Origin of the sequence: Paenibacillus sp. FSL R7-0312, assembly GCF_038004445.1 — a bacterium.
Lineage (GTDB): Bacteria > Bacillota > Bacilli > Paenibacillales > Paenibacillaceae > Paenibacillus_AQ.
In genome coordinates, this window is the sequence record NZ_JBBORE010000001.1 from 6,223,812 (window position 1) to 6,281,482 (window position 57,671).

Below are 57,671 nucleotides of genomic sequence, written 5' to 3' on the forward strand. Positions count from 1 at the left end.
CTTCAGCCGCTTGCGCAGCACAGCTACATCCACTGCATGCACGTCATAATCCGGCAGATTCGCAGCAAGTGCTGCGGCAATCCCGGCCGCTTCGCCCATCGTCAGACAGACCGGCATCACCCGGACACTCCCCTGCACCTCACGGACACAGGAGATCGAACGTCCCGCGACCAGCACATTCTTCAGTGAACGCGGCGTCAGGCAGCGGTATGGAATGCCGTGCGATTCTCCCGGACCGTAACGTTTAATGACCTCCGGCTTGCCTCCCGCCTGCTTCTCTTCCTTCTCCGTCCCATGGATATCAATGAAATAGCTGTTGCGGCAGATTTCATCCGCGAAGCTGCGGCGGTTAACGTAATCCTCCACACTCAGCACATAGTCTCCGGTAATTCTCCGCGTCTCCCGTACCCCCATCAGCGAGCCGGTGTTGGCTACGTAAGAACTGCCGAACGCAGCAGGCATGAACTCGGCCAGGGCATCCCTATAGACGGAGGCCAGCTTCCTTCCCTGCATTAATGCAGCGGATACGGAGAAGGCATCCGTATTATCCACATCCCATAGATGCCCCGCGTTGAAGCCCACCGTCCGGGGAGCAATGACATTGTTACAGATATGCGAGTCCGGAATTAAGGGGAATTTGCCGGAGCCCAGAATATCGAAGATCGGGCTGGTTTTATTATTGTTATGCAGCAGCGGACCGTTCAGATAAGCATATTCATCGACATTGCCCAAGGTAAAACAGTGCGTGGCAGGCATCAGCTCACCGGTTGTCGTATCACCCTTGAGATATTCCGCTCCCGCCCAGGCCGCTACATCGGCATCGCCCGTGCAGTCAATATAGACCTTGGCCTTCAGCGCCTGCAGTCCATTCTTGCTGGCAGTGATCAGCGCCAGCACATTACCTTCCTCATCCGCCTCCACGGAACCCAGCTGCGTATGGAACAGCACCGTTGCCCCGGCTCCGGCTACCAGCTCATCATAGATGACCTTGAGCTTCTCCGGTTCGATCGGAACCCAGTCCATCGCCTCTTGGCTTACATGCGGCATCTGCGCCTTCAAAGCTTCAAACACCTTCATCGCCAGTCCCCGGTAGATGATCGTCTTCATGTCCGAGAACGGGCACCAGGCCGGCACAAGTCCCGATGTGCCCATTCCGCCCAGGCTGCCTGTTCCTTCGATCAGCAGCGTCTTTGCCCCTTCCCGGGCTGCGGCAGCGGCCGCCGTACAACCGGCCGGCCCGCCGCCTGCAACGATGACATCCCAGGAATCCTGCAGCGGAATTTCACTGCTCCGCATCCTGTAGCTGTTCATTCTTTTGCCTCCTAAAAAGTCTTCTTTGACTCTATTTCTTCACTGTAGCATACCAGTCATTCACCTCTTTGGTGCTGGCCTCTCCGCCTGCAGCTTTATATTTCTCGGCGAAATCAGCCACGGCATCCGGGGACTCTTCACCGACAATGACTTTGACGGCAAAATCATTAATCATCTGATTCAGCGAAGCATTGTTCTTCGAATATTCCGGCAGGGATGGAGCCAGCGCCAGCGGATCGGCAATTCTTGCTTCCGCCGGAAGCTCATTGTTCAGATAAGAGAAGCCTGCAAACAGACGCGCATCCTTCTGCACCCGGGCCTGCCAGTAGATCGGGTACAGCTTCTCGTCTATACCGGTCAGATAATTGCTGGCGTTACCGCGTTCGTCCGTGAACAGCGGCAGGATCGGGCTGTATACGCCGTCTTTATACGTATGATGTTTGCCTTCTTCACCGATGGCAATCAGTTTGAAGGTTTCTTTTTCCAGCTTGGCGTTGATCCATTTCATCGCATCTTCAGGATGCTTCGCAGATTTCGGAATGAAGGTGATGCGGTCGAACCCGCCGCTCATGCCGAGGCCCATTTGACCGTCTTTGCCTTTGAGGGCAGGAAGATATGCGTATTTGGCGTCAGGGAAGTTCTTGGTCAGGGCATCGGCAATCCCGGGAATGTCGTACCATGGCAGCTGAATAACCCCGATCTTGCCGCTGGTGAATTTCTCCTTCAGGGTAGCATCCTTGTTCACGGCAAACTCCTTATCGAGCAGCCCCTGCTTATACAGATCGGACATGTACATCAGATATTCCTTGAAGCCCGGATGCAGCGGGGCCGGAACCAGCTGGCCGTCCACCGTATTCCAGCTCGTGCCTATTCCGAAGGCACCTGTAATATTCGCCGTTGTTGCCAGTGCACCATCGATTGACATCGGGGCGCCGCTGTTCCCGGTTCCGCCCGGATCTTTTTCCTTGAAGGCCTTCAGCACTTCCGTGAATTCATCCAGCGTAGTCGGCGTCTTCAGCCCCAGCTTATCGAGCCAGTCCTGGCGGATCATCAGATCGGCACCGGCAAATTGTGAGGAGCTGTTGGGAATACCATAGATTTTGCCGTCAATTTTCATTGCATCGAAGGACGCCTGGGAGATGGAAGCTTTGATATTATCGCCGAACTCCTCGATGAGCGGGGTCAGATCCACCAGTGCGCCCATTTTGGCATAATCGGTATACACGGCTTTTTCACCGGAAATGGTAATGACATCATACGGCTCGGCAGAGGAGATCAGCAGATTGAGCTTATCCATCGCCTTGTCGGCGGGAAGCATCTCATACTTCACCTTATAGCCGGTCCGCTCTTCGATCACCTTGGCCAGCGGATACGTATTGTAATCATCCTTCGACCACAGATTAAGCGATTTCAGCTCCGGCTTGGCAGCATTCTCTGACGTTGCCGGTGCGGCAGTTGCTTCTGCAGAAGCTGGTGCTGCTGTTGAAGCGTCCCCCCCGTTACTATTCGTGTTGTTAGAAGAACCACAGGCAGTTGCAGCGAGCAGCAGCCCGGTACTCAGCAGGAGTGACAGCCACTTTGTCTGTTTCATTAAGATAACCCCCTATAAGTTTTGTGAGCTTAAGCTTCCAGTCTTACTTCGTTCAAAATCCGCCTCAGCCTTTAACCGAGCCAATCAGCACGCCTTTGATGAAATACTTCTGCAGGAACGGGTATACGAACAGAATCGGGACCGTCGAAGCGACCACCGTTGCCGCACGTATGCCTTCCGGTGACATGTTCATCAGATCATCCACACTTTTATTGACGGCGTTGGCTGCACTGGCGTCCATCACCACATCCTGCAGATAGAGCTGCAAGGTCTTAAGCGCGGTATCGTTGATGTAGATCATTGGCCCGAAGTAATCATTCCAGTACCCGACGGCATAGAAAAGCGCAATCGTAGCAATCACCGGCATACTGAGCGGCAGAATAATCCGGAACAGAATCGTGTACGTCTTGGCCCCGTCGATCCGTGCGGACTCCTCCAGGGCTTCGGGAAGACTCTCATAGTAGCTTTTGATCACCAGCATGTTGAACACACTGATCATTCCGGGCAGGATAAGCACCCACAGATTATTGATCAGATGCAGCTGGCGCATCAGCAGATAATTGGGAATAAGCCCGCCGCTGAACAGCATCGTGAAGATGAACAGCACCATGAAAAAGGAGATGCCCGGCAGATTCCGTTTGGATAACGGATAGGCCGTCAGTGCTGTCATTAAGATGGAGATCAGGGTGCCCACTACCGTGACGCCTACGGATACACAGAACGCCCGGATGAACATTGAGGAAGAGATAACCTCCCGCAGGGTGTCGAGCTGGAAGCCTACCGGCAGAATGCCTACTTTTCCCGAAGTAATCGCCCATTCCTCACTGACCGATTTCGATAATACGTTAACCAGCGGCAGCAGCATCATCACTCCGAGTGTGATCAGGAACAGGTAGACAAAGATATCGAGCAGCCTGTCGCCTTTGGTTCGTTTGGTCATGGATTATACTGTCTCCTTTCCCGCCTACCAGATTCCGCGGTTCAGCAGCTTCCGGCTGATATAATTTCCCGAAACGATGAGGATGAAGCCTACTACCGAGTTGAACAGGCCCACCGCGGTGCTGAAGCTGTAATCCATTTTGCCCAGCCCGATGCGATAGACGAAGGTTCCGATCACATCCGCTGTCTCATAGACTACCGGATTGTACATGGTCAGAATCTGCTCCGTTCCCGCATCGAGCACCGAGCCCAGCCGGAGAATGAACATCAGCACCACAGTCGGCAGGATACCCGGCAGTGAGATATGCAGCATTCTGCGGATTCGCCCCGCCCCGTCAATGGCAGCCGCCTCGTATTGCTCCTGATCGATCCCGGCAATGGCGGCAATGAAGACAATCGCGTTCCACCCTGATTCCTTCCAGCCGGCCGTAAAGACAACCACACTGCGGAAGTAATCATTGCTGACAAAAAAGCTGACCGGTTCTCCGCCGAACCACTGAATGATATTATTGACCAGTCCGCCCGAGGTGGAGAGGATGGTGACGAACAATCCGGAAATAATCACCCAGGACAGAAAATGCGGGAGATAAATAATCGTCTGGATCGTCCGTTTGAAGAACATCAGCCGGACCTCGTTCAGCACCAGCGCGATGAGGACCGGCACCGGGAACAGCAGGACAATCTTGTACACACTGATAAGCAGTGTATTCATGAATACCCTTCCGAATTCGTCCGATTGGATAAGCTTATGGAATTGCTCCAGCCCTACCCATTCACTGCCTCTGATGCCCTCGAAAATGTTGAAATCCTGAAATGCGATCAGCACTCCGTACAGCGGTGTATATTTGAAGAGCAGCAGAAACAGCAGACCGGGTATCAGCAGCACATAATAATCCCTGTTTCTCCAGGCGAGCCTCCACTTGCTGGCGGACCTGATTCTCGTTGCCTGAAGTTTGCTCTTCCGGTCCAAATCCGTGACACTCCCACCCAAGTTCATTCACCCCCATCTGTTTGTGAGTTGATTATACTGAGAAACCGGGGGGCGGTTGTAGGTGGTAATCTGATTATTTCTGGTCTTACGCGACTGTATATCAGGCAATCTGCTTATTCTAATGGAACCGCTTTAATTCTGATGTTGATCACAGTTCCTTGGCCGGGCTCCGTTTCAATGGACAAGCCACACCGGTTGCCGGCAAAATATCGAATCCGCTCGTTGACATTATAGAGGCCGAAGGAGCCCGGCATCCCGTCACTGCGCAGCTCGGAGGAAGGCTCCAGCAGCAGCCGTCTGGCCTGCTCCGGACTCATGCCGATCCCGTCATCGGACACCGCCAGAAGGATATCCTCCTGCTCACGGCGGGCTGTTATGGCGATATTCCCCTGCTTCCTGCGGGTTTTGCGGATACCATGCAGCAGCGCATTCTCCACCAGCGGCTGGAGGGTAAGCTTGGGAATCATATACTGTTCAAGTCCCGGCTCTACTTGGACGCTGAAGGTGAAGGTGGACGGAAAGCGGTTCTGCTGAATCTCCATGAACACCTTGGCCAGATTCAATTCATCGGCAAGGCTGACATTGTCGCGGCCCTGATTCAGGCTGAGCCGGAAATAGCGGGCCAGTGCCTCAATCATCTGGCTGGTATCCTCCGCATCATGCGAAATTGCCGACCAGTTGATCATATCCAGCGCATTATAGAGAAAATGCGGATTAATCTGGGCCTGCAGGGTTCTCAGCTGCGCCTCCCGCTCCTGCATCTTCGCCTGATAGGATTCCTCCATCAGAATGTTGACCTTGTGAATCAGGTGGTCCACACTGCGTTCCAGCAGCCGGAAATCCCCCCCTGGCATTGTCCTTCTGTCCTCCAGCCAGCCGATCCCCTCCTTGCGGATCATCCGCAGAATCATCTGCACCCTGCGCTGCATGTTCTGCACGAGGAACATCAGCAGCACAAACACGAGAACAAGGAACATGACCGTGATCCCTGCCAGCGTGGCAATGCTGGTGAACTGGTTCATTGCTGTTGCCCGGTGCGAAATCTCTGATTCAGAGACTTGGGAGATCATTTTCCACCCTGAAGTTCCGATCGTGGTATAGACCACATTAACCTCTTCACGCCCAAGGGTCCGCTTTACGATTCCCTCCTCCGATTGCTTAATCGCATCCAGCAGTTCTTCCGGCAGCATGCTGACTTCCCGCGGACCGTTCTCTCCGGTGCTGTAGATCAGCCGGCCCTCACTATCCAGAAGATAAGGGGCATAGCTGTCCGAGAAATGAAGCTCTGACATGACTTCTGCGATCAGATCCTGGGATACATCCATCACCAGTATGCCGATGGTCTCTTCATATGCCTTCGGATTGCGCAGCATCCTTGCGGCAGAGAAAATCTTTTTGTCACCGAAATCGATATAACTCTCCTCATACACCCCGGTCCAGACCATACCGCCCCCGGCCTCCAGCACCTGCCTGTACCACGGATAATGCTCTATCTCAGATAGCGGATACAGATTCACCCGGTCCCCTCCGTACATCCGGGAAGGATCAACAAAAAACCGCAGCCGGAAAATATCCTCATTCTCCTGGGCGGTTTCGGCTAAATTGCGCAGCTCCTTAAGCTGGTTAAGCTCATCGGTGATGCTGTCCTTCTGCTGCAGATTACTGTAGAGTACCTGGTTCATGAACACCGAATTGCTGCTGTCACGGATATGATCCAGCTTATAGGTCAGATTCATCCCTGCCTGCTTAAGGGTCAGCTGCATCGTACTGGTGACTTCTTGCTCCAGAATGTCACTGGACCGCTGATAGAAGGAAGCCAGCATGACGGATACCGGCAGCAGAATGAGTATCACATAGGCAATCAGCCACTTTCTCGCCGCCAGAATCCCCTGGCCCAGTCCGGTCAAATAGCTCCAGCCCTTTTTCACTGCACAGCCTCCTTATATGGCATGCTTACATTCCTGTGCGGCCTGATCTTCATAGGATTGCCCCTGCTCATAGACTCTGCTCCCTGTAGGCGCTGGGGGTAATTCCGGTTATTTTCTTGAAAAGCTTGCTGAAATGGCTGGGATCGCTGTAGCCGACGGCATAACAGATTTCGTAGAATTTGTTCTGCGGGTCTCTAAGCAGCTTCTTCGCCTGCTCGATTCTGACCTTGGTCAAATATTCGAACAGCGTTTCGCCCGTTTCCTGCTTGAACAGGAGCCGGACATAGGTCGGACTGAGATAGACGCCTGCCGCAATATCCGCCACTGCCAGATTCTCCGGGTACCGTTCTCCAATCAGCTGACGGACCCGTTCTATCACTTCGCTTGTCTTGCCGCTGCGCTTCATCCCGACGAAATCACAGACCTCAAGCAAATAGGCTTCTGTATATCCCAGCAGATCCTGCATCGTCTCCTGGCGCGCAACCTGTTTCCAGGCGGCCGTCTCACGTTTTTCCCATTCCTCCGTCATTCCGCCAAGCTCCAGCAGCACCTGGCCGGACTGCAGAATCAGATGCAGACTGACATTCTGCGCATACCGCGCCCCTTGCCCCCGGTTCTGCCCAAGCAGACTGAAGATGTCACTAAGCTCCGTCTGCAGACGTCCGCGGTCTCCGGATTTCAGGGCAGACCACACCCGCTCCCCCCACTCCGGCTCGTACCGGTAACGCAGATTCTCACCGCGCTCTCCGGACACGATATTGTCCATGGTCAGAATACGGTTTTTGCCCAGATACCACTTCTGGTCAGCTGCATCCCTCGCCTGTTTATAGGAGGACGGGATCTCCGGCAAGTGCTCAACCCCCTCACCGACACCGATGGTTACACTGAGCTTCAGCCATTGCCGCAGATTGCTGCGGATTGATTCTGCCAGCACCAGCAGGTCATTCTCGGGAGATTCGCTGAACTCCTGCGGCTGCAATTGTCCGGCCAGCAGAATCCCGACGTACTCTCCCGGCTCCTTCTCGAAGGTCACGCCGCGCATCTGATTGTCAATCAGCTCCTGGATGATATTCAGCACCGTATAGGACAGCAGCTGTCTGTCCTGCTCGCTGCGGGTGTCCAGCACCTGCGGCACATCATCGAGCAGAATGACCATGAGGATGTAGCTGTCAGCCGCGAGCTGCTGCAAGCCCAGAAATTCCAGCTTGTCCTGAATATGCGCGGTATGAACACCATCGCTGATTACGGACAGCAGGAACTTCTCGCGCAGCAGCGGCATACTCTGCGTCAGCTTCACCTGCATCTCCTTGATCCGCTTGCGCTCCTGCGTCTCCGCATCCAGCGCAGCAGTCACCTTGCCCATCACCACCGACAGCTCCTTGCGGCTAACCGGCTTAAAAATATAATCCGCCGCATGCATCTGCAGCGCGGACTTAAGGTATCCGGCATCGTTGTGGCCGCTGATGAAGACGATCTTGGCCTCCGGCAGCAGCGCCCGGACCTCAGCCGCCATGCGGATGCCGTCCATTGACGGCATCTGGATATCCGTCAGCACGATATCCGGCTTCAGCTCCCGGATCAGCGCCAGCCCAGTGTCCCCGTCATCTGCGGTTCCAACCAGCTCAATCCCCTGTGCCGCCCAGTCCACATAGGTCCGCAGCCCGTTCACCACCGAAGGCTCATCATCCACAATCACCAGTGTTTTCATAAATCCGTCCCTTCTTACTCATGATCTGCAAGGCCAGTTCGTAGGAATAGAGTGTGTTGACCAAAAATTCTACAAAGACTGTTCATCTCCTGCCAAAAAGCAATAAATAGGAAGCAATATAGTTTTCACATTCATTCTGCATGTTCAATGTACGCAGACTAAACAGCCGTTCCTCCCGGATTAGAGATTCTCTAATTAGGAAGGAACGGCTGTACGTCTAGCCCGGCGAATAAGCTTCCGCTAAGCGAGAAACTGGACTTGCAGAAGCACTAGCAGGCAAGCGAATGAACTTGAGTTGTCGAGAAACGCTGCGGGCAGGCTATTGATGTTATGATCTCGCCAGCTTTCTTCCAATGAAATGAAGAAATTGAAGAAATGGCATAAATAAGAGGATTACAATCAGGCTGAAATACAAAATATCCGGGAACACAAACAGATCATTGCGAATGAAGTAATCAATACTTAGAACACCGTATGGAAGAAGTAGAAGCACGCTTGTTGCAACGCCCGGCGTCCATCTCCTCAAAAACAGCGATACCCCTATGTGAAAGAAGGAGTGCAGGAACAATCCAAGGCTCAGCACCATGTAAAGAAGATAAAAATGATACTCATAAGCTAGGAATGCTGCGGCCGAAAATAGGACAAACAGCACTCCCACCGCCGCTGAGAATTGAGACCCCGTAAGGGAGGACATTTTTTCCACTCTGGATTTGGCGAAGCCGGGAATCTTATTGTATATCTGCTCCTTGTTTCTCTGAACCCATCCGGGAGTAGGAATGATCTCTTCAAAATCATGAATCATAAATATGATCGGGAGCAGCCATAAAATAGCGGTGTCACTAATCAGCTGGTTCATTACATTCTCCTTTCTGCGGTCAAGGTCCCAATCCTCCGCCGGATTTGCTCGTGGGGATACTTCTTCGTCTCAAGAATCTGGACCAGATATTCCAAGACCTTATCTCTGTCCGCAACGTCCGGTGAATAACCGCGTGCTTCATACGTCCTTTTCATCTTACTCATTTCTCTATATGGTATTATCACACCTTCTTCATATTCCTCCTGATTGTAATTTCTGTTCCTCACAGATACAGCGATCCCCATACAAAGTGAAATAAAATGAGCATCGTTCTGCCGGTACAATTCACTGCTCATATATTGGAGCAGCAGCGTGCGATCCTCCGCTTCATCGAAAGCTAAGCTTCTGATACCGGGTGCCGATTGACGAAGCAAATTACGCAGAACCGTCTTTGGCCCAATTTCAACGGCAACCGTAATTCCGCTGCTTTGCAGAAACCGCATGGTGCTGGACCATAATACTGGGGATACAATCTGATCAGGTAAGGAATGTCTGATTTCTTCCACCGAGCAATAAGGACTAGCCTTGAGGTTGGAAACAACCTCCCACTTGGGCATGCGGATAGTAAGAGAGCGCATCTCTTCCGCCAGTCGGTCTCTGGCTGGCAGCAATATCCGGCTGTGAGCGGGCAAGCTTACCGGGAGCCGCTTATAGTGGATTCCACGTCTGTCCAGAACGTCTAAAGCCTCCTCCAGCTTCTTCTTATGCCCCGAGATTACAGTTTGCTGATCGGTATTGTAGTTAGACGGTTGAACGAATTGACCGGGCTCGGAAACCAAGGCGCATAACTCTTCAACCATAAGAGGACTAACGCCTGTGACGGCAGCCATTCCTCCCTCCACCTCTGCGCAGGCTTCCTCCATAAATTGCCCTCGTCTGGCAATCAGCCTGACTGCATCAGAGAATTCGAGTGCACCCGCGCAGGTCAAAGCGGAATACTCTCCCAGACTGTGTCCGGCAGAAATGGCCGGTTGAATCCCTACCCTCTCCTCGTAGACTTTGAACATGGCAACACTGTTCGCCAGTACTGCAAGCTGGGTGTTGCGGCTGCCGTCCAGTGCAGCCGTTTCTTCCGTGCATAATTTTTTCACGTCTACTCCAGACCAGTCACTGGCTTCTTCATAGACTGTAGCAGCTTCCCGGCAAGTGCCGATCCATTCTTTTCCCATCCCAATGTACTGTGAACCTTGCCCTGGAAACAGAAGTGCAAGCTTGTTCATCGCTAAGCCACCTTTGCAAACAATATACTCTTACACAATCCCCTCTAAACTTCTTGCCATGATTCGGACATTAGGCTCGTTCAGCATTGAATAATGCGTGCCGGGAATGGGGTATACGCAGAAATCTGCAGACAGTCTTCCCCATTCGGCCAGATCCATTCCGTGTTGTAAATTAATGTTCAATATCTCAAGTATTTCTCTGGGCTGAGGCTGCTGTGCCTGGAAGAAATGCAGCCGCCCGTTATACATTTCCAGCGGATTATGAGTTCTCAATGCGTTGTGGTTACTGACCCATACCTGGAAGAAATGCATGATCTCCTCATCGGGCAGCAGGCTCAACTGAGTTGAATATTTCTTCAAATAGCCGACAATACCCGCAATATCCTCCCGGGGCTGCGTGATTACGCGAACAGACGGAGCCCCCGCATCCTCTCGAATGTTATCGTTTGGAAAGTACAAGGAAGCAATAATAGGGAATGCCTCGAGGAATTTCTCATCGGTCATGACCTTGTTATTAAAATAAGCTTTAGGCGGATGGCTGTCGAACAACAGCAGCTCCTCTACCAAATCCCCGGTCCGCTGCAATTGAAGCGACATTTCAAAGGCAACATTCCCTCCGTAAGAGTGCCCCCCTAGAAGATACGGCCCCTGAGGGTATAGGCGCTTAATTAACTTAATATATTCGGCCGCTGTCTCCTCAATGCATTCCTTCTTCTCACCCGCCCGCTCTGCGGGCATCCCCACCTGGATCGCGAATATATTACGGTTGCAGTTTAATTCCTGAACCAGCGCCTTGTACACCATCACCGTTCCTCCCGCAGGATGGATCAGAAAGACCGGAGGCTGGGCATCATCACCACTTCTAAGCCTCACCACACGCTCATCCGGCTCATCGGTTCTCGCATGGTGAACTTCCTCTCCCCCAAGCTTGGACAGCAATTGTTGGACCTGAGTTCCAAGAGTAGGCTCTGCTATGAACCTGGACAATGACAGCTGAACTCCGAATTCCTGACTTATTTGAGATTGAATCTGAATAGCCCGGAATGAATCCCCACCGGCCATAAAAAAATCAGTATCCATATTTATTTGTTCCACAGGGAGATGCCGGCGCCAAATTTCCACAAGTCTGGAGGTGACCTCCTCCGGCGATCTGCCGTCTGCCTCATTAGATACTGTGATACCAGGCTCGGTTTGTGGCTCGGCTTCGATCCAGTGACGCGTCCGTTCGAAGCTGTATGTGGCTAGGGACACTCTTTTAGCCTCAAGTCCTTCATAATACTTCTCCCAATCTATAGCTATACCGCTGCACCATAACGCTCCAACCGTCTCCATGATGCTTTGGAACAGCGAATACTCCGACACATCCTCCTGGATTCCGGCGATCTGATGCACCTGATCTGCGGCTTCCTTATTTAACTCCATACATCCGATATGGAAGAGATGTCCAGCTCTACGGTTGCCGTCATATAACTCAGCTGTGGATTTAATATCAGCGTCTGTGCCGCGTCCGGATGATGCCGGGTCCTCCAGCAGGATGTCCAGCACATCCTCCACTCCGATCTGGCCAAGTAGTACCTTGATCGCATAGTGTCCATCGCCTGTGTAAGCGTAAGTATTCGGCATCAATCCAAACTCGGTAATAATTCCAGAGAGAAGCGACAGGTTGCAGATATAAGAGGCCGTTCTCCCGGCAGCCTGTTTGGTTAGCCAGGCTGGCCGCTCCGTGCAGATCCTTCCAGCGGCGCAATCCAGCAAGTCGCTGCAAGTCAGCCCATGCCTGCTCAGAATTTCCGAGCTGGCCAACTGGCTGCTGGCAAAGGAACCTCCGCAAGCAGATAGTTGAGAATACAGCTTGTCCAACATCCCAGCTTCCATATCGGAAACAAGCAACGTCAAAGGATGTGTCCGGGATGGGGACTTCTTTATCTCCGTAGTAGAGCCGAGCTTAGTCTTCAGCTCCTCCAAATTTCCGCAGACAATTGCCCGGCGGTATTTAAAGAGCTTTCGTCCAGTGGCAAGTGTATACGCAACATCAGCCAATGGATAGCCGTTTTTTTTCAGCTGGTTTAGCAGTTTGTCCGTGTAGCTGATCAATGAGGTTTCTGTTTTGGCCGACAACGGCACCAGATACAGCGGCCGCTCCTTTCCCTTCATACGCTCCGGCACATACTCCTCCAGAATGATATGGCAGTTAGTCCCCCCGAGTCCGAAGGAACTGACGCCCGCAAACCGGTTTCCCTCGCTCTCCCATTCCTCACACTCCGTGTTAATATAGAACGGGCTTTTCTCCAGGTTTAATTCCAGATTAGGGGATAAAAAATTAACGGTCGGCACCATTTTCCTGTTACGCAGCATCATAGCCACTTTAATTAAGCCGACAACGCCTGCAGCCACGTCCAGGTGTCCTATTGAAGATTTGACGGACCCCAAAGCGCAAAAGGCTTTTCGATCAGTATATTCTGCATACACCTGACAAAGAGCAGACAGTTCCACCGGGTCTCCAAGCCGTGTGCCAGTTCCATGAGCTTCCACATAGCTGATATCCTCTGGACGGACACCGGATAAATTAATCGCATCCCGGATCGTCTGGATTTGGCCCTCAACTCCCGGAGCTGTAAACCCGACTTTATGTAATCCATCGTTTCTCACCGCGCTGGATTTGATAACGGCATAGATAGAATCCCCTTCTCGGACTGCATCCTCATAGCGCTTCAGAATCACAACCCCGACTCCGTTTCCAGTTACCGTGCCGTTCGCATTTTCATCAAATGCCCGGCATATCCCATCGGGTGACAAAATTCCGCCTTCGCTGAACTCATACCCTACCCGTTGTGACGATCTGACCGTAACGCCGCCAGCCGCCGCCATAGTACATTCTCCATTCAGCAAGCTTTGAATTGCCATATGCACAGCAACCAAAGAACTTGAGCATGCAGTCTGAACAGTCATGCTGGGGCCCGTTAAGCCCAGCTTGTATGATACCCGAGTGGAAAGAAAGTCCTTTTCGTTCCCAATCAGCAACGGGTGAATACCCAGCGTATCCATAAGATCGCGATTCGGCAGCAGGTTGCGGTACAAGTATGTATTAGTGCTGGAGCTCCCGAACATCCCGATGATCCCCGGATACCTCCCCGGGATATTCCCGGAGTCCTCAAGGGCATTCCAGACAGCTTCCAGGAATATAAGGTGCTGAGGGTCTGAAATGTCGGCCTCCGATGAGGACATGTCAAAAAAGGTGTTGTCGAATTCCTCAATCTCCTCCAGAATTCCGCCAGCATTTACATAGTTGCTTTTAGTAAATGATACTTCCCCCTCCCGGGCCATTTCCTCGGTGGAGAAGAACTGTATGCTTTCTCTGCCTTGCTTCAGGTTGTCCCAGAATTCATCCAAATTCCCCGCATCGGGTACCCGGCAGGACATTCCTATAATCGCAATATCGTAGCTCGTATCCTTATCCAAAGTTAGTAACACTCCCCTCTACGGTTTGACTCTCCGATTCATCGCATGTTTTCTTAACTGCTGTTTGTCAATTATGCCAGCAGTCGAGTGCAACGTCTGGTCATCCTGGTGTCTTGACTGCATGCTCTCGATATGCCCAGCCTGCTCCGCTACGGTAGAATATTGGAAGAGATCTGCTATGCTGATATCTGCACATAATTGATCTTTAATGCGATTATGCAATTCCACTACAAGAATAGAATTCCCGCCCATATCAAAAAACGCCTGGTCTATTCCCACCTGATCCAATGACAGAACTTCTTCCCACAAGCAGGCAAGCTTCCGTTGCAGCTCGGTCTCAGGGACAGCAGTACTGTTTGACTCCAAGATCCCGTAGACAACGGGTGGAAGGGCCGTGCGGTCTATTTTGCCATTTGCGTTCAGTGGAATCTCTTCAACAGCTAGAAAAGCGGATGGAATCATATAATCTGGCAATTTGCCCTTCAGAAACATCCGAAGCGTCCCGGAATCCAATAGCTCTTGACCCTGCCAAATCACATAAGCCACAATTTTTTTGTCTTCATCGCGGCTGCCGTCTACCAGAATTACAGCATCCTTGATTCCGTTAAAAGCGAGGATTCTGGACCGGATTTCCCCGAGTTCAATCCGGAAGCCTCTAATTTTGACCTGTGAGTCCCGTCTTCCCAAATATTCGATATCTCCGTTCGGCAGATATCTTCCCATATCACCTGAACGATACAGGCGATTGCCAGATATCCCGCCTATGAAATCATTAATAAATCTCTCCGCGGTCAGTTCAGGGCGATTGAAGTATCCCTTGGATACCCCTGCGCCTCCGACATAGATTTCCCCGTGAACACCAGGCGGAACCAAATTCCGATAATCATCAAGCAGATAAATCTGCAAATCGGGAATTGGTTCTCCTATATAACTTCCGGTGGCGAATTCGGTATCAGCCATAACGACGGGTCTGTACGTAACATGGACTGTGGTTTCGGTAATTCCGTACATGTTGACCAATGCTGGTTCTTTGTCCCCATGACGCTCAAACCAAGGTCTCAGACTCTGGAGATCAAGCGCTTCTCCTCCAAAAATGACATACCTCAATGCCAATGGAAATTCTTGATGCAGGCTCTGGTCCACATTCATCAGCTGCTTGAATGCAGACGGGGTCTGATTCAGCACCGTAACGCCTTCCGAGCTCAACAGTCTGTAAAAAGCATGGGGCTCTCTGGTGACGTAGTAAGGAACAACAACAAGCTTGCCTCCGTACAATAAAGCCCCGAAAATTTCCCAAACCGAGAAGTCAAAGCTGAATGAATGGAAGAGTGTCCAAGTATCCCGTTCGTCAAAGTTGTACCACTGTTGGGTTGAAGTAAACAAGCGGACGGCATTCCGGTGGCTGACCATAACGCCCTTCGGCTTTCCGGTCGAGCCGGACGTATAAATAATATAAGCAGTGTTATCAGCAGTTACATCATGGTTAGACTCTGGCATCTCCGCCGGTTCCGGCACATTCCAATCTCCATCTGCATACAATATGTCCGTCTCGCCAGCTAGAATATGGGTAGCTAACCCCCGCTCGGTGATCATAACAACAGGTTGAATATCCTGTATGATCTCGGCAATCCGTTCCGGAGGGGCTTGATGATGAATGGGGACGTAAGTCCCTCCTGCTTTAAGAACAGCCAGAATGGCCACGATCATATCGAGCGAGGGCTGCACCATCAAGGGCACCTTCACTTCGGGTCCGACACCCTTCGCCTGTAAACAAGCAGCCAGAATGGAAGATTTCAGATTTAACTCACTGTAGGTAATCTCCTCCTGCCCGCACACTACCGCTGTTCTTGCCGGAAATTGCTCCGCCATCTTGTGAATCCGGCTATGCAATGTTTCTTCTTCCGTAGACTTCGCGGCAGGATAGTTCCAGACGTTCAGGATTTTCTCCCGTTCTTCCTTAGTAATTATGGGATAGGCACCTATCTCCAGTTCCGGTTTATCCAGCACCTCCGAGATGAGCTGAACATAATGAAGAGCCATGCGCTGAACGGTCTCTTCCTTGAACAATGCAGACTGGTAGTGAAACTGCCCTGACAGCGAGCCTTCGACTTCCTCCAGGTACAGGGAAAGCTCATACTGGGAAGCTTGTACTGGCACAGGAACGGGATGCAGGACTAGACTCCCTAATTGAATACTCGGTCTCTCTTCCGCATAAAGAAAGCGCCCCGACCGGTTCGAGGATGTCGGCTTCTCGTACGTCAAGGAAACCTGGAAGACAGGCGTCCGGTTGCCGTTACGTTGACCCTGCAGCTCCCGGACAATATTAAAGAAGGGAATATCTCCATGGGTCAGACCCTCCATAGAAACTTGCTTCACATAAGCAACCAATTCCGGAAAAGAGAGGCTGCTGTCAGCGTCAATCCGGAGCGGAAGCATATTGACTAAATACCCTATCGTGTCTTTGAACCTGGCACTGCTTCTGCCGGTTGTCGGCGATCCGATGATGATATCCTTTTGCCCCGAATATTTCTGGAGAAGCATGTAATAGAAAGCAAGCATAATTACATAAACTGTAGCTTCATGGGCCCCCGCTAGTCTTCTGATTCCATCTACCATCTTTGGACTCAGCTCGAAGGAGCAGGATTGGCCTCTGTAATCTGTATGATCTCCTCTTGGATAGTCCGTTGGAAGATCCATGCAGGGCAGTAAACCGTTCAATGTATCTTTCCAGTAATCCAAGGAATGGCGGCCTTCCTTGGATGCCAGCAGTCTCCCTTGCCATTTGGCAAACTCACTGTACAACACCCCGGAAGTGCCTGGAGCTGCCTTTCCATGCTCAACCAGACTTGTATAGATCAACCCGAGCTCGTTCAACAAAACACCCTGGCTCCAATAATCCATCGCTATGTGGTGTATGGATACCAGTAACCTGCCCTGTCCCTCCGCCTTTTCAAAAAAATCAACTCTCATTACTTTGCCGTTCTCCAAATCAAAGGGATGTTTGGATCGCTCGTGAACCAGCTGGTCAATCGTTTCTTCCTCCAGATCAAATACCTCATGCACCATCCAGAATTCTTCCCCGTTCATCACCTGCTGGACAACTTTGTAGGGGCCTCCGGTATTCTCTCGATATCCGGTGCGTAAGATAGGGTGCTTGTCCCGCAAAATGCGGAAAGATTCCCGCAAAAGGTCGATCCGGATCTGATTATCAATCAGTGAACAAAAGTTTAAGTGGTACGCACAAGAGTCTGGAGAGAGGCGATATTGTAAAAACAATCCTTCCTGCCCTTTGGAGACAGGAATAGAGTCTCCGGTTAGACCCAGTTTATCTCTCAATATAGCTTCAGCAAGCTGGAGTTTCTGTGTTCTTTCGAGGGTCTGTTCCATTTCTTCCTCCTTAATGTGCCATAGATTACCGCTGCAAGGCATCAAGAATCCGGTTAAGCTCTTCCTCTGAATAACTGTCCAGACGGTTGTAAACCGTCTCCATGTCCATCGTGTCCTGATCCAGTTCTTCTATCGTCGGGCTTGCCTCCATAACGGCAGATGCCCTGCTCTCTTCGATTATTCTGCCGGCAATAGTCTCTATAGTATTGCCCTCCAGATAATAGGTGATCGGAAGCTGTACCCCATATTTCTCCTCGACCAGGTGATGTAACTCAATGGCTGTAATGGAATCGGTACCGAGCAGATGGATCGGCATTCCGATGTCGATCGATTCAGTCTCACCGGGAAGTAACCTCTTGAAAGCTGCAGTCAAATCAGCAAGTACAGTATTCCGGAGCTCATTCACTGTTAGCTCATTCGTCAAACCGGTTGTAAATGGGGAGCGGGATTTACTCTCCCCCGTCATGTCGGTCAGATGCTCATAGATGTATACAGGGTTTAGTTTTTTTTCAACATAGAGCACTCTGCATTGACTTCTTTGGAGCTTGCCGGTGCGGGTAAGCGGAAGCGATTGAGGAGATACATAGAGCAGCTCCGCAATCCGAATTCCGTTGCGTACTTGAATATCCGCGACTGTCCGTTCGGACAGCCGGGATAACTCCCCCTTGTCCTGTAGTGCGGTTTCCACTATTACAATCAGGCGTTCACCCTCACTAGCATCAACCGAAAAAGCCGCACACTGCCCTATTGCCGTTGCCTGGCGGCGAACCCCCGCCTCAATATCATCCGGGTAGAAATTCTGCCCTTTGATGATTATTATTTCCTTCAGTCTTCCGGTCAGAAAGAGATTGCCGTCGATCTTGCAGGCCAAGTCCCCTGTCCTGAAGAATGGCCCCTCTCCTTCGGGCAAATACATACCGAAATCCAGCTTTGTTTGATCAGAATTGTTCCAGTATCTATCCGCCAGTCCGGGTCCCTTCACCCATACCTCGCCGGTCTCGCCCGATCCACACTCCCGCCCGCTGCTGCTGTCCACAATTACGGCATGATACCCTGCAACGACCTGACCACAATTATATATACCTGGAAGTGATTCAAGCCTAATCGGCTGTTCATTCAATGCGCTGATTGAGATAATGCCCGCCTCGGTCATTCCGTATCCTATGATCAGGCTAGTAGCCGCAAAGCCATGCCTGCTGAAAATGCGGGTGAAGCTATCCACTGTGGAGGGAAGAACCCGCTCCGAGCCGCTGAGAGAAATTCGTAGATGGCTCAAATCTAATCCTTCCGCCTGTTCCTGCGTATAAGCGCCAGCCGCCAATTTGTATACAAAATCAGGACCAAGAAATATGGTCGCTCTGCGCCGGGATAGCTCCGTTACCCATTCAAGAGGCGATTGTAAGACTCGGAGCATGGGCAGAAAAACAACCTGAAGACCAAAAGTTAATGAAATGAATACATTCAGCATCCCCATAATATGCTGCAACGGGCTGACACACACTGAACTGTCTGTATCCTGCAGCCGGAGACGGTCCTGAACGGACATCACATGACTGCTGAAGCTTTGATGTGTATGAACGACTCCCTTAGGCCTGCCAGTAGAACCGGATGTATACAGAATGAATGCCTCGGAGAGAGGGGATAGATCGGCTGGTATGTACTCAGCCTCTTCTGACAGACCGTCAGTCGTATATATGCTATAACCCGGCAAGCGCGCCTGAAGCATGGGCTGCATCTCGGATGTGGTCAACAGCAGGTTTGTCAGACAATCCGCGGAGAAAGCCTTGAGTTCCTCCACAAACGACGCGCCTTTGGTCAAATACATGGGAACCGCTATAACTCCTCCGAAAATGCAGCCAAGAAATGCAACTGTAAATTCAATGTTCGAGTTGAATAGGAGAAGTACTCTGCTCTTCGGCTGGCATCTCTGCTTGCGAAGAAGCGCAGCAACGCCTTCGGCTCGCGTAATCAATCCGGAATAAGTAATTCCACGTTCCCCTGTTTCGTCCATAGGAAGTTCTATCAATATCTCTTTATCCGGCCATCTTGACGCTGACTGCCTTATCATCTCAAAGATACTGTTCATTGGCTTCTCCCACCTTTTATCACATTTCTGTATTGTCCATTGCTATTTCGGTCCCCTGTTCCTGCCTTTGCCCCGTTCCTATGAAGAAGGAAAATAAGATGCCCAGCAGCAGACAGGCACTGCCGTATTTGAATGTATCACTGAACGAAGAGACCAATCCGGAATATAGCTCAGGCTGAATTCGCTCAGGCCACAGTTTCTTCACTTCGTCTTGCTGGGCCTGAAGAACGGCTTTGGTCATCTCCAATTTGTCCGGAGCCACACCGGCCAGCAATTTGGCCCCTCTCTCCTGCATCAAGCCGATAACGCTCTCCATCTGGGGAACTTCGCTACTGCTGGATACCTCGATCTCATTCACAGCACTAATCAATTCCTCTTGAGCGGCGGCGCTGAAGACTTTATCCGAATGGATAATGTCGATAATATCGGACTTTGCAGCCGCAATTTCACTACCAGTCGTCGTATTCAAAATAGTGACAATGATAGCTACACCAAGCACTGCCCCGATAGAGCGCGTCATATTCATAATTCCCGACGTAATACCAACCTTATCTTTAGGGACATTGCCGATGGCCGAATTCATTGTAGGCGCCAGCGCAAACCCCATACCCGCACCTGCGATAGCCAGTCTGTATATTACATCAAGCCGGTCAGACCCTGCAGTCAGGTCATTCATAAGGAACATCGACAGTGCGATGCAAGCCATGCCGGCAATGATAAGCCAGCGTTCCCCTACCCTTTTGAGCAGCAGACTGGTAATTACCGAGAAGAGGGCCGAGGCCAACGGCATAACAGATAGAGTCACACCAGCCTCAAGCTCGCTGAGCCCCATCAACCGAGTCATGAAAAAAGAAATAAGCAGCGATATTGTCATGATGCCCGCGCCTAATATAAGCAGCGTTAAGGAGGCGGCGTTAAAGGTGACATTCCTGAGGAGTGACAGGGGGATCATTGGCTTCTTTGTTGTAAGCTCAACCCAGACAAATAAAGCCATAAAGATCAAAAAGGCTAAAAACAAGCTCAAGATAAGCGGAGATGTCCAACCTTCGTCGTTGGCCTGAATAAGCGCATAGGTGATAGAGAACAGCGAGACGGACAATGCAGACATCCCCAGAAAGTCGAGTTGTTTGCCCGCAGTAGGATCATAGGATTCTTTGATGCAAAAGATCACTAAGAAGAGAGCGACAATGCCGATCGGTACGTTGATCAAGAATATCGACTGCCAGTTGAACTGATCGGATAAGAATCCTCCAAGCGTCGGTCCGCTGGCTGCTGCCAGCCCCGATACTACGGACCAAATGCCCAGCACCTTCCCCTGCTTGTCTTCCGGAGCCAAGTCCAGTGCGAGCGGTATGGATACCGGCAGAATAATTCCGCCGAATAAGCCTTGAAGCACGCGAAACAAGATAAGCATCTCAGAGGATGATGAGATAGCACATAGAAATGACATCAGTGTAAAGAAAAAGATACCGATCCCAAATATCCTCTTACGGCCAAACTGGTCGGCCAATCTTGAAGCTGTAATGATAAAAACAGCAAATGCCAAATTATACCCGTTGATTACCCAAGTTATGTTTTTCAGCGTAGTATTGTAGTAACTCATCATCTCGGGAAGGGTGATGTTAATGATCGTCGTATCCAGTAATGCCATGAAAAAACCAAAAATAACTGCCACAAATGCTAATTTGTTTTTTGTCCCGTTTATCATTATCCGATCTCCACTCCCAGATTTTTATAATTGACTAATTGTAATATTTTTCTTTAATCTCCTCCGGCATTTCTGGCTCATGTGCAATCCACCAGCATAACGTATTCACTCTCAGCACGACAAAAGCAACAGCCAATACACTGATTACTTTCCAAGGAATTCTTTTCATTTGGGCTAAATTCATGATCAGGTTCTCTCCCTAAGATTGCTTGATTTTGGTAACGCGGGTTCTCACATTATTTTAGTTGACTAGTTCTTCATCAAAATGATTACAAATTGAAAAATCAGCCAATGAATGCAAATCAATTTTCGGCATAAACTTACTGCCCATAATACTGCCTATTAGTTGGCTGTCATATTCATTACTGCACTGATTTAAGTAAGGAGTGTACACCTTGTTAATAGACCTGTAATATAGCTTCTCACTCTTGTTCAGGTTAGTCGGGGCCTCGTCAATGAACTCATAGTGATTAAAGTGTAAAGAGCGCAGCAATGAGCTATGCAAATAGCGGTTATTAATAGATTCTGGATAAACAATATTAACGTAAGGGATATCCTGCTGAAAAAATGCCAGAACTGATTTGGCTACAAAATCCACAGGCACTATGTTGACCTTTGAGTCGGGGGAAATGTGAATTCTTACACTTTCTGTACTACCCTGATTTTGTAAATTCCAAAAGAACTTTGTCCAGCCGTAAAACACATCAAACTTGGAGATGTAATACAGCGGTGCATCAATAAGTCTTCCGCAGACCACGCTTGGCCTCAAAATCTGATACTTGATATTTTTTTCGGTGCAATAGCTCTGAATGAATTTTTCGGTCAGATTTTTGCATTTCTCATAATGATTTCTGTAACTATTATCTTGATAAAAAGTGAAGTTATCTCCGATTACTCCATCCACAATGCCACACGAAAATGCAGTGCTCATATACACCAATTTACTGTTAAACTGTTCTATGGCATGAATTAGATTTATTGTTCCCAGCCAATTAGTATGATGGACCTCTTGTTCAGCCGCAGCAGTATTAAAAAGATTAACAGATCCTGCATTATGTATAACGAACAACTGCTCGTCTCTGGGGATTAGCGAATACAACTGCTGCCCAAGATCAGAATCTTCTAAATTGCCATCAATGGCGGTGATATTTTCCGCTAATTCCTGGTAGCCATACTTTTTGAGATACTCGGGAAGATACTCATGAGTCAATAAATGCTCAACTCTTGCGGCTGCCGAGAGACCCCTTTTTCCCCGTAATAGAATATATATTTTATTTCTCCATGAAGTTTCCATAGCCACTTTCAGAAACTCGTATAACACGTGTCTCCCAATAAAACCTGTGACGCCGGTAATGAGAACATTGCCTTGAAGCTTAGAGGGTATCATAGAATCTCCTGAAGTATTCATATATTCCCCTCCTTGTCCTCTAGCAAACTATGAATTCCGGGAACCTCGCTTTGCTGTTCTTCAGAACTATAAACCGGACGAGACACATCCATGTTACAACCTCCCATAATATATTTTTGTATAGTTATCTATACAACGTTATTAATTTCACAAACATAAACAATATGTACTTTATTTTCATTAATCGTCCCGGAATCTTACGCATTAGCCTGGCTCATTTGCCACTTGCTGTTTGCAGCAGGCTTTGATCTCCACAAAACCGGATAATTGCGAAACCGTTAAGCCCAGCAGGCTTGCCAACAAGATTGGATTAGTATTTTGCAGGAAAATTAATAAGCCATATGCGAAAATCAGAAGACTATTAATTAAAGTACCTATTAGTTGTATTTTCTTCTGTTTTGACCTTGGAATTGAAGATATTAGAGACCAGAGTATCAGCAGTAACGCGGCTCCCCAAATGATCCTGTATAGAATAAGTTGATGTTGAAAGAAATGTATGGCTAACATACATAATAAAAAGGTACCTACAGATATGAAATAGCATTGTAAAAATGTTCCCGCATGTCTTCCGCCCCTCATACTTCTTATTAAGAAGACCGTCCCTACCCAGGCTAGAGCTTCTACAAAACTCCCCAGAATAACAGATAAAATTATCATCGTACTGAAAATAAGCATGGATTCGATCATGGCCTGTAATCCGTAACGGATTATCGCCAGCTCCTTCTGCATGATTACTTTATGATGGACCATCCTCTCACCCGCAATATTTAATAACATCTCTATCATTTTTTTCCATCCCCTTGTAAATAATATAGGATAATTATTCCTTCAAAGGAACACTTTATATGCGAACCGCATTAAATTCTATGCGAAATGCATTTTTATGTATTAATTTTTAGAACTAGCCTTGTGTTGATCTATAGGCCAAATTTGCTATACTTTAAATATATGGAATGAATGGGAGAGAAGAACTAATGCTGTACGGTGGAATATGTGACGATGAAAGCGAAGTTTACGAAGAATTAAGTCAGTTTTTCACACATTTTGAGAGGGATTTTAATTGTAAATTCAGTTTAACTTATTTTTCTTCAGGAGAAGAACTGCTGGAACATTATCAAAGCAAAAAGCCTCCTCATTTACATTTTCTCTTTCTTGACATTGAAATGTCAGGTATAAACGGCCTGGAAACGGCAAAACAAATCCGTTCCTTCCCTAATAAAGAAGTCGCCATCCTATTTTTAAGCAGCTACCCGGAATATGTCATGGAAAGCTTTGAAGTATTTACATTCCAGTATTTACTAAAACCACTGGTGTATAGTACTTTTGAATCAAAAATGAGACGGCTCTATGACCATCTAAATTCTGCCGTAAAATATTCAATCATTTTGAAAGAGGAGCAAGGAGAGAATATTATACCATTGTCAGAAGTTATATCTATTTTGAAAGTAAAGCATTCTTTGGCACAGAATAAGTTGAATATTATCACTACAGATGGAAATTTTTCTGTTACAGGAACTATATCATCCTATTCCGTGAAATTAGGCGCGCCCTTCCTGCGCATTTATAGATCAATTATTGTAAATATGGATTATATCCGAAAGTTTACTGTTCATTCCGTTGTGCTGAGCAACGATCAGGAATTACCTATAAGCAGAGCTCACAGTAAGCAAATCAAAGATTCCTATACACAATATATGGCAGGAAAATATATTCCATGAAAATAACCCTGCTATTTTTTCTAGGAACGACTCTCATACAGCTTGTTCTACTAAATCGCTATTTTTTTGCTTTGCTCGGTTCTTCTCAACAAAATAAACTGCAAATTACTTTCCATTATCTGCTGAGCGGAATTATCATTTATTCATCTTCAATCTCTTTTTTTCCTGTGGTCATAACAGGTTTATTATCAATGTGTAGTGCATTTATCATCTCTAAGTGCTACCCTGCCCGGGTAGAATCGAAATTGATTTTTTCAATTGTATACGTCATTCTGGGTTTCATAGCGGAAACATTGTCATATGGACTCATTTTGCAATTTCATCTGACATCCGATGCTGTAGACTTAAGCAAAGAACAAACACGGTTACTCATTTTATTGCTATCCTCACTTATTTTTTTCTTGTTCATTGTATTTATCAAATTATTTAAAAGACAAAGGGACTACAAGCTGAACACCTGGTACTATCTTGTACTGATCATCATCAATATCGTTAGTCTTTTTATTTTAAATACGCTTTTCTTCTATGCACAAGAAAATAACATGTATATTTATTCAGCAATTGCTGTCCTATTAATCAATGTTACTATTATCTATTTATTTGATGAATTAATTGAAAACTTCCAGATGAAAGATGAGCTGCAAAGATTACATAAACAGACTGATTATCAAAATGCCAGCTATCAGAAAGTCTCAAACTCCTTTCAAATGACTAAACAAATTATCCATGATACGAATAAGCACTTTATATATATCCGTGCCTGCATTCAAGCAGGGGAAAGGGAAAAGGCACTTGGCCATATTAGCCAAACTATGCAAGCGATGAGGAATTCTTATTTCGCGATAGCTTCAGGTAACCTGGTCATTGATTCTTTGCTAAATAATGCAATAAATATTTCTAATGAGAGAAATATACGAATAACGCATCATATAAGTATAGAGAATCTGGACAAGATAGATCCTTTTGACCTGTGCATAGTAATCGGTAATATCTTGGATAATGCAGTCGAAGCGGCTCAACTTCTTCCTACACCAGCAGAACGGTTTATATTAATTCGAATCTTCACACAGTATCAAATGCTAACCATTTATTCCGAAAATTCATACACGCCGAACAACAAAAGGAGAATAAAGAAGAATAATGAGCTACATGGAGTAGGCCTGCTCAATATCCGGCAGATCACTGAAAGATATGGAGGTCATCTTACTGTAACGGCAAGAGAAACATTCAAAACTATTGTTGTCCTTCCAATAAATCGGGAAGCCTAATTTCATAAACCCTTATATATTTCAAGACCGTGGCTGCGTGGGTTCCATGCGGTCTTTTTTACAATTTCCACAGCTTTTCCGTTATGGTACAGTATCTGTAAACCGCCTTCGATATAGTCGGCTCCACTGATCATCTGCTTCACCATCGCTGGTGTGGCGGGCGTCTCGTTGCCCTGAAGCTAACGCCTCCACTCTGCTCTGTTCGAGTGCTTCAACTTTCATCTTTCTCATCCTTTCCCTTTCAGCATTTCCTTTCTAAAATAAAAAAATATTCATTTCCCGCAAAGGATAAAATAACACTATGAAACATTCACTGATTGCTGCCATTACCAAAAGCCCGCTCCGCACTTCGTTATACCACTTCACCCGCGCCAAGAATTTGCCCGCAATGGCTACACTTGACGCATTGTACGCCTCATCCGTATTATGTCCAGCGCATGCAGCCGGAGTACGCCGGACTACAGCCCTCCAGGTACAATACGCCGGGCAGCCGGTTATCCTGAATTCCCATCTGCGCATCACACCTGAAGCAATGGACCCGGACACAACCCCTGAGGAATTCCGTCTCTGCCTTGACCGCCATGTCTTCTTGTGGCCGACCTGGCGGGATTGCCTGGCCATGGCGGCGATGTACTCCCGCAGAGAGCCCGGCGAAGTTTTTGCCATCCTGAAATTCGACGCCTGCGAGCTGCTCGCCGGACAGTTTGATCGGATCAAGCTGTCCAAATATGATTCTGGCAGCTCGCCCAGATTCCCGCACCGGATGTCCTACCGCAAAAGCTGCGGGATGCTGCTGCCCATTGCTGAGTTCATGTCAACAGCCGGGCCGGCGATACCCACCAAACCTTCGGAAATCAAGGAAGTGCTGGTCGAAGGACAAATATCACCGCTCAGCCGGTATTTGCAGACGGTCTATTGTTCGGAGCCGCAGCTGGTTCCTGAGATCTGGCAGCCTGTATGTCAACCGCTGGCTCTGACGGCACATTAATTGCCGCTAGCCTTGTAACTTATGTCGCATCGTGATATAGTCACGTTATGACATAGTCACGGCAAGACATATTATATTAAAGGCCATGAGTTATGCACAATGAACTGGCGAAGCAGGTGATCGTGTTGTCCACAATGGATAAAGTGCTGAAAAAGTACGTGCCGATGACAGAGACGGCCTTCTATATTCTGTTGTCCTTAACCATCCCACGCCACGGATATGGAATCATCAAGCATGTGGATGAGCTGTCTGAGGGCCGGCTTAGACTGGGTTCCGGTACGGTATATGGAACTTTGACGAAGATGAACAAAGATGGACTGATCGTTGTATTCGCCGATGAAGAGAGAAAAACGGTGTACGAGGTATCAGACCTGGGGAAAGCAGTAATGCGCGCAGAAATCAGCAGATTAAAGGAACTTCACCGTAATGCCATTACCAGTGAGGAGGAATTTGTATGAAAAGGGTATTTAGGCCCTTCTGGAGCTACGACCTGCCCAAATCAGAAGCCTGGCTGGCCGATATGGCTAGCCGGGGATGGATGCTGGCGGAGTGGAATCTGCTGCTGCGGCAGTTTACGTTCCGGCAGTCTGAGCCGGTTCAGCTTACTTATCAGATCGGTTATGCTCCATCCTCCCAGCCTTCCATGTCTTCCTATCTTGCTGCTGAAGGCTGGAGCAAGCGCCTGCAGCAAGGCAAGTGGACTGTCTACGAGAATGATCAGCAGCCGTCACAGATTAAGGCCTACCCTTCCCGCAAGGATGTCTTGAGGCGAAACCGCAAAATCTCATATATTTTTATGGGAATACTTCTTTATTTGCTGCTCATTGCAATGATTCCGCTGATTACTCTAGGCTTCTCTTTGACCCAGGATACTCCACTTCAGGTACAGCAAAGCCCTATGTGGGCGGTTACCTGGGCCGCAGCAGCCTTGGCTGTGCTCCTGCTCGTACTTGCAATCTATTCGATTATTAAGCTCCGGGCAGCCAGCAAGGGGTTACTTTTGAATCATGAGGACTTCAAGAAGCCTCATGAACCGCAGAGGCCGGCGGGCGTTACAATGAAGAGGTTGAAGTTAGGCTGGATGTACGCTCCTGACCGGCTGGAGGAATGGCTGGAGGATAAGGAACGGCTGGGCTGGAATCTGTATAAAGTCGGCCCGGGAGGCACCCTGTTCCATTTCAGCCAAGGCAGTCCACGTATAATGAAGTATCACGCCGACTATCAGGTCATTGGCGATGAAGAATATTTCGAGCTGCACCGGCAGGCAGGCTGGGATAAGGTTTATAGCTCATCCTCTTCTCTGCAGAAATGGACCCTCTGGAGCCGGGAGGAGCTCGATCGTGCTGAACAACCGGAAATCTACAGTGACCCGTATCACCGCTTGAAGCATGCCCGTAAAATTGCCATCAGCTATACAGCATTGTTTCTTCCGATGATTCTGCTCTACAGCCTGAATGTGACGGCATTTATTGACGGCATACTGCAAGACGGAGTCACCGCTTCCCGGGCATGGAATACTTCACTTATGTTCCTCTGTATCCTTCTCTTCGGCTCGTTCGCAGGAAGAACCTGGCTGTATTACCGGCGGCTTAAGAAGCTGTAGGTATTGCACCGCAACAAAAGGCGTATACCGGAAGTCATACTCCAAACGGAGCAGCTTCAAGGATACGCCTTAAGCATATGCTTACCATATTTCAGAAAAATTGCGGATATTGCTTGGACATCACCTGTACCCGGTCCAGCAATGTATTAGAATGTTCCATCACAATCTTGCGCATTCCCTCCACATCACGCTTGCGGGTGGCCGCTACCATCTTCACATGTTTATCAATATCGGATGGCTGCACGCCCTCCATCTTGCCGTACAGCAGACGGATCCTGTTATAATGCGAGGCAACCTCTTCAATTGTAAACCAGGATAGCTCTTCGCCCGCCGTCTGAAAGATCAGCTGGTGAAAACGATTGTCTTTGAAATAAAATTCCCGGAAATATTTCTTATCCATATATTTCTTCTGTTTGTTAATCAGTTCCTGCATCGTATCTGCTACAAGCTCACTGCATTTGCGGATGAATTCATCAATCACGGCAGATTCAAGCGATGTGCGGATGAACCATTCCTCGCGGACCCGCTGCAGATCAATTTTGGAGACTACTGTTTTGCGCTGAGGATATATTTCCACCAGTCCAGACTGTTGAAGGCGGACTACTGCTTCCCGTACCGGTGTCCGGCTTACGCCATAGCGTTCAGAGAGCTTCTGCACACTGACATCCATTCCCGGCTCCAACGTCATATTCATGATGTCTTCTCTTATTTTATTGTAAGTTACATCATTTAGTGAATTACTGTTATTAATAATCTTCAACGGGTTCCCTACACCTTCCTGAACTCACTCCTAGTACATCACGATATATTTTCTCCGCACTGGCAGCATCATAGCTGTAATACAACAGAACATCCAGAATAAACGGCGCGTAGCTGAGTCTATTCAGTTCCTGTGTAAAGGCCATGGCTCCCACTTCACTCAAGGTGCGTATTGTAGAATAATTCTTGAACCCAAGCAGGTTCCATAACAGAATTTTCTCAGTCCGGGTGTATATTTCCTGTGCAAACTGGTCTTCTACAAAATGAAAAATTTCGTGGCCAAGGATAGTATTCATTATACCAGCTTGCTGAAAAAGTTCAACTAGCCCCGGCTCCTCCTCCCGGACCAGCTCCACCGCCCTGCGCACGGGCTCTTCCATAATTTCGATGGTGTACGGTGGGGTATAGCAGGCAAAAAGCACACGTTTCCCTGTCATAAGCGCACTTTGAAATTCTAGCTTTAGCTTCAATTTGTCCGCGATCACGCTAACATCACGGGTTCCATATTCAAGGATGATGCGCTGTGCGTATGCTTTGCCGCAGGCTGCAGCTCTCTCAATCATCTCTGTCTTGGTTTCAGGCAGAATGCGCCGGTTCAGAATGTCCCTGGAAAAAGCGTACAGCCCCCAAGCCTCATCCTCTACCTGCAGCAAATCACGCATCATTACACCCAGCTTCATCTGCACCTGCATGCTGCCCCCATTCTTCATTCCTTCATTAATATCGCTATGAATGGCCTCAATAGATTAGCGTTAGCTCTGCTTGACATTGGCAGCGACAACGATAACCTCCGTATCCGGCTCAAACGTGGAAATTTCGATATCCATAAGCAGCTCCAGCTGTTCGAAATCGGAGGCGGTAAAGTCCATCACCCGGGCACCGATACACAGATAGAAGTCCGGCCGGGCAATCAGTTCAGTCTGGTAGACAGCCATAGCCTCCCAGAGCTTTTTGACGGCATTCAGGTAATCTCCGGCAGTTGTCTTGAGGGCCATCGCCCGGCCTCGTTGCACCTTAATGAACCCTTTGGTGTCTAAGATGCGCACTGCACCCGCTTCACCGGCCTTGTCAACCTTTTCGCCGAAAATGCTGACATACCTCGTTTTCTCAAGCAGTTGTGTCCGGTCGATGGAAATACGCATATCCTTCGCGGCCAGCTCGCGGAGCTCCGCTTCATCACATTCCTTCAGCAGCTCGGTCGTCTTCACCTCCGTGGAACCCGTAGCAATCGCGGTGACCTTGGAGGTCTGCGGATCGATATCAATGTGGATCTCAATGCTTTCCGGTGTGGCACCGCTTTGAATCGCCTTGTTCATCGCTTCCATTTTGAGTGCGGCAATCACTTCTTTGGAAGGTGACGGAATGATCCGCTCAACAACGTCCCGAACCATCGACAGGGCAACACCAATGGACGAGATCACCTCAGCATTCTCAGGAATACTGTATTTCAGGCCCATTTTCTCTGAGAAATAGACGATCAGCGAAGCGGCTCCCCCGCCAACTCCCACCAGGGAGATCTGGTCTTTCTCCAGTTTGTATTTCTCGGCCAGCGACAGAATGATCGGTTCGATCTTCGCATACGCTTTTTCCATAATCTGCTTCGCAATATCTTCGGCCGTGGTTCCGCAATAATCGGCTAAGGCCTGCATCCCCTGTCTGGCGGCTTCCACATTCCCGTAGGAGAAATGCTCCGGCTTCACAAGGCCCAGCACGTTCGCAGCACAGGAATTCGTGATCGTCACACGCTCCCCGTTCTCCAGACGGATGGCTACATAATCTGCCGGATCACCCGGTTTGGGCGAGAAAAATTCCACCTTGGCGCCCTTAATCTTGTCCGGATCGGTAAAGACCGAATAATCCAGGCCGCCGATATGTGCCGATCTGGGCCCGACATCCACTACTCCGCTTTTGTTCGCCCGGATCATGGAGCCGCCAGCAACACCGAGTACGCGCACATCCAGTGAATTGACATAGGTAGGGTGACCGCCGACGATTGAATAGTCAATGGCCGGACGGCCATTTTTGATAACCCCAATATTGGTTGTGGTTCCGCCCACCTCGAAATACACACCGTTAGAGGCTCTCAGATACATCAAAGACCCCATGACTGAGGCAGCCGGACCCGATAGCATCGTAAGCACAGGACGTTTCTTCATTTCGCTGATTTCCATAACCCCGCCGTCGCCTCTCATGATCATCAGAGGTACATGGACGCCGGCTTCCCTTACGGACTGTTCAGTTGAATTGGCGGTGTCCAGCATCTTGGGCAGAATGCTTGCATTGATTGCTGCTGTTCTCGTTCTGCGGGTGAGCCCGTACAATTTGGTGATATCGGATGCCATGGTGGTCGGAATGCCTTTTTTCTCAGCTTCTATATAGACGAGCTCTTCAGGTCTGCCATTATCTACGCCAAAAGCCATGGAAGGCACAATCACCTGTGCTCCCTGACGCTTAAGATCATCGATGACCTGCAGCAAGGAGGCTTCGGACATTTTCTTAATGTTAATGAAGCTATTGTAGATTTTGATCTCTTTGCTGTTGCCCAGATCGATGTTCTGCAGTTTGGTCTGACGTTTGGCCAGCCAGCCTTCAAGGCCGCCCTTAGCCATGCCAATGATGCCAACCTGTGCGATATCACCTTCAATCAGCGCATTGGTTGCCTGCGTCGTGCTGTGTGCAACGAAGACTACATCTTCCGGCTTGATGTTATTTTCTTTCAGACAATTCTGAAAACATTTCACAACACCGGCGGCTACACCTCTCTCATGATCATGCGTAGTCTTGACGGACGATTTCCCGATAATTTCATGTGTTTCATTGTCGATGGCAACTGCTTTTGTATGTGTTCCACCGACGTCGATCCCCATTCTAACCATTTTACCCATATGATTTCTCCGTTTCTCTTCATTAAATTGTACTGAAGGCTAATAACCGGCTCCTGGCTGACAGGGACGCAGCAGCCGGTTCATTTGGACATAAGCGGTGCTACACCAAATTTCCGTACATGAAGAATACAATCGCGCACAGAATAATCCCGATAATCCAGCCTGTAGGAATGGACATCTTCATATATTCCTTGGCCGGAACCTTCGTATATCCGAAGCCCCAGGCTACCCAGGATTGGGTAACGTCCAAATGCTGCGGAGCTACTGTAGTGATGGCGAACAAAGGATACAGAAACTGTACAGGCCAAGCTGCGGTAGCCACAACTACTGCCAGAATGGCCGATCCGGAACCGACCAGGTTCATCGGGCCGCGGAAGAAGCCAAGCGGTGTCAGGATGGCGAATACGATACAGAGCAATAACGCCGTCTGAGGCATTGCACCATCAAGCAAGGTTTTGAAGTAAGGAGAAGCATAGGTTGCAGCATTATTGAACATGGACAGTGTGAGCAAGAATCCGATCATCGGCGCCACATCGATAGCCCCGTCTGCGAATTGCTTCGACAGCATTCTGCAAACGCTTGCAAATCCACCCTTTAACTTGCCGCAAGTCAGTAAAGCGAACAGACCGGCAACGATAAATCCGAAGATAATCGGGAGTTTGAACACCACTACACCGATTACCGGCAGAATGATGGAAATCCAGGAGATTGCAGGGGCATCAACCGTAGCTCCGGCATCCGGAGTGGCTGCCCAGGCACGGGAAACCTTCTTGTTCATGGACAGGTTAGATACCACCAGAACAACAATCAGGGAGACAGCCATCGCAATCATGCCGAATTTGAAGTATGTATTGTAGTCGTAGCTGGCATAACTTTCATTGGCTGTAGCAAAAATAGCCTGATACTGCTTGAAGTTAACAATGTTCCCGAAGATACCCGCCATAATTGAGCCCATGAAGGAGAACAAGGCAATCGGTGAAGGTATTCCCAGTGACAGCATGATCGGCAAGACGATTACGGCGATGGAGATTACCGGACCGATACCCGTCATAGAGGTGAAGATTACCGCAGTAACAATACATAAGAGCGACATCGTAATTCTTGGTTTGTCTCCGCCAAGCTCTACCACCTTACGGATCAGCGTTGCAGCAATCCCTGTGTCAATCAAGACTCTGCCGAAGAAGGCGCCGAAGAAGATATTAACCAGAATCGCTTTACCGTAGTTCTCCGGACCCGTCTGGAAGACGTTCGTCAGGACGTCAATAAATGTCTTACCCTCCATAACGGAGGTTGGATGAATGGAATTGCCGATCAGGGCAATTGATGTCCACAGGACCGACATGACGAAGAAGCCCACCATGAGGTTATACCCCTTAACGCAGTACCACACCAATCCAAAAAATGATAAGACCATAATGAAACCGATTACAACATTAGCCACATCCACAAAATAACCTCCTGAAATAGGAATATATGAATAACATGCTAACATGCTATATAGCCTAACTGACATGTTAGTTTGTCTCGGGAAAATATTAACATGTTAGTTGCTCAGGCGTCAATACAATTCTGCGCTGTGGATTTCACTGTATTTCGAGTCAGTCGCGGGATAACAATGGGAGCCTTTCAGCAAGAACAGAGAAAGCCCCCACGGCATGGCCGCAGGGGCTGGGTGCTGCTTATTAAGTTTAAATGTTCGGAAGAAGTACAGCAATGAACAGCAAGCCCGGCATTAAGGTAGCAGGAAACCCTTTGAAGCCCGCTCTATTCTTCAGGGCCGCAATAATTACCATATTCAGCAGCTGACCTGCCAGGACAGGCAAGACTGCAAAGAGCGGTCCTGCTCTATTGACGGATTGCAGGGAAACTATAGTCAGCAGGGAATAAAAAGTCAGATCTCCTGTACCGATGACCGGAATGAGCCCCCGCCTCCCGGGAACCGGAAGGCAGACCGATAGACGGGCGGCTGTATTCGTATGCTCCATTAACCGGGCGTTGAGCGTGAAACGTCCTCTTTTGGTGAAGCTGAACACATCCATGATCACCATTCCGAAGGCAGCGCCAATCACCGTACTCTCCGAGACGAATACGTAGGCTGACAGCAGATACGCCAGCAGAACTGCACAGATGATGTTCAAGCCATTATGCAAATAGATAACATTCCGGCTGACAGCATGCTTCCAGACCCAACAATTAAGCGCTAAGGCTGCTGCAAATCCTGCAACAGCCACCTGCTCTGAACATCCGCGAACGGCAGCTGCCAGCAGTACGATGAGGCCAGTAAGCAGGAAAATATAGGTCAGCTCCCAATGCATCCTGTTCTTAACGGGCGCATCCATCAGAAATCCCTCCAGTCAAATATAGAACATCGTCTTACTCTTCCACTAGTCCGGTTACATCTGCTTACTGTACTTACGGATGTAGAACAGCTGCAGGAAACAGCCGAGAACATATAGTCCGATGGTCGACAGCACTACCCACAGAGCGGTCCCGCCGAATATAAACAGAAACGACAGCGCAATCATAACCACAATCATTACATCGAAGGCTTTGGCCTTCGCTTTCATCCGGATGGCCGTGTGGCGTTCGTCGCGCAGTTCAATGACAGCCTGCTTCCTTAGCTTAGGGTGTTTGGCATAATAACACTGAATGATAAGCTGGGCGGCACTCATACTGAACAGCCCCGAGCCTATACCAAGACCTAACCCGGCTAGTCTCTCAGTACTTTCATTCATCGTCAGAAGCCCGGCAGCAGCCAGAATCCCCCCAAGCAGCAGCAGAAAAGAAAACAGCCAGATCTTCTTGTTCATCTTCATTCGGATTCCTCCTCATAGATAAAAATATCCTCAATGGCCAGTTTGAAATAGCGGGCGATTTTGAAGGCTAGAATGATGGACGGGTTATACCTCCCGTTCTCAAGCGAACCGATGGTCTGTCTGGAGACCTCGAGCGCCTCGGCCAGCTCTTCTTGTTTAATTCCCCGCTCCTTCCGAAGCTGTTCCAGCCTGTTATCCATACCTTCACCTCGCATATGTAAAGTTAACTTTCCATAATAATATCACTCACTCTCTGTTATGTAAAGCGTACTTTCCATCACTCTGTGTTTACTCACACAAAAAGAAAAGCATAAAATCACCCTAACGGGTAATTATGCCGGAGTTTTATTTGCTGTAGCAAATGGAGTCGGTATTGATGAAGTAGATGATTCGCAGAATATTTCGAGCACGCTGAGCGATCTATTCGGCAAACAGCCGGTATTCAAATGGTAATTGGATTATCCGGCCAACATGAGATAGAACTATGGGAAATGTTGAATTTGAAGGGCAGCGTCATTGCATTGGGGGGGAGCCTCTCGGATGAGGGGGGAGCTTTCGGGAATGGCATAAGTATCATTGGCCCAAGGGATGAGCAACGGCCTCAACTATCTGCCCACAAAAAAACAGGTTCTAACCCGGCTATACAAAGCCGATTCAGAACCTGTATTTGATAAATATGATGCGGTCAAGAGGACTCGAACCTCCACGATATTGCTATCACTGGCACCTGAAGCCAGCGCGTCTGCCAATTCCGCCATGACCGCATATTCGGTTGACTTGCTTACGCAGTCACAAGATAGATCTTATCATGCTGGGATTTCAGAGTCAACCTTTTTATATTTTTTTAATTTTGTTTATTTCCAATAATTTTCAAGATGAATATTGCATTTACTTACCCAAAAGATGTATAATGAGAACAAAGGTTCGCATACTATAAATGAGGTGATTTATATGGCGACTACCAAGAGAAACACCCTAATCACACCAACACTTCCTGAAGATATAACCAAAGACGAATTGTCCCTTGTCAGAAGCTATCTGCTGCTAACGTTTATCCATAAAGTGTTTGAGCGCGATTGCCGAGTTATTGGTAAGAGCGGTCTCTTCAAGACTCCACAGCTCTACATGGAGCTGGTCTCCAGCGCCACGAAGAAGACTTCGCTGATGCTGCAGGAGGTTACCCGTGAGCTTACGTCGCATCAGCTGAAGATCAATACCATCCGCCAGGATCAGCGCGGAGTTACGGCCGAGTATACCTGCCGGGGATACTCCGGGGATATCCATATCCTATGGCCCGGCTTCCGCAACGAGATGATGCTGCGCATGCGCGCTTATCTCGGGCTGGGTGCCGAGCTTGCCTCCGTTCTTCCCCGTGAAGAACGTGTCGAGCAGATGGCCTTATCTTTCTAGGCCGTTACTGGTTAATCCACAAAGAGCCTCGTCCTATTTACTGGACGAGGCTCTTTGTGTACCTACACTTCCTAGAGGTTCCATATAGTTTGAATTTCAACAAAAGCGGAACCATTCCATTCCTCATACCTGTCCCGTTGTCCGCAGAGCGAGCCTGAGATTGTTAAATTAACACTACATAGGCATAATTCTTGTACGTATTGCAACTTTGATTCCTCGATACTTGGGCATTCGGACAGATTGTTGTATGAAATACAATAATTCCTCCACCAAACCGCTAGAACAAAGAGAGATGTTGCCTTTTATACACCAACTTCGGATTAGGGCCGAATTCCGGAGGAAAATGTTGTATTCTGTGCAGGATCTAATAAGAAATATGATAAAAGTTCAATCTGTATCGGGCGCGGCGCTCCCCTACTTAATGACCTTTTCAATTTCCTTCATCTCTGCATCCGGGAACAGCTTCGCCACATGCTCAGCAATCCGTGACTTCGATTCCGCGGGCTTATCAGCGTAACGCGAGGTAACCCATTCTTCCCCGTATACATGCTCACTCATCGCATACCGCCCGACTCCCCAGCCGTACGGACGCCCCTCTTTATCCTGCTTGTATTCAAATCTGCTGGCTGTAATATAGGTCTGCATCTGCAGATGCGTCATTGCGGTGTCGAAGCCCTTAGCCCCGTTTTTCCCGAAGCCGGCCAGCTGCTTAAGCTCATTGGAGAGTAGTCCCTCACTGTGTTCCAATAGCACATCCATAATTTGTTTGCTGGGCATGGAGGCTAGTCCATCATCATATCTGGCGTCGAAGTCGTATCCGTCCCGGCGGTAATTGGCGAAGTCAGGGTACCATGCTTTGCTGATAAACCCGGCTTTTTTGTTAAAAAGCTTCGCATAAGCGATCTCGCCCCCTGCGGCAACTTCCTCACGCCACTCCCACGGCCCCTCCACATCCTTCACGAACCAGTAGCCCGCAGGCGTGCATTCCTGCAGGGAGAAACCATCAATCTCACAGCGGAATAAAGGAAGGAAACCTATCTCACGCACCAGACCGGCTAACTCCCGCGCATTCTTAATTACTGGCAGCTTCATGCCTGCCCTCCCGGACTATAAGTCCAGCCTTCGTCCCCGTGATAGATCATCAGCTTGGACATTCCGCCATCGATCTTTATATTCTCCCCGGTGATGAACCCTGCAGCATCACTGCACAGGAAAAGCACCATAGCCGCGATATCCGGCGGTGTGCCTACCCGTCCAGCCGGATGCTGCAGCAGGTCCGGCTCCGAATGAACCGGGTCCGCTGCTTCTCCCGTACCCTGATAGGCAGTGGTATCAATCCAACCGGGGCTGATCGCATTCACCCGCACTTTACCGGCCAGACTTACACTAAGGCCGTGGGTCAACGCACCAATGCCGCCTTTGGCGGCAGTATAGCTCTCCGTATCCGGCTGGGACATTCGCTCCCGGCTTGAAGAGATATTCACGATGGACGCTCCCGGAGCGAAATATTCCTTAAGCCGCAGTGTCAAATAATATGGCGCAGTTACCCCGATCCGCTGCACATATTCGAAATCCTCGTAGCTGCACTCCGACAGCAGGCCTTTTTTGCTAATGCAGGCATTGTTAATCAGGTAATCCACATGTCCGAATTTGCTGATAACCTGTGCGGTGAAATCCTCAATGACCGAACGCTCCGCAATATCTCCCGGATAGAACAACAGCCGCTCCGCTCCATACTGCTCCTCCAGCCAGCGTCCGGCCGCAAGATCGGTATCTATGCAGGCAACCACCGCTCCCGCCTTCAGCAGCTCCTCCGTTATACAGCGTCCAATTCCGTTAGCGCCGCCGGTGATGACAGAGATTTTATTCTGATGGTTCATATGCTCCTCCTCAGGCAGTTCAATATAAGGGTCCCGCATAATCAGCAAAAGTACGCTCTGGAGCGCACTCTGCTGATTGTAAAGCTGTAATTAATAAAGGGCATTCAGCGTATTCCGTTTGCTGTTTATAAGGTATCTGCTTCCGGTCTCGGCTCGCTGAACGGCTGATACAGATAGTTCCGGTCCAGCTTCACTACCCGCTTATTCGGACGCCGGATCATTACCTGGGACTCATCCCAGGCCAGCACAATCCCCTTCACATCATTGCTCTCCAGTCCATCGCGCACCACACGTATCTTTTCACCGGAAATCCGGTAGGCATCGAGCTGTTCATCACTAATCATAATTGTTCTACTCCCCTCTCTATCCTTAGCTTGTCCAATATTTGCCTAAATCGAATCATGAAAAAGACCCAAATGATAAATCATCCGGGTCTAGTTATGAACTAAGTAAGTCTGTATGTCTTATGAAGTTCTTATATCAGCGCTTCATTCTTCTCAAACCAGAAGTCAAGAACTTTAGCGGACATCACCCGTTGTTCCAGATATTCTACCTGATGATCCGTGAATTTCTGTCTCCAGTTGAAGGACAGCTCTTCACATAAACTTGTGATTGTCAGAAGCTCCGACCAAGCTACGTAGCGTTTGTACCAGAAAAACTGAGGATGTTCGATCATATAGGGGTACAAATCGTCGAACTCCGTGTGTTTGCAATCCAGCGCACGTTCGAAGTGATCCTTAGCCTCGGTTAGTTTATCAATAAAAAATTGCTCTGTCACCGGTTCTTTCCCCATTGTGACGCCTCCTCTCTCATGTCTAATTTTTATTATAAAGGAAAACTTATAGGGTGAAAAGCAGTTGTTTCAAAAATAGGCTATGTTCCTGTATTTGTCACTTAAATCCTACCCGAAAGTAATCGTTCCCTCACTAAGAGAGGTAATATCGACAAGCGACTCCAGACGAATACCCTGTTCCCGGATTGTACGGGCGCCAGCCTGGAAGCTTTTCTCGACCACTACGCCCAGACCCACAAGCTCGGCGCCGGAACGCTGGATGATCTTGATCAGGCCGCGCGCGGCGTCTCCGTTGGCGATGATATCGTCGATAAAGAGGATTTTGTCATGCTCCGAGATGTATTGGCGGGACAGCATGATATCCGTGACGATCCCTTTGGTAAAAGACGGCACCCGTTCGCATAGGGCATCGGGATCAGCGAGCAGCGTTTTTTTGCGCCGGGCAAAGACCAGTGGCACCTTCATCTCATAAGCGGTGGCAAATGCCACGGCAATACCCGAAGACTCCACGGTAACTACGCGTGTCACTCCAGCCTCAGCAAATCTGCGGGCAAACTCCCGTCCCATTTCCATCGTCAGCATCGGATCAACCTGGTGGTTAAGCAGACCGTCCAGCTTCAGCACCTGATCCGAAATGACGACCCCTTCCTCCAAAATCCGCTGTTTCAATAATTCCATGACTTTGAACCTCCATTACCTTTATAATTCCAGACGTTCCACTGTAATAACAGCTTATTCACTAGGCGGAAGTCATGTCCTTCTGTTCCTCATCATAACCTGTACTATGCGGACTGCACAAGGCAATCCTGCCCGCACCGCTATTTAAATCTTCGCAGCATTCAGAGGAGGAGAACCATGAAGTCCCGAGTCCGCACATTGCAGATCGCTTTTACCTATATTGGCACCATTGTGGGTGCCGGCTTCGCCACCGGCCAGGAGATTCTCCGTTTCTTCACAAGATACGGCCACTGGGCCTTGCTGACCATCCTGTTCTCCACCGCGATATTTATTTGGCTTGGCACCAAAATGATGATTATCGCCCGGCGGATTGAGGCAGACTCCTATGAAGATTTCAACCGCCATCTGTTTGGAGAAAAGGTCGGCTCCAGCATCAGCCTGTTCACCATGATTATTCTGATTGGCGTGAACAGCATTATGCTGGCGGGTGCCGGGGCTATTTTTAAGGAGCATCTCGGAATGCCCTATCAGGCGGGGCTGCTGCTCACGATTCTCGGGTCCTATCTGCTGCTGAAGCGGGGCATTTCCGGAATCCTGCAAATCAATAGCCTGGTGGTTCCTTTGATGCTTACTCTGTCGCTAATTATTGTATTTAATACGCTGGGTGTTCCCGGTGCAGACCGATTCCTGTTCCTGCCGACAGACCATAGCTTCTTCGGTGCCTGGATGTCTCCGCTCCTGTATACCGCCTTTAACCTAGGCATGGCCCAGGCCGTGCTTGTTCCGTTGGCCCGGCATACCGAGGACGAGCAGGCGCTTGTACGGGGAGGGATTCTGGGCGGAGCCGGAATCGGGTTCATGCTGCTGGCAGCCCACTTTGCCATGAGTTCACAAATGCCGGGAATTCTGCAGTTCGAGATCCCGATGGGCAGCATCGCCTTCCGGCTGGGTCCCATCGTGCAGACGATTTTTCTGCTGCTGATCTTCATGGAAATCTTCAGTACCTTCGTCGCTGACATCTACGGGGTTAGCGTTCAACTGCAGCAGCGCCTGCCGGTCGCTCCAGCCCTGGTAACCCCGCTGCTTATGCTGGTCTGTTATGTGTTCAGCCAATTCGGCTTCAGTTCCCTGCTCGGGGTATTCTACCCGATCTTCGGCGCCCTGTGCCTGGTGTGGGCGGTCATGCTGATGCGTGCTCCCATGTCACAGCCGCCGCGGCCAAGCGGTCCGCCTGCCTCTGGAACCGGAGGTAAGGGCATCACCATTGTGGCGGTTAAGCCGGTGATCCGGACTACACGGAAATAACCGCAGCAGCAGGTATGATCCCCGCCACCGCTTCGGCCACATGCCGGTGGCAGGTCATCATCACAATCTGCCGGGATACCGACAACTCGCCCAGTAATCCGAGAGCCGCATGTAAGCGGTGTTCATCGAAATTGACAAACAAATCGTCGAAGAACAGCGGCAGGTTCACCTGACTGCTCATGGTCTCCGAAAGGGCCAGCCGGATCGCCAGATACAGCTGTTCCGCCGTCCCCCGGCTAAGCAGTCCGCTGTCCATCAGCCCGGCATCCTTATGCTCCGCTTTCAGCTCCTTGTGCCCCAGAGTCATTACGATCCGGCGGTACTCCCCATGCGTCAGCTTAGAGAAATATACAGAGGCAAGCTGCAGCACCTGCGGCTGCTTCTCCTGTTCATAGATCCGCCGCGTCCGTCCCATAAGCTCGGCCGCCAGCGCCGTTACCGCATATTGCCCGGCCAGATTATGCAGCGCCGCCCGCTGTTCTTCCAGCTGCTGAAGCGCCGAGTCCTCCATGCACCGCCCCCTCAGGTCCTCCCGTTCCTGCAGCAGCTTGCCGCGCTGCTGGAGCAGGGAACTGCGTTCTTCCTCCAGGCTTAACACCGCTTCTTCCGCCGCCATACGTTCCTGTTCAAGCACCCGGGCATCCCGATGCTCCAGCAGCAAGAGCAGTTCTGCCTTGCCTTCCTGCTCCCATCCGCCAAACATAGCCAGCTCCCACTGCCGTACCGACCGCGTCAGCTCACTATGCCTCATCCAGGCCGATGAACGGCGCAGGAATTGTTCGCCGTTCTCAGCGCCGCCTTCCTGAAGGAGCCTGCTGCTCCGCCCGTTCAGCTCCTTCTGCTCTCTCCGGTTCGCAGCCAGTTCCTCATGAACTTGGGTAAGCCGCGCCTCTATACTCTCCCTGCGCAGCAGCTCTGTCTTCAGCGCCTCCCATTCCCGCTTCCGCAGCTCCAGCCAGGTTAGCAGTGAAAGAGAGTCCGGTGAAGCTTGAGTTGAAGCCCGGGCTCCGGCAGGAGGTTCAGCTTGGGGCTCCGGCTGCGGGCCTGATTGTGAGTTGGGATGTACGGGAGAGCTCAAAGTAACAGAGGAGTGATCCCTGCGGGCATCGGCAGCAGCCTCAGTATCTCTAAGCAGAATCATCCCTTCCTGCTCATAAGCAGCGCACTCTGACTCCAGTCCGCTGAGCCGGAGGGATAATTTGCCCTGCTGGCGCAGCAGTTCATTGCCTTGCTCCGCCAGGGCGAAGATATCCGGCAGGCCGTCCGGTGAGAGCCCTTCCGGCAGCCCCCGCTGGCGCAGCCATTCTTCATAACGAGCGGCCAGCTCCGTGAAGCTGGCTTCGGCATGGTCCAGCTCCTCTGCCAGTACCCGCTCCTGTCCGGCCAGCACCGCGAGCTCCGTGCGGCAGGCCTCGACTTCAGAGGTCTGCCGTTCGACGCGCTGGCGCCAGGCGTTCCACGCCTCCATCAGGCGGCGCAGCTCCTTCATCCCGGCCTCCAGCCCGCCGGCATCTTGTATGCCGCTCTCCGGCTTCGCCCCGGAGAGCAAAAGCCCGCGCAGCCGCAGCATCTCCGCTGCGGCCTTTCCTGCCTCCCCGCCGCCCGGCGCAGGCGGCGGATTAACGGCCGCCGCTGCGCGCAGGGCGGCCCACAGCCCCAGGTCCGCTGCGGCCAGCAGGCCGAGCGCGGACCATGCGCTGACCGGCGGCGCGCCGGTCAAGAGCAGCGCAGGCGGCAGCAGCAGCGTAAGCGCTGCGCCCGCCTGCAGGAGGCGCCGGTAGCGCTGAGCCCGGCGCCCGTTCCCGCCGGGGCGGCTGTCCCCGGCGGCAGTGCCTCTGCGGCGCGGGACCTCCGCGCCGCCTGCAGAGCCGCCGAGCAGCGCTTCGCGCCAGCGCTCGGCGGCCTGCTGCAGCTCGTCCCACAGCTGCAGCAGTTCACGCGGGCTGCGCTTCGCAATGCCCGCGAAGTCCGCTGCGCCGCTTGCGTACCCCTGCGCAAGCTGGCGTTCGGCCGCCTGCAGCGCAGCACTGGCGGCGGCCGTTCTGGCGCGGAGGCTCAGCAGCTCCGCGCCCCTGGTCTCCATTTGCCGGTCGTATCCGGCAAATGACGCAGCGTAGCGCCGCGCGGCTTCCCGGTCCGCCGCGCTGGCTGCGAAGCCCCCCAGCTCAGCGGCGCTCCAGCCCGCGCCAATGCTGCGCAGGGTACGCTGGAGCTGTTCGCCCAGCGCGGCAAGCTCGCCCGTCAGCCGCTGCCGCTCCGTGCGCTTGTCCTCATAGCTGCCCCGTCTGCGGTCCAGCGCTTCGAGAGCCGGCCCCTGCTGCTCCAGCAGGGGATCAGGCGGCTTCGCGGCAAGCTCAGCCGCAAGGTCTGCCTTCAGCCGTTCCAGGCGGAACGCCGCACCCTCCAATCCCCGCTGATCGCCCTCCAGTGACTTCCAGCGGTCCACCCCAGCTTCAGGGAACGCATCAATCTGCGGAAGCTCTGCCAGCTCAAGACGGGCTTCAGACCATTTCAGCCACAGCTCGCGGATCTCCTGTGCCTTCCGCAGCTTAAGCAGCCGGTCTGCCGCGGTTTCCCGGCTATCTTTCATCTGTAACAGCTTCTGCTCTACCGCTTCCAGAGCCAGCGTATTCTCATTATATCTGGGCAGATAGGAGCGGCTCTCCGCTACCTCCCGTTCCAGCTTCTCAATAGACTGCAGAATCTTGGCGGCATCCTGCACCTTGCCCCGTGGCTTGTAGAGCTTCTCGGCATCCTGGACCAGGCGTTTCTCCGCCCGCATAATCTCGCCGCCGCCGCCCATCCCGGCATGGAACAGGTAGCTGCTCATCTCACCGGACTGCAGCGCGCCAAGCTCCTGCAGCTCGTCCAGCGAGACGGCGAACAGCTGGCGGAACATACTCCGCGAGATGCCGCCCAGCAGGCGGCGCTCCAGCTCAGCCTGCTGCAGCTCCTCAGTGGTTCCATCCGGATGGCTAAGTGTAATCTGCAGCTTCTCGCCTCTTCCCGGTCCTTCACCGCCGGAAGCAAACCGCCGGATCGTCCAGAGGGCGCCTGTGTCGTCACGCGCATTCAGCACCCCGCCATGTATTCCGCCTTGCAGCGGCTCATACCGCTCGGCAGGATACGCCCGGCCGGGGATGCCGTACAGCATCGCGCGGATAAACTGCAGGGTAGTGCTTTTGCCGGCTTCATTACGCCCGAAGAGCACAGTGACCCCCTCATTCAGCTTCATCTCCCGCCGGGCCAGACGGCCATAGCCGTCAATCCGCAAAGACTCAATTTTCATTCAGCATCCCCCCCGCTCTCGCCATACAGTCAGGTCCGCCGCTTCCCCGTCACTGCCCTCTTCCTCCGGCATCGCCTTACTCACCGCTGATCCGCCGGCTCCGTCTCTTTCCAAGGACCCGCTGGCCCGGGCAGACAGAAGCTCTTCTCCTGCCGCAGGACCCTGCGGTACACCGGCTTGCTCCTCCACTCCGCTGAGCAGCACAGTGCCCAGCTCCGCAGCCCTGCTTAGCCAGTCCCGCTTCTCTTCGCTCCCTGTGGACATGAGCAGCTTGCGCAGCTCCTGATTCTCCATTAGCGGCCTTAGCGCAGTGGAGATCAGCTCCTCCAGCTCCTGGTCGTTCCCGCCGCTCCGTCCGGCAAGCCGCAGCATTTCGCCGAGGAAGCTGTCCTCCAGCAGCAGACGGCCCCGGTCAATCGCCAGTCCCGTTTCCATAGCGAAGCCTTCGGTCCATACGAGACCTGCATACTCCTTACGTTCCGCACGGACTGTTTCCCTCCGCTGCAGCTCAGCGAGCAGATCCTCCGCAGCCCCCTTCTCCGTCAGCACCTTATGTATAGCACCCCGCCCGGTCAGACGGAACCTTACGACAGACATCAGCTGCGGTGTTTCTTCCCGGATGTCTTCAACCGCATTCTCAACGGCTCGCGTTAACGAAGCCTCATCCGCCAGACCCTCCACCGGGATCTCACGGACCTGCCAGCGCACACTGTCCAGTTCATGGAAGGTCAGTGACGCAGCACCTTCTGCATCCACCTGGACGGTGTAGCAGCCTTTAGGGCCGGTTTCCTTGATGCTCCGTCCCTGAATATTTCCCGGATAGACAATGGGCGGACGATCATGCAGAATACTGCGTTTATGAATATGCCCCAGCGCCCAATAGTCGTAGCCTCTCCCGATCAGATCCTTGCGGCTGCAGGGAGAGTACGTCTCATGCTGGAGATCCCCGTCCACATTGCCGTGCAGCAGCGCAATGTGGAACAGGTTGCTGCCCGGTTGACGGTTAAACCGCAGCGCCGTATTCTCAGTCACTTTGGCAGTCGGATAGGAGATCCCGCTGATCACGGCTACCTCCCTGCCGTCCTCTCTGCGGCGGGCGATGGCCTGTTCCGGTTCGCTGCCGCCGAACACTGTAACGTGATCAGGAGGTGCCGCTGCAAGACGCGGCCCGTCCAGCGGATCATGATTTCCGTGAATCAGGAACACCTGAATCCCGTGCTGCCCGAGTTCCTCCAGGGCTTCCCGGAACCGGAGCTGACCCTGGAGAGAGGCATCGGAGACATCATAGACATCCCCGCTGATGACTACGAAATCTACCCTTTGCTCTATAGCTACGCCAACAAGCCGCCCGAGGGCGGCGAAGGTGGACTCCCGGAGATAGGAGCGTATAGCCTGCGGCAGATGGGACAGCCCTGCAAACCGGCTGTCCAGGTGCAGATCCGCAGCATGCAGGAATCGAAAAGGAATCATACCCTCACCCCTTCATTCCCGGCTGATACTGCAGGTATGTCTTCTTCAGTTCATTGGCTACCCGGGTCAGGGAATAGAGGCTCTTGGCCTTATCCCAGGCCGAACGGGACAGCTCATAACGGTAGCCGGGATCACTGATCACTTTCTCAAGGGCATCCGCCAGTCCCAGCTCATCATCCGGATTCACCAGCAGCCCGTTGACGCCATCTTCAATCTGCTCGGGAATCCCGCCGACATTCGTCCCGACAAGTGCGAGGCAGCTGAGTGCAGCTTCCGCAAAGACTGACCCGAACGCTTCCGCCCGCGAAGGGAGGACAAAAATATCAAAGAACGGCATGAATTCCTCCGGATGCAGCGTATAGCCGTAAAAGATCGTTTCATTATAAATTCCCAGATCCTGCGCCAGCTGCTCCAGCTCCGCCCGGCTCGGTCCATCCCCGATAATATGCAGCACATATTCATGGCCCCGCTTTTTGAGCTCGGCACAAGCCTTGAACAGTGTATCTATTCCTTTGGCCGGTACCAGACGGGTAACAGTGACCAGCTGCGGAATATCATTGTCATGGGGCACAGGCTTGAATCTCTTCTCGTCGAATCCGTTCGGAATGACGCCGATGCTGCCGGGCTGATCTATATAAGGAGTTAAATATTCGGCAAAAGCGCGCGAAACCGTCATCAGCCTGTCGCTGACATGCTCCAGCTCCCGGTAAATCGAGACCAGAAACTGATGCTCCAGGCCGCCCTCCTGGATGGCTCCGTTCAGAATCAGCTCGCGCTCATAGCTGGAGTGCAGCGTTTGAATTAAAGGAATTTCCGGATATATTCTTTTCATCGCCAGCCCGGCAATCGGGTGATGGGCATGGATCAGATCATAGCTTTTGCTCATCCGCAGCTTCGTCCACCAAATATAATCGCGGTAGGTTTGGATATATTTTTGCACAACCGGACTTTCGCCATATTGCGTCCAGTCAAAGGTTTCAAAAACAATTTCTTCGCGTCCCTTGCCCCGGATCCGTTTGGGCAGCCAGAACAAATCCATCTCCCAGCGGCTGGAACGGAAGCGTTCCTGCAGATAAGGGATCATAGAAGATACACCACCGGGCTGCTCCGGCGGGAAGAATAGCGCTTGCAGCAAGTTCATAAGGTACATCTCCCTTTACAATTGCCCTGATTACGGTGAGACCCGGCAATTATGATATAGTTGTGTATATGTAGAAGTACAATTACAGGTACGCTAAAGTCCATACTTTGATTTTATCGGTATCTACCTGAAACAGCAACTAAGATGACAGCTTTACTTATCTTGGATTTTGACTAGAGGAGAATGAAGTATGAATGAAGAACGGCTGCCTGCCGCTTACACCGCTGACATTAGAGAGATGCTGGGGGATACGGCAGACGCTTTTCTGGAGAGCTATCAGGCACGGCGGACTCAAGGTCTGCGGTTCAATGGTTTAAAAAGCATTTCAGATCCGGGCCGCGCCGCAGCGGAGCAAGCAATATCCCAATTTAGTCTGTCGCCGGTACCTTGGTGTCCGGCAGGATTTTATTATGAAGAGCCTGCACGGCCGGGGAGACATCCTTATCATACCGCCGGACTATATTATATTCAGGAGCCCTCGGCAATGTCCGCAGCTGAGCTGCTTGGACCTCTTCCCGGGGAGACTGTGCTCGATCTTGCTGCCGCTCCCGGCGGCAAAACCACCCATATTGCCGCGCTGATGCAGGAACAAGGCTTGCTGATATCCAATGAAATACATCCGGAGCGGGCCAAAATACTCGCAGAAAATGTAGAGCGGCTTGGGATAGGGAGCGTGCTTGTCACCTCGGCAACCCCGGGGGAACTCTCCAAGCGGTTCCCTGAAGTCTTTGACCGGATTATGCTTGATGCGCCTTGCTCGGGTGAAGGAATGTTCCGCAAAGATCCTGCTGCCGTAAGCGAATGGTCACCGAAGCATGTGGAGATGTGTGTTGCCAGACAGTGGGATATATTGCAGGATGCCTACCTCATGCTGAAGCCGGGCGGCAGTATGGCTTACTCGACCTGCACCTTTAACCGCAAAGAAAACGAAGAGACGATCGAACACTTCATACAGAGCTATCCCGATATGGAGCTGATCGTTACGAAACGGCTGTGGCCTCATTTGGAAAAAGGCGAAGGGCATTTCGTAGCCCTGCTTCGCAAGGCAGTTGTAGAGCAAGATACCGAAGCCTCACAGCGCCAAGGCCGCAGCAAACGCGGAGACCGCGGCAAGAACAGTCCGAAAGTAAACGCCTCGCTCCGGGATGCCTATCAGCAGTTTATGAGCTGGTCGTCGGTAGAACTGCCCGGGTTTGCCGGGAGCGGCGTACCGCTTCTCTTCGGTGATTCCCTGTATCTGCTGCCCGAAGCATTCAATGACCGGCTGCACACCGGCCTGCTCGACGGCCTTAAGGTTCCGCGTGCCGGACTGCATATTGCCCACTTGAAGAAAAACCGGATTGAACCCGCCCACGCTCTGGCCATGGCGCTGAGACCGGATCAGGCGGCGCGGAGCTATGATATGCCATCCGCCGGGCCGGAAATTCAGGCCTGGCTGCGCGGGGAGAGTCTGCCCGTTCCGGCCAGCCTGCATGGCTGGACGCTGGTCAGCGTGGATGGCTTGTCTGTAGGCTGGGGCAAAGCCAGCTCCGGCCAGCTGAAGAATCACCTGCCCAAGGGCCTGCGGATTCTGAAAGCCCATGTTGATGAGGTTTAGGCTGCTGACCAGTTCAGGAAGCCTCCTCACGCATATGATGTCATTATCCCATGGAGCTCCGCTGAACTACTAACGCGGCAATGGGAACAGACATGAGTCAAGGGAGGAATCAGACATGGGTGCAGTTCCAGGCTTCACATCGACCGGTGCGATTTTGGTGCTCTTCATATTGCTCGTTATCATTTCCCGTTCGTTGTTTGTCTAATTCCGCTTTAGCAGCATAGCGTATAGACACAAGCGGCCCGGCCGTTCCTTTCAGGAGCGGCAAGGCTGCTTTTTTGCGTTTTTTATTTGCGCTTTTTATATACTTTTTTCTTATTATCCGAACGGAACTCCACAAAAAAAGCACAGCACAGAGCCCCCAAGGCACTGAACCATGCTTTATGTAAGTCTTCGTCTTCTGCAAGCTTCACTGATCCTGAATGCTGTGAAGCAGCCCGGGCTGTGGGAATAGTTGGATTTTCAACACTTAATCATTCTGTCTCTGCTGCTTTGCCAATAATAAGTGGATTTCCGTCACTAATTTCGCCCAGATTCCCGATTTTCTACAGAGGGAGTGAAATTAAGTGTCTTTTTTCCAACTGCTGCCCTGTAACTGCAGATTTCCGCATAATTAGATGACGTTTTTCTACTTAGCACACCGCCGGGCCAATCATTCTACCGCGCAACAAAACGCCTACGCCGAGTAACTCAAAGAATATCTAAGCGGAGCATTTACCGGAGAACCAGAATTTTACCAAGACAGAAGTCAAGAAGACAGGCAGTATTTCACCAGCGCATCGCGTACACCATTGTCATTATTCGTTCCGGTAACCGCATCTGCTGCTGCTTTGACCTCAAGCGGTGAGTTGTCCATAGCAACACCCAGGCCGGCATACGTCAGCATAGAAATATCATTATAATAATTGCCGATCGACAGGACCTGCTCCTGGGGAATGCCCAGCTCTGCGGCCAGGTTCTTCAGGGCATTGCCTTTGGAGGCTTCCGGGTGCATGAAGTCCACGAAGAACTCTCCGCTGCGCAGAATATTGTACTGTTCTCCCCAGGTAGCCCATTCACGCTGTGCTTCATCCAGAATATCAGACTGCGTGAACACGGTGAATTTCACAATCGGTTCGCGGAAATCCTCCCAAGCAGGCAGAGATGCAGGCATTATGCGGAAATGCTCGTACATGAAGTTGGCTTCTTTGGTCAAGTTCTCGACATTATCGACATACATATCGAATGCAGTGTTAACATCGAAATGGATATCATGTTCGCGGCAATACGCGATATACGGATCGAGTCCCCTAGCGTCCATTCCATACTGGTGCAGTACTTTGCGGTCCTTCACACTCACCGTCACTGCTCCGTTATGCCCCAGCACATACCCCGACAAGTCCATCTCTTCCATGAACGGAATCGAATTCTGCGGGCTGCGCCCTGTACACAATACGATCTGGCCGCCCTGGCGGGTAACCTCGGCAATGGCCGCTTTATTCTCGTCACTTAAGTGATGATCATCGTTCAGCAGCGTTCCATCCACATCAAGTGCTATCAGCTTGTATTTCATACTCCACCATCCTTATTTCTCTGTATAATATACCTCACTCTGTCTCAAAAGCTTACCTAACCCCCATCAACTAAGATTCCGTTTATATCAAAGGTTGTGTAAATCCTTCACCCGCACAGCTGCCCAAAATCGGCTGAATAGTGCGTGAGTCTCGGAGGTACTGTAAGTGAGCCATACGTAAGTTTAAAACTCCTGTACTCATTCCACGTGACTGTTCCTGTCCTTACAAGGCAACGCCTGTATTTCTCCAACAAGAATGTATTTTCGTGCTAACAGACCTTAACGCTAGCACGCACCTCCACTATTTCGTACAATTAAAGGGCCATTGTACCTTGGTTGTCACCCATTTGGGCAGATTTAGTTGTACAGAATACAGTTATAAGACGTAAGCATCCCTTTTCGCTGTTTTTAATTGTACATTATACAACTATCACTGAATTTCCATTTGGACGAAGCATATCAAAAGCAGCATTGTTGAATACACTCGCTTTTTCAGTTCTGAAGTTGTACTAGCTAGCTAACATCCGCTACGGTCCGGCGTACAGTCGTTTCACCTTTATTACATGCAAGCCCCGGCGGTCCGCCGAAGTTGTATTAGCCTTGCACCCTTTAGGATCTGGCAATCTGCCAGGTCTGCTCTTCATTTGCTGGATATGCTGCTCCATCACTTATATCCGCTAGCTTATTCCTCCGCTCCGCCCCGGCGCAGAAGCTCCAGGTCTTCAGCAGTCAGTTCCCGGCAGGCGCCGAGCGGCAGGCTCTCATCCAGCTTCAGCTCACCCATCGATACGCGCTTCAGGAAAACGACCTTCTTCCCGACCGCCACGAACATCCGCTTCACCTGATGGAATTTGCCCTCCGTGATCGTGAGCGAGATATACGACAGCACCTTGCTGCCTCTTTCTCTGCTCAGAATCCTTAGGCTTGCTGGCAGCGTCACATACCCATCCTCCAGCTCCACCCCGGCTGCAAAAGCGGCCACATCCGCCGCATCGACCTCACCTTCGACCGTAGCTTCGTAGGTTTTGGGTACATGCTTACGCGGGGACAGCAGCTCATGAGCCAGCTTGCCGTCGTTCGTAAGCAGCAAGAGGCCCACAGTATCCTTATCCAGCCGTCCCACCGGGAACGGCTCGAACAGCGCATGCTCAGCTTTAAGCAGATCCAGAACGGTACGGTCACGTTTGTCCTCAGTCGCGGACAGGACGCCTGGCGGTTTATTCATCATCAGATAGATGTATTCACGGTAAAGAACCGGCTCACCGCCAACCTCGATCATGTCCTGCCCGGGGTCTACATGAAATCCGCTGTCTTTGACGACAGCGCCATTCACCGTAATCATCCCCTGCTTCGCCTGCTTGCGGATATCGCTGCGTGAGCCAATACCCATATGGGACAATATTTTATCGATCCGCTGCTTCTTATTCGTATTTCCTGCTCCACTCATAATCTATGTCCACCTCCAGCCTGCGGGATATTCGTTCTTCAGCATACCGTCCTGCCATTTGCCCCAGCCTGCGCTGAAGCCGTCAATACAGACGAGCGTGTAACCTTTGGAGGCATGACCGGCCTTAATGGACAGACGTTCCTGCGGAATCGACAAGGTCTCTCCCTTCAGGTAGGAGACAGCTTCACCGCTTGCACTGGACAGCGACACACTTCGGCTGCTCTCCGCAGGATGCAAGGCTGTTGCCAGCGGATGCCCGGGAATAAATCGGCCGCTCTTCATATGTCCGACATACCAGCCCGGTCGGATCGTCTTCAGTCCGTCCAGCGCTTTACGCGGCAACGGCGAGAGATACAAGTGATCTCCGAACCATACCGGATATCCGGCGGGCATCGTCCCAAGCAGCTCCTGAATAAAATCAGCATATACCGCAAGCGATGCTTCTTCCCCGGTTCCCTGAAGCTGCCGTCCGGCAGCAGCTCCAGTTTTGCCAGGCCCCCGTCCGCCCTTACCTCCGCGCCCGTTCTCAGCTTTACCTGCCGAAGCTTTGACAGGGGAAGCAGACCTGTTATCCCGGTTACGCGGAGATACGGATACGGTCGCCTCTTTGAAGTCCGCCCTTGCTTCTATGAGGTCTGCTCTTGCCTCTATACCTGCCTCTCCGGCTATATCAGGACTTCCGTCATGCCGCAGAACAGCCATGAAGTGTCCTTCGCCCATGACCTTATGCGGCCACAGCCGCGCGGCACCCGGCAATGGACCTAATCCGGCAGCAAAAGAACCGCTGCCGCCCACCGGTACCAGCGAGAACTGCGGATGACCGGATAAGAAGTCATCAATCATCTCTTCATTCTCCTCCAAGGCGAAGGTACATGTCGAGTACACGACCGTTCCGCCCGGCTTCAGCGCTGCCGCTGCCGCCGCAAGGATATCCCGCTGCATACCGGCATATTTGGCCGGAGTTTCCGGTTCCCACTGCTTGACCATATCCTCGTCCTTGCGGAACATGCCTTCACCGGAGCAAGGCGCGTCAATCAGTATCCGGTCAAAGAACCCGGGGAATGCGGCTGCAATCCGCTCCGGGCTCTCATTCAGTACAATTCCGTTACGCACTCCATACAGCTCCAGATTCTTGGCAAGTGCCTTCGTCCGTTCCGGATGAAGGTCGTTGGTAATCAGCAGACCTTCGCCTTGTAGCTTGGCGGCAATCTGCGTGGATTTGCCGCCGGGCGCAGCACACAGATCCAGTACCCGGTCACCCGGCTGAACGCCAAGCAATTCGACGGGCGCCATGGCACTGGGCTCCTGGATATAATATAACCCGGCATGATAATACGGGTGTTTGCCGGGTCTGGCTCCCTCTCCGGTATAGAAACCGGTAGGGCACCAGGGAATAGGCTCTAGCCCGAAAGGGGATCGTCCGCGCAGCTCGTCCACAGTAATTTTCAGCGTATTTACGCGGATTCCTCCGTAGGGAGACTGCTTATATGTATCCACAAATTGATCGTACTCAGTTCCCAGCAATTCTTTCATGCGCTCCATGAAAAGCCCGGGCAGTTGTGCCGCCATGATGCCGTCCTCCTGCTCAAATAATCAAGGAACACCCCTGCGGGTGCTCCTAATGTTGCCTTGCTATATTCAATCTGCTCTATGCTTTGCTATATTCAATCCGCTCTATGCCTGGGTCTATCCGGCCGCTGCGGCCCGCGGCGCTGGGGAACCTGCGGCTCAAGAGACTGCGCAGTCATTCGCGCCGCTTCTTCCAGCACAGGGTCAATAATACAGATCGTCAGATCATAATAGGGAAACGGCTGCTCTACATAAGCTTCAAGCCGGGCGGCATAATCTCCCACTTCCTGAACCAGCTTCGCCAGATCAATCCCGAGGGTTACCGCCGGATATCCACGCAGTACTTCATAGGACTGCCTCAGCATGATCCGTCCGCCGCGCACATTGGCGTTACGGAAATGATACAGTCCGACCGCTACCTGCAACAATGCTTTGTAGAGCGGGTCGCGCTGCTGTTCCAGCCATAGCTCCTCAAGTACCTCATGACATTCGAAGTAATCCCTGTCCCGGTTGAAATAGATCAGATACTCCAGGTACAGCGGCTCATAGGCCATCCGGCTGGCTGCCCTTCTTGGCATTCGAGAGCAGCTCCCGTACATGATCCAGCAGCTCACGCATAGCATCCATATCCTGCACCTGCCAGATGGCATTGAACCTCTCTTGGCACTCAATCGCTTCGTTCACGAGGTGATAGAAATACAGCTGATGGATGGCTTTGAGCAGCTGGGTCGTCGTATTCGAGTTCTCCTCGAAGGTCTTCTGGGCTTCCAGAATCTCCTCACGGATACTGGACATCTCACTGTCCAGGATCGACGCCGCTTCCGCTGCAGTCTTCAGGCGGACGCGCATTTCATCCGGCAGGCTCTCCCGGTATTTATAATTCAGCGAATGCTCAATGGTCGCCCAGAAGTTCATCGCCAGCGTGCGGATCTGAATTTCGGCCAGTACAATCTTTTGCCCGAGCGCAGTCTGTACCGGGTATCTGATAATCATATGGAAGCTGCGGTATCCGCTCTCCTTGTAATTAGTGATGTAATCCTTCTCATATAACACTTCAAGGTCCTTGCGGGCGCGGATGTACTCCGCCACTCTGCGGATATCCTCGACGAATTGGCACATAATGCGAATGCCGGCGATATCCTCTATGCCCGTCTCCAGATCCTCCATTTTCACGTTCAACCGCTTAGCCTTTTCAAGTATGCTCGACAGCCGTTTTACACGTCCGGTTACGAACTCAATCGGTGTATATTCTTCTCTTTTCTTGAGTTCCGAACGCATTGTCTTAAATTTAACCTTCAATTCCTCCACAGTCTGTTCATATGGAAGTAGAAAAGTTCCCCAGTCCCTGACGTCCATCGCCTTGTCCTCCTGTCCATTCATCCTTCAGTGATGATCAGCGCCCACCGCTTCTAGGAGCCCCCGGAAACCGTCCCGCCGCAGCAGCTGCCGTAATCCGGCATGCACTTTGCGGTTAACCTCCGGCCCTTCATAGATGAGTGCTGTATAAATTTCGACCAGGCTTGCGCCTGCCCGGATTTTGTCATAAGCATCCTGGGCTGTAAAAATCCCGCCCGAGCCGATAATCGGCAGCTTGCCGCCGGTCTGGCTGTAGATTCTGCGGATAATCTCTGTGGAGCGGTCGCGCAGCGGCTGGCCGCTGAGTCCTCCCGTTTCACCGGCTTTGTCACTCTTCAGACCTTCACGGACAAGTGTTGTATTGGTGGCAATCACGCCGTCCATTCCAGCCTCTGTGATTGTATGTACCATATATTCCAGCTCGCCGTCGCTGACATCAGGAGCGATCTTCACCAGCAGCCCTTTGGCTTCTCCAGTCTTCACCCGCTGCAGCTCCATTTCCTCCTTCACCTGGCTCAGCAGGTTCGAGAGCTCACTGCCATGCTGTAGACTCCGGAGATCCGGCGTATTTGGCGAGCTGATATTGACCACAAAAAAATCACCGTACGGATATAGCGTACGGATACACTGGCGGTAATCCTCATGCGCCAATTCATTCGGGGTGGACTTGTTGCGCCCGATATTGACCGCAACCGGAATCCTGCGCTTCTTCATCCCCTTCAGACGCTCAGCCATGGCCGCTGCGCCTTCATTGTTGAAGCCCATCCGGTTAATCAGCGCCTTGTCGGGCAATAGACGGAATAACCGCGGGCTGTCATTGCCCGGCTGGCCCAGCGGCGTCACAGTGCCTACTTCCATAAATCCGAAGCCGATTGAAGAGAAGCCTCCTACCGCTTCAGCATTCTTATCCAGTCCTGCAGCTAAGCCTACCGGTGTCGGGAAATGCACGCCAAACAGATCCACTGCCAGATCAGCAGTCTCAGGAACACCATACATGAGGCGCATCGCCGCACTCCCGCCGGGAACTAAATTCGCTTTATTTAGTCCGCCTATGACGAGATGGTGCGCCTTCTCCGGGTCCATTTTAAAGAAAATTGGTTTACCAAAATGTCGATACAGCACCGTTCTCGCTCCTTCAAGGGAACCACAAATCGCAGGGCGACTCCCGTATCTATAGGTTTCTTCTTAATTTTATCCGTTTCCGGGTGAAAAGAAAAGTTTTTTGCCGCAGCGATTGTTCCAACCTGTCCCTCAAAGTATAGTAATTTTCTTGTAAACGCATTACAATGTAAGGGTAATCACAGATAAAGAGAGAAAGAAGGATGACAATATGTCAACTAAACGCAAACCTCCTACACTGCAGCAGAAGAAAGAAGAAGTTAACCGCAAGGCAATCCTATGGATCAGTGCAAGTCTGGTACTGCTGGTCCTTCTCATTGTCGTTTTGTTTATCGTAGCAGGGAACTAATTCAACCAATGGTAGACCTTATGGGGGTTGGTCTGATTTGGGGGCGCATCCGAAGGGAACCGGTCCTCCGGCGCGACTAGCTCCTCAGGCAGGACCCCTTTACTAATCTGCACTTTCGTGCCCATCGGCACCATCGCGAACAGCTCCTCCACATCCTTCCGGCTCATCCGGATACAGCCCAGTGATTCATCCTTCCCGATGCTTTCCGGTTCATTCGTACCGTGTATTGCATAATTACTGTCCGAGAGCTGCATGCCCCGGCTGCCGAATTCACCGTTATCATGTCCATTGGGATTGACCACTTTATCCCGGATCACGAAGCTACCCTCAGGCGTCTTCTCCCCGCCTAATCCGACTGCATAGTTCCGCAGAATAATATTGCCGCTGGTTATTGCCAGACGGTGTTTTTGTTTATCAACAATAATCATGAGCGGTTCTGTAAAAAAGGGGGTTCCTGCCCCGCCGGCTCCGCTGCCCGCCTCAGGACTGCCCCCGATTGTCTGACCTTGCCCCGGTGAACCGGCGGCCGGTGTTACGGTCGGCTGCGGAGAAGGGCTTGGCACTGCAGTAAATCCCGCTGCTGCCCCGCGGAGCGGACCGAACTGTTCCTTCATCAGCGGTGTCGTGCCGCCCAGCCAATTGGCCGGAAAAGGCTTCACCAGCTCCTGCAGTGAACCTGGAAGGGCCCCCTCGGTCGTCTTATAGGCCCGCATGGCACTCCAGAGCACAGCAAGCTCCTCCTGCTTCTCCTGCCACAGCCCCGCCTGCTTCTTGATTTCCGCCGGATCAGGCGGCTGGCAGTCACAGACAACCGGATTATAGGACTGGTACACTACGCGTCCGTCCCCACTCTTGGCAAGCGTAGCCGCCAGCGGAAGCTTCTTCTTCCACACCAGCCACTTGCCCGCCCGCTCCATGCTTAGCATCGCCGTGGCGGAAGGCGTTTGTGCCTTCAGCAGGATACCCGCCAGTCCCTGTCCGCGGGAGACGGCGTCTGCCCCGACAGCGGTGAAGGACAGGCTTGGCTGAACTTCCGGAGTCTCTTCATCATCTATTGCCGGCAGCTCAGCCAGGGCAACAGCCGCATTCTCCCCGTCCGGTGCTTCAGAGCTTTCCTGGCTTACCCCCGGTGCCACTCCAGCCGGGATCAGCAACAGCAGCAGCAACATGAAGGCCAGCAGCACACGGCGTTTCCGCAGTCTGCCTGCCTGGCGCTCCCGGGCGGATTGCAGCAGCCCATCCTCATATTGCTTCAGCATATCCGCCGGCACCTTGCTGTGCTCAAAAGCTTCATACACTTCGCCGGCCTGGTTGAAGCAGTAATTGGCTTTTCCCTGCTGACCGTTCTTATAGTATTCCTTACCGAGCAAGTACCATGCCATCTTGTTATCAGGATGCATCTGCACATATGCTTTAAGATGCTGCGAATTTTTCACATTGGCCTCCGGGATCTATGATTCAATCTTAGTTTCTTTATATTTTATATCGGTCAGGACATTAAAAAAAGACATCTCAAGCCGCATTTATCACGGTCAGGAGATGCCTTTATGTTAATGTAAGGATCAAATATAAGGTTCACCCTATATCCGATCCTTACATTAGGTACTGATGAATGGAAGTCCGGACTTAGCCTTCTTTGTTGAACGGCGCATCCGCGATCTTGATGGAGTCTGTAGGGCATCCATCCGCTGAATCCTGCAGGTCATCGAACAAGTCGTCCGGAATCACTACATTCCCGTGGTTACCGTCATTCTCGTAGATCACTTCTGCCAAACCTTCGTCATCGTAATCAAAAATATCAGGGGCCGTCGCGCCACAAGCACCACAAGCGATGCATGTATCTTTTTCGACCCAAGTGTACTTAGCCATTTTATCTCTGCCTCCCGCTTAAACAATACAGCCTGCAGTAGCAGTCTGTTATTTTTCTCATATTAATATAAATAGGATACAATTTCAATGAATTTTCAATGTGTTTACAGTATTGCCCTATTAAACGGCCACATCCAGGCTGCAATTCCGGGCCGATATCTCAGTCGGTATCCCGGTCCGCGCCGCTAAGATTGTCCTTCTGCAGTGAGGTTCCCCGC

The 57,671-nt window shown here is 51.1% G+C and carries 49 protein-coding genes and 1 tRNA gene (2 of these 50 cut by a window edge); 10 read left to right on the plus strand and 40 right to left on the minus strand.

Annotated elements, in window-relative coordinates:
• The 15 genes from MKX70_RS27175 to MKX70_RS27245 form a co-directional block, all read right to left on the minus strand.
• Positions 1-1,311 carry the 5' portion of an FAD-dependent oxidoreductase gene (locus MKX70_RS27175; protein ID WP_340841255.1) on the minus strand. 99 nt of this gene lie to the left of the window's left edge, so only the first 1,311 of its 1,410 coding nucleotides appear in the window; the start codon lies at positions 1,309-1,311; its stop codon lies off the left edge, out of view.
• Between the two features lie 31 nt (positions 1,312-1,342).
• Positions 1,343-2,902 carry an extracellular solute-binding protein gene (locus tag MKX70_RS27180; protein WP_340841256.1) on the minus strand — a complete coding sequence of 520 codons (1,560 nt, stop codon included), beginning with the start codon at positions 2,900-2,902 and terminating at the stop codon, positions 1,343-1,345.
• A 64-nt stretch (positions 2,903-2,966) separates the two neighbouring features.
• Positions 2,967-3,842 (minus strand): carbohydrate ABC transporter permease, encoded by an 876-nt coding sequence (locus MKX70_RS27185; RefSeq protein ID WP_039309035.1) that lies wholly within the window; start codon positions 3,840-3,842, stop codon positions 2,967-2,969.
• Between the two features lie 24 nt (positions 3,843-3,866).
• Entirely contained in the window at positions 3,867-4,778 is a 912-nt protein-coding gene (locus MKX70_RS27190; RefSeq protein ID WP_042141012.1) for an ABC transporter permease, read from the minus strand.
• A 167-nt stretch (positions 4,779-4,945) separates the two neighbouring features.
• Entirely contained in the window at positions 4,946-6,760 is a 1,815-nt protein-coding gene (locus MKX70_RS27195) for a cache domain-containing sensor histidine kinase (protein WP_340841257.1), read from the minus strand.
• Between the two features lie 67 nt (positions 6,761-6,827).
• Complete coding sequence (locus MKX70_RS27200) at positions 6,828-8,468, minus strand: response regulator transcription factor (protein WP_340841258.1); 1,641 nt, start codon at positions 8,466-8,468, stop codon at positions 6,828-6,830.
• 328 nt (positions 8,469-8,796) lie between these two features.
• The gene (locus tag MKX70_RS27205) at positions 8,797-9,324 is read right to left on the minus strand and encodes an HXXEE domain-containing protein (protein ID WP_042235100.1); all 528 of its coding nucleotides are present in this window, start codon (positions 9,322-9,324) and stop codon (positions 8,797-8,799) included.
• A complete protein-coding gene (locus MKX70_RS27210) occupies positions 9,324-10,544 on the minus strand; it encodes an ACP S-malonyltransferase (RefSeq protein ID WP_340841259.1) in 1,221 nt (406 codons plus the stop codon). Before MKX70_RS27210 ends, MKX70_RS27205 begins: the two co-directional genes overlap by 1 nt.
• Before the next feature lie 30 nt (positions 10,545-10,574).
• A complete protein-coding gene (locus tag MKX70_RS27215; RefSeq protein ID WP_340841260.1) occupies positions 10,575-14,003 on the minus strand; it encodes a type I polyketide synthase in 3,429 nt (1,142 codons plus the stop codon).
• An 18-nt stretch (positions 14,004-14,021) separates the two neighbouring features.
• Positions 14,022-17,390 carry a non-ribosomal peptide synthetase gene (locus MKX70_RS27220; RefSeq protein ID WP_340841262.1) on the minus strand — a complete coding sequence of 1,123 codons (3,369 nt, stop codon included), beginning with the start codon at positions 17,388-17,390 and terminating at the stop codon, positions 14,022-14,024.
• A 25-nt stretch (positions 17,391-17,415) separates the two neighbouring features.
• Positions 17,416-19,476: a non-ribosomal peptide synthetase gene (locus MKX70_RS27225; RefSeq protein WP_340841263.1), complete on the minus strand. Its 2,061-nt coding sequence runs from the start codon at positions 19,474-19,476 to the stop codon at positions 17,416-17,418.
• 19 nt (positions 19,477-19,495) lie between these two features.
• Entirely contained in the window at positions 19,496-21,184 is a 1,689-nt protein-coding gene (locus MKX70_RS27230) for a DHA2 family efflux MFS transporter permease subunit (protein ID WP_042235094.1), read from the minus strand.
• Positions 21,185-21,218: 34 nt separating this feature from the next.
• Positions 21,219-21,368, minus strand: a complete 150-nt coding sequence (locus MKX70_RS27235) for a cyclic lactone autoinducer peptide (RefSeq protein ID WP_081956472.1) — start codon at positions 21,366-21,368, stop codon at positions 21,219-21,221.
• A gap of 57 nt (positions 21,369-21,425) precedes the next feature.
• A complete protein-coding gene (locus MKX70_RS27240) occupies positions 21,426-22,592 on the minus strand; it encodes an SDR family oxidoreductase (RefSeq protein WP_340841264.1) in 1,167 nt (388 codons plus the stop codon).
• Between the two features lie 204 nt (positions 22,593-22,796).
• Positions 22,797-23,378 (minus strand): accessory gene regulator B family protein, encoded by a 582-nt coding sequence (locus MKX70_RS27245; RefSeq protein ID WP_340841265.1) that lies wholly within the window; start codon positions 23,376-23,378, stop codon positions 22,797-22,799.
• Positions 23,379-23,566: 188 nt separating this feature from the next.
• Here MKX70_RS27245 and MKX70_RS27250 point away from each other — a divergent pair, with 188 nt between their 5' ends.
• The 5 genes from MKX70_RS27250 (at position 23,567) to MKX70_RS27270 (ending at position 28,169) form a co-directional block, all read left to right on the plus strand.
• Positions 23,567-24,310, plus strand: a complete 744-nt coding sequence (locus tag MKX70_RS27250; protein ID WP_052416241.1) for a LytR/AlgR family response regulator transcription factor — start codon at positions 23,567-23,569, stop codon at positions 24,308-24,310.
• A complete protein-coding gene (locus tag MKX70_RS27255; protein ID WP_042235088.1) occupies positions 24,307-25,578 on the plus strand; it encodes a sensor histidine kinase in 1,272 nt (423 codons plus the stop codon). The genes MKX70_RS27250 and MKX70_RS27255 overlap by 4 nt, the downstream gene beginning before the upstream one ends.
• Positions 25,579-25,879: 301 nt before the next feature.
• The gene (locus MKX70_RS27260) at positions 25,880-26,566 is read left to right on the plus strand and encodes a DUF7002 family protein (protein WP_340841266.1); all 687 of its coding nucleotides are present in this window, start codon (positions 25,880-25,882) and stop codon (positions 26,564-26,566) included.
• 92 nt (positions 26,567-26,658) lie between these two features.
• The gene (locus MKX70_RS27265; RefSeq protein ID WP_231575337.1) at positions 26,659-27,024 is read left to right on the plus strand and encodes a PadR family transcriptional regulator; all 366 of its coding nucleotides are present in this window, start codon (positions 26,659-26,661) and stop codon (positions 27,022-27,024) included.
• A complete protein-coding gene (locus MKX70_RS27270) occupies positions 27,021-28,169 on the plus strand; it encodes a DUF2812 domain-containing protein (RefSeq protein ID WP_340841267.1) in 1,149 nt (382 codons plus the stop codon). The genes MKX70_RS27265 and MKX70_RS27270 overlap by 4 nt, the downstream gene beginning before the upstream one ends.
• Before the next feature lie 91 nt (positions 28,170-28,260).
• Here MKX70_RS27270 and MKX70_RS27275 read toward each other — a convergent pair whose 3' ends face one another.
• The 8 genes from MKX70_RS27275 to MKX70_RS27310 all read right to left on the minus strand — a co-directional run bounded on the left by MKX70_RS27275 (position 28,261) and on the right by MKX70_RS27310 (position 35,393).
• Positions 28,261-28,929 carry a GntR family transcriptional regulator gene (locus MKX70_RS27275; RefSeq protein WP_269322099.1) on the minus strand — a complete coding sequence of 223 codons (669 nt, stop codon included), beginning with the start codon at positions 28,927-28,929 and terminating at the stop codon, positions 28,261-28,263.
• Positions 28,916-29,608, minus strand: coding sequence for a hypothetical protein (locus MKX70_RS27280; protein WP_445323720.1), 693 nt, complete (start codon positions 29,606-29,608; stop codon positions 28,916-28,918). The genes MKX70_RS27275 and MKX70_RS27280 overlap by 14 nt, the downstream gene beginning before the upstream one ends.
• A gap of 72 nt (positions 29,609-29,680) precedes the next feature.
• Positions 29,681-31,813, minus strand: a complete 2,133-nt coding sequence (locus tag MKX70_RS27285; RefSeq protein ID WP_340841269.1) for a hydantoinase/oxoprolinase family protein — start codon at positions 31,811-31,813, stop codon at positions 29,681-29,683.
• Positions 31,814-31,913: 100 nt separating this feature from the next.
• Positions 31,914-33,260 carry a citrate transporter gene (locus MKX70_RS27290; RefSeq protein WP_081956470.1) on the minus strand — a complete coding sequence of 449 codons (1,347 nt, stop codon included), beginning with the start codon at positions 33,258-33,260 and terminating at the stop codon, positions 31,914-31,916.
• Positions 33,261-33,501: 241 nt separating this feature from the next.
• On the minus strand, positions 33,502-34,152 hold the full coding sequence (locus MKX70_RS27295) for a hypothetical protein (protein WP_042235077.1): 651 nt from the start codon (positions 34,150-34,152) through the stop codon (positions 33,502-33,504).
• A 54-nt stretch (positions 34,153-34,206) separates the two neighbouring features.
• Positions 34,207-34,629 carry a hypothetical protein gene (locus tag MKX70_RS27300; protein ID WP_052416239.1) on the minus strand — a complete coding sequence of 141 codons (423 nt, stop codon included), beginning with the start codon at positions 34,627-34,629 and terminating at the stop codon, positions 34,207-34,209.
• Complete coding sequence (locus MKX70_RS27305; RefSeq protein WP_042135783.1) at positions 34,626-34,829, minus strand: helix-turn-helix transcriptional regulator; 204 nt, start codon at positions 34,827-34,829, stop codon at positions 34,626-34,628. The genes MKX70_RS27300 and MKX70_RS27305 overlap by 4 nt, the downstream gene beginning before the upstream one ends.
• Before the next feature lie 480 nt (positions 34,830-35,309).
• Positions 35,310-35,393: transfer RNA gene (locus MKX70_RS27310), tRNA-Leu, on the minus strand.
• A 187-nt stretch (positions 35,394-35,580) separates the two neighbouring features.
• Between MKX70_RS27310 and MKX70_RS27315 the strand changes: the two genes are divergently transcribed.
• Positions 35,581-36,039, plus strand: coding sequence for a hypothetical protein (locus MKX70_RS27315; protein WP_042135775.1), 459 nt, complete (start codon positions 35,581-35,583; stop codon positions 36,037-36,039).
• Positions 36,040-36,453: 414 nt separating this feature from the next.
• Here the strand turns inward: MKX70_RS27315 and MKX70_RS27320 are convergent, their stop codons facing one another.
• The 5 genes from MKX70_RS27320 to MKX70_RS27340 form a co-directional block, all read right to left on the minus strand.
• Complete coding sequence (locus MKX70_RS27320; RefSeq protein ID WP_340841270.1) at positions 36,454-37,131, minus strand: AlkZ-related protein; 678 nt, start codon at positions 37,129-37,131, stop codon at positions 36,454-36,456.
• Positions 37,128-37,919, minus strand: coding sequence for an SDR family oxidoreductase (locus MKX70_RS27325; protein ID WP_340788199.1), 792 nt, complete (start codon positions 37,917-37,919; stop codon positions 37,128-37,130). Before MKX70_RS27325 ends, MKX70_RS27320 begins: the two co-directional genes overlap by 4 nt.
• A 125-nt stretch (positions 37,920-38,044) precedes the next feature.
• Positions 38,045-38,263, minus strand: a complete 219-nt coding sequence (locus MKX70_RS27330) for a hypothetical protein (RefSeq protein WP_042135771.1) — start codon at positions 38,261-38,263, stop codon at positions 38,045-38,047.
• Positions 38,264-38,394: 131 nt separating this feature from the next.
• Positions 38,395-38,712, minus strand: coding sequence for a hypothetical protein (locus MKX70_RS27335; protein ID WP_039309077.1), 318 nt, complete (start codon positions 38,710-38,712; stop codon positions 38,395-38,397).
• A gap of 108 nt (positions 38,713-38,820) precedes the next feature.
• Positions 38,821-39,390, minus strand: coding sequence for a xanthine phosphoribosyltransferase (locus MKX70_RS27340; protein ID WP_042235070.1), 570 nt, complete (start codon positions 39,388-39,390; stop codon positions 38,821-38,823).
• A gap of 177 nt (positions 39,391-39,567) precedes the next feature.
• Here MKX70_RS27340 and MKX70_RS27345 point away from each other — a divergent pair, with 177 nt between their 5' ends.
• Positions 39,568-40,695, plus strand: coding sequence for a YkvI family membrane protein (locus MKX70_RS27345; protein WP_340841271.1), 1,128 nt, complete (start codon positions 39,568-39,570; stop codon positions 40,693-40,695).
• On the opposite strand, the gene MKX70_RS27350 is transcribed toward MKX70_RS27345, so the two are convergent.
• Genes MKX70_RS27350 through MKX70_RS27360 form a run of 3 tightly spaced genes read right to left on the minus strand, consistent with a single transcriptional unit; the run spans position 40,682 to position 46,595 of the window.
• On the minus strand, positions 40,682-43,984 hold the full coding sequence (locus tag MKX70_RS27350) for an AAA family ATPase (protein WP_340841272.1): 3,303 nt from the start codon (positions 43,982-43,984) through the stop codon (positions 40,682-40,684). The genes MKX70_RS27345 and MKX70_RS27350 overlap by 14 nt on opposite strands.
• Positions 43,985-45,454, minus strand: coding sequence for a metallophosphoesterase family protein (locus MKX70_RS27355; protein ID WP_081956469.1), 1,470 nt, complete (start codon positions 45,452-45,454; stop codon positions 43,985-43,987).
• A gap of 4 nt (positions 45,455-45,458) precedes the next feature.
• The gene (locus MKX70_RS27360) at positions 45,459-46,595 is read right to left on the minus strand and encodes a glycosyltransferase family 4 protein (protein WP_042135763.1); all 1,137 of its coding nucleotides are present in this window, start codon (positions 46,593-46,595) and stop codon (positions 45,459-45,461) included.
• Between the two features lie 190 nt (positions 46,596-46,785).
• On the opposite strand from MKX70_RS27360, the gene MKX70_RS27365 reads away from it, so the two are divergent.
• Entirely contained in the window at positions 46,786-48,192 is a 1,407-nt protein-coding gene (locus MKX70_RS27365; RefSeq protein WP_042235064.1) for an RsmF rRNA methyltransferase first C-terminal domain-containing protein, read from the plus strand.
• A 115-nt stretch (positions 48,193-48,307) separates the two neighbouring features.
• Positions 48,308-48,397, plus strand: a complete 90-nt coding sequence (locus MKX70_RS27370) for a sporulation protein YjcZ (RefSeq protein WP_197073075.1) — start codon at positions 48,308-48,310, stop codon at positions 48,395-48,397.
• Positions 48,398-48,940: 543 nt separating this feature from the next.
• On the opposite strand, the gene MKX70_RS27375 is transcribed toward MKX70_RS27370, so the two are convergent.
• The 6 genes from MKX70_RS27375 to MKX70_RS27400 form a co-directional block, all read right to left on the minus strand.
• Complete coding sequence (locus MKX70_RS27375; protein ID WP_042235060.1) at positions 48,941-49,744, minus strand: Cof-type HAD-IIB family hydrolase; 804 nt, start codon at positions 49,742-49,744, stop codon at positions 48,941-48,943.
• A 682-nt stretch (positions 49,745-50,426) separates the two neighbouring features.
• Complete coding sequence (locus MKX70_RS27380; protein WP_042235058.1) at positions 50,427-51,191, minus strand: pseudouridine synthase; 765 nt, start codon at positions 51,189-51,191, stop codon at positions 50,427-50,429.
• A 3-nt stretch (positions 51,192-51,194) separates the two neighbouring features.
• Complete coding sequence (locus MKX70_RS27385; RefSeq protein ID WP_042235056.1) at positions 51,195-52,760, minus strand: RsmB/NOP family class I SAM-dependent RNA methyltransferase; 1,566 nt, start codon at positions 52,758-52,760, stop codon at positions 51,195-51,197.
• A 95-nt stretch (positions 52,761-52,855) separates the two neighbouring features.
• Entirely contained in the window at positions 52,856-53,338 is a 483-nt protein-coding gene (locus tag MKX70_RS27390) for a DUF309 domain-containing protein (RefSeq protein ID WP_331281912.1), read from the minus strand.
• A complete protein-coding gene (locus MKX70_RS27395; protein ID WP_039299775.1) occupies positions 53,304-54,116 on the minus strand; it encodes a GTP pyrophosphokinase in 813 nt (270 codons plus the stop codon). Before MKX70_RS27395 ends, MKX70_RS27390 begins: the two co-directional genes overlap by 35 nt.
• Positions 54,117-54,143: 27 nt before the next feature.
• Complete coding sequence (locus MKX70_RS27400) at positions 54,144-55,238, minus strand: quinone-dependent dihydroorotate dehydrogenase (protein WP_042235052.1); 1,095 nt, start codon at positions 55,236-55,238, stop codon at positions 54,144-54,146.
• A gap of 208 nt (positions 55,239-55,446) precedes the next feature.
• On the opposite strand from MKX70_RS27400, the gene MKX70_RS27405 reads away from it, so the two are divergent.
• A complete protein-coding gene (locus tag MKX70_RS27405) occupies positions 55,447-55,584 on the plus strand; it encodes a hypothetical protein (RefSeq protein WP_167549535.1) in 138 nt (45 codons plus the stop codon).
• Here the strand turns inward: MKX70_RS27405 and MKX70_RS27410 are convergent.
• The 3 genes from MKX70_RS27410 to MKX70_RS27420 form a co-directional block, all read right to left on the minus strand.
• Positions 55,581-57,020 carry a L,D-transpeptidase gene (locus MKX70_RS27410; protein WP_340788245.1) on the minus strand — a complete coding sequence of 480 codons (1,440 nt, stop codon included), beginning with the start codon at positions 57,018-57,020 and terminating at the stop codon, positions 55,581-55,583. The genes MKX70_RS27405 and MKX70_RS27410 overlap by 4 nt on opposite strands.
• Before the next feature lie 190 nt (positions 57,021-57,210).
• Positions 57,211-57,453 carry a ferredoxin gene (locus MKX70_RS27415; protein ID WP_036702186.1) on the minus strand — a complete coding sequence of 81 codons (243 nt, stop codon included), beginning with the start codon at positions 57,451-57,453 and terminating at the stop codon, positions 57,211-57,213.
• A 160-nt stretch (positions 57,454-57,613) separates the two neighbouring features.
• Positions 57,614-57,671 carry the final stretch of a DNA polymerase IV gene (locus tag MKX70_RS27420; protein ID WP_042235047.1) on the minus strand. The gene runs 1,235 nt beyond the window's last position, so 58 of the gene's 1,293 nt are visible here — the last part of the coding sequence; its start codon lies beyond the right edge, outside the window — the gene reads right to left on this strand; the stop codon is at positions 57,614-57,616.

Coding starts and splice junctions, on each gene's coding strand:
- MKX70_RS27180 (WP_340841256.1), bottom strand. CDS start 2,902: ATGAAACAGACAAAGTGGCTGTCACTCCTGCTGAGTACCGGGCTGCTG.
- MKX70_RS27185 (WP_039309035.1), bottom strand. CDS start 3,842: ATGACCAAACGAACCAAAGGCGACAGGCTGCTCGATATCTTTGTCTAC.
- MKX70_RS27200 (WP_340841258.1), bottom strand. CDS start 8,468: ATGAAAACACTGGTGATTGTGGATGATGAGCCTTCGGTGGTGAACGGG.
- MKX70_RS27205 (WP_042235100.1), bottom strand. CDS start 9,324: ATGAACCAGCTGATTAGTGACACCGCTATTTTATGGCTGCTCCCGATC.
- MKX70_RS27210 (WP_340841259.1), bottom strand. CDS start 10,544: ATGAACAAGCTTGCACTTCTGTTTCCAGGGCAAGGTTCACAGTACATT.
- MKX70_RS27220 (WP_340841262.1), bottom strand. CDS start 17,390: ATGGAACAGACCCTCGAAAGAACACAGAAACTCCAGCTTGCTGAAGCT.
- MKX70_RS27225 (WP_340841263.1), bottom strand. CDS start 19,476: ATGAACAGTATCTTTGAGATGATAAGGCAGTCAGCGTCAAGATGGCCG.
- MKX70_RS27230 (WP_042235094.1), bottom strand. CDS start 21,184: ATGATAAACGGGACAAAAAACAAATTAGCATTTGTGGCAGTTATTTTT.
- MKX70_RS27235 (WP_081956472.1), bottom strand. CDS start 21,368: ATGAATTTAGCCCAAATGAAAAGAATTCCTTGGAAAGTAATCAGTGTA.
- MKX70_RS27240 (WP_340841264.1), bottom strand. CDS start 22,592: ATGAATACTTCAGGAGATTCTATGATACCCTCTAAGCTTCAAGGCAAT.
- MKX70_RS27245 (WP_340841265.1), bottom strand. CDS start 23,378: ATGATAGAGATGTTATTAAATATTGCGGGTGAGAGGATGGTCCATCAT.
- MKX70_RS27250 (WP_052416241.1), top strand. CDS start 23,567: ATGCTGTACGGTGGAATATGTGACGATGAAAGCGAAGTTTACGAAGAA.
- MKX70_RS27255 (WP_042235088.1), top strand. CDS start 24,307: ATGAAAATAACCCTGCTATTTTTTCTAGGAACGACTCTCATACAGCTT.
- MKX70_RS27260 (WP_340841266.1), top strand. CDS start 25,880: ATGAAACATTCACTGATTGCTGCCATTACCAAAAGCCCGCTCCGCACT.
- MKX70_RS27265 (WP_231575337.1), top strand. CDS start 26,659: ATGCACAATGAACTGGCGAAGCAGGTGATCGTGTTGTCCACAATGGAT.
- MKX70_RS27270 (WP_340841267.1), top strand. CDS start 27,021: ATGAAAAGGGTATTTAGGCCCTTCTGGAGCTACGACCTGCCCAAATCA.
- MKX70_RS27280 (WP_445323720.1), bottom strand. CDS start 29,608: ATGAAGCTGGGTGTAATGATGCGTGATTTGCTGCAGGTAGAGGATGAG.
- MKX70_RS27285 (WP_340841269.1), bottom strand. CDS start 31,813: ATGGGTAAAATGGTTAGAATGGGGATCGACGTCGGTGGAACACATACA.
- MKX70_RS27295 (WP_042235077.1), bottom strand. CDS start 34,152: ATGGATGCGCCCGTTAAGAACAGGATGCATTGGGAGCTGACCTATATT.
- MKX70_RS27300 (WP_052416239.1), bottom strand. CDS start 34,629: ATGAAGATGAACAAGAAGATCTGGCTGTTTTCTTTTCTGCTGCTGCTT.
- MKX70_RS27305 (WP_042135783.1), bottom strand. CDS start 34,829: ATGGATAACAGGCTGGAACAGCTTCGGAAGGAGCGGGGAATTAAACAA.
- MKX70_RS27315 (WP_042135775.1), top strand. CDS start 35,581: ATGGCGACTACCAAGAGAAACACCCTAATCACACCAACACTTCCTGAA.
- MKX70_RS27320 (WP_340841270.1), bottom strand. CDS start 37,131: ATGAAGCTGCCAGTAATTAAGAATGCGCGGGAGTTAGCCGGTCTGGTG.
- MKX70_RS27325 (WP_340788199.1), bottom strand. CDS start 37,919: ATGAACCATCAGAATAAAATCTCTGTCATCACCGGCGGCGCTAACGGA.
- MKX70_RS27330 (WP_042135771.1), bottom strand. CDS start 38,263: ATGATTAGTGATGAACAGCTCGATGCCTACCGGATTTCCGGTGAAAAG.
- MKX70_RS27335 (WP_039309077.1), bottom strand. CDS start 38,712: ATGGGGAAAGAACCGGTGACAGAGCAATTTTTTATTGATAAACTAACC.
- MKX70_RS27340 (WP_042235070.1), bottom strand. CDS start 39,390: ATGGAATTATTGAAACAGCGGATTTTGGAGGAAGGGGTCGTCATTTCG.
- MKX70_RS27345 (WP_340841271.1), top strand. CDS start 39,568: ATGAAGTCCCGAGTCCGCACATTGCAGATCGCTTTTACCTATATTGGC.
- MKX70_RS27350 (WP_340841272.1), bottom strand. CDS start 43,984: ATGAAAATTGAGTCTTTGCGGATTGACGGCTATGGCCGTCTGGCCCGG.
- MKX70_RS27355 (WP_081956469.1), bottom strand. CDS start 45,454: ATGATTCCTTTTCGATTCCTGCATGCTGCGGATCTGCACCTGGACAGC.
- MKX70_RS27360 (WP_042135763.1), bottom strand. CDS start 46,595: ATGAACTTGCTGCAAGCGCTATTCTTCCCGCCGGAGCAGCCCGGTGGT.
- MKX70_RS27365 (WP_042235064.1), top strand. CDS start 46,786: ATGAATGAAGAACGGCTGCCTGCCGCTTACACCGCTGACATTAGAGAG.
- MKX70_RS27370 (WP_197073075.1), top strand. CDS start 48,308: ATGGGTGCAGTTCCAGGCTTCACATCGACCGGTGCGATTTTGGTGCTC.
- MKX70_RS27375 (WP_042235060.1), bottom strand. CDS start 49,744: ATGAAATACAAGCTGATAGCACTTGATGTGGATGGAACGCTGCTGAAC.
- MKX70_RS27380 (WP_042235058.1), bottom strand. CDS start 51,191: ATGAGTGGAGCAGGAAATACGAATAAGAAGCAGCGGATCGATAAAATA.
- MKX70_RS27385 (WP_042235056.1), bottom strand. CDS start 52,760: ATGGCGGCACAACTGCCCGGGCTTTTCATGGAGCGCATGAAAGAATTG.
- MKX70_RS27390 (WP_331281912.1), bottom strand. CDS start 53,338: ATGCCAAGAAGGGCAGCCAGCCGGATGGCCTATGAGCCGCTGTACCTG.
- MKX70_RS27395 (WP_039299775.1), bottom strand. CDS start 54,116: ATGGACGTCAGGGACTGGGGAACTTTTCTACTTCCATATGAACAGACT.
- MKX70_RS27405 (WP_167549535.1), top strand. CDS start 55,447: ATGTCAACTAAACGCAAACCTCCTACACTGCAGCAGAAGAAAGAAGAA.
- MKX70_RS27415 (WP_036702186.1), bottom strand. CDS start 57,453: ATGGCTAAGTACACTTGGGTCGAAAAAGATACATGCATCGCTTGTGGT.